Raw genomic sequence first — 49,179 nt, forward strand, 5'->3', positions numbered from 1 at the left:
TTACAAGTTTGTAACTGATGGCCTGAAGGTATTCCCAAGTGAAATCGCTTATAGCTTTGAGCGTTTCAAGGGTTCCGAGATTGGTATAGATGTACTGCCAGCATTGCTGGGTGTAGGTTACATCTGTGGTTATCGTGTATCCGCTGTATTGTTTGCAGGATCTATCCTCATGTGGTTCTGCATCCTGCCATGTATTGCTTTCTATGGTGCCGATGAGGTAATATTCCCTGCAACCAAGATGATTCAGGAGCTTAGCACTGGTGCTATGTGGAGCAGCTTCGGTCGCTACATCGGCGCTGGTGCTTTAGCAGCTGGCGGTATTATCAGCTTGGTAAAGGCTCTGCCTTTGATTGTTGATACCTTTAAGAAGTCCATGGTCAGCTTTGGCGGCGGTCATACCGCTCTGCGTACTGATAAGGATCTTTCCCTGAAGTTCATTATTGGCGGCGTTATTGCTATGGCTGCCTTGATGGTAATTGTACCTGTTATTCCAATCAGCCCAATGGGTGCTGCTTTGGTAGTTATCTTTGGTTTCTTCTTTGCTACTGTATCCTCCCGTATCGTAGGTATTGTAGGCTCCAGTAACAACCCTGTTTCCGGTATGACCATTGCTTCCCTGCTGTTCATCAGCATTATCTTTGTAGCTAATGGCAATGTAGGTCAGGAGGGCATGATGGCAGTTATTGCTATCGGCTCCATTATCTGTATTGTAGCAGCTATTGCTGGTGATACCTCTCAGGATTTGAAGACCGGTTATATTCTGGGTGCAACTCCTGTTAAGCAGCAGATGGGTGAGCTGGTTGGTGTGTTTGTTTCTGCTCTGACTGTTGGTGGCGTACTGTACCTGCTGAATGCTGCCTGGGGCTTTGGTTCCAAGGAGCTGGCAGCACCACAGGCTATGCTGATGAAGATGATCGTAGAGGGCGTTATTACTGCTAACCTGCCTTGGGATTTGGTATTCATGGGTGCAGCTATTGCAGTAGCAGTTGAGCTGTTGGAACTGCCTGTATTGGCTTTCGCTATCGGCCTGTATCTGCCAATCTATCTGACGGCTCCTCTCTTTATCGGTGGTTTGATTCGCCGTATCTGGGAGGCTAAGAAGTATCAGTCTGACAAGATTAAGGAAGCTGCTATTAACAACGGTACTCTGATGGCCTCTGGTATGATTGCCGGTGAGGGTATTGTAGGTATTGTACTGGCTCTGCTGGCAGTGCTGAATGTAGATACTGATATCTCTGGCACTATTAATCTGGGTGAAATTGGCTCTATTGTTGCCTTTATCGCTTTGATTTGTGTAATGATTTACACCATTGAGTCTGGTAAGAAGAATGCTTAAGTCCAAGAATATTTTTGACCTAAGGTATCGCCGCAACCCTGACCTGCAATGGAAGATGTTGGAGGATGGTACCGTTGAGCTGGCCATGGAGCATAAGGGCGTTTTTGCGGCCATAGCTCACAAGGTCTTTAAGCGTCCCTCTACCAGCTATATCAAGCTGGATGAGCTAGGCAGCTTTGTGTGGCAGGAACTTGCATCCAGTCAAGATGTGAAAACTGTATCTGAGGCTGTGCACAGTCGTTTTGGGGAAAAGGCTGAGCCGTTGCTGCCTAGATTGGGACAGTTTTTCAATCTCTTGGAGCGTTATGGCTTTATAACGAGGTGTCCGTAGTCCCAGCATCCATAGCTGGCGGGAGGTTGTACCAATGACAGGGTGGAGCTAATATCTACACCCTCGTCGAAACCCCATTGAAAGAAAATGCAAAGGCATTTTCTTTGAATAATATAGGGGTTATAGTGAGAGAAAAGTAATTGATAGGCAATGGGGCGTGTGGCCCCGTGAAATCCGTCTGTATTGGGGAATGCAGGCGGATTTTTGTTCATTGCTAGAAAACTGGTTTCTGCATATAATTAATACAGTGGACAGAAAACGGAGAGAAGTAGGCAGGTGAAAAAATATGAACTATGGTGAGCTAATGGCAGGGCTGCGGCAGGGAAAAATTGGTCATTTGTACCTGCTGGCAGGAGAGGAAGCCTATTATATAGATAAGGCCAGGGAGGCTCTGCTGAAGATATGGCAATGTCCTATGGAGGATGTGCAGGTGGCAGACGGCACATCTCTTAGCGAGATTATGACCTTGGTGGAGTCTGTGCCATTTTTGACAGACAAAAATGTAGTATGGGTTAAATCTGCGGCTCTTTTCAAGGATAAAGGTGAAAGCAGCAGTAAGAAATTAGAAGAAAAATTTCATGCTATGCTGCATAATATACCTGAATTCAGTTATGTGATTTTTGAATATCATGGCAAGCCGGACAAGCGGAAAAAGCTGTACAAGATTCTGGCTGAGGCTGGCATAGTTATGGAGTCGGAGCCTATTCGGGCCAGCAATATTGGGGACTGGCTACAGGGAAAGCTGCAGGAGCTAAATAAAAATATGGATAGGCAGGCCTATGAATACATGGTAGGAGCTGTAAGCAGTATGCAGACTGTGGATTTGGCTTTTCTTAATAAGGAGCTGGAGAAGCTGGTTTTGTTCCTAGGGCCGGAGCAGCGGCAGATTACCCGCCAGCATTTGATGCAGGCCTTTTCTGATGTGCCGGAAATTTCCAGCTTTGCTATGCTGAATGCCATTGGCGCAGGGCAAACCGCCAAGGCTTTGCAATTATTTCAACGACAACTGGATAATGGTGTGTATTTTGCTTTGACCGTAGGTTTGGTGGCTAGGCAAATCCGCCTGTGGTGGCAGGCCCAGGCCTTGCAGGCTCAAGGTGTTCGAGGCCGTGCCTTGGCTGGCAAATTGGGACAGCCTCCTTTTATTGCCGAAAAAACAGGTCGGGAGGCGGCCAGCTTTCCGCCGGGACTCTTAAAGAAAGCCTTGCTGGCCCTGTCTGATGCGGATTATGGCCTGAAAACCGGACAGGCAGATTTGGTGGAGTTGGAGGCTGTGATTATCATGCTGGCCAATCGAGGACGGGATAATTTATGAAAAAGGAATTTGGTATATATATACATATTCCCTTTTGCCGGCAAAAATGCTTTTATTGTGATTTTCCCTCCTTTGCTGGCCGGGAGAAAAAAATTGATAAGTATTTGCAGGCCTTGGAGCAGGAATTTGCTTTATTAAGGCAAAGGCTGTACCCAAAAGATAATGTCAGAGATACAGAAAGTAAATTTGCTCCTCGAACCATATATATAGGGGGAGGCACTCCCACCGCCCTTAACGCCCATCAACTGAAAAAGCTATTGGAAATTGTCCAAAAATATGTGACTGTGGCAAAGGCGGAGGAATTTACGGTAGAAATGAATCCCGGCACCGTAGACAGGGAAAAGCTATTGCTTCTGCAACAGGCAGGAGTAAATCGCCTTAGTGTAGGGGTACAGTCCTTTGATGATCATTGCTTGCAAAAAATAGGCCGTATTCATACTGCTCAGGATGCAGTAAATACCATAGAATTGGCTCATAATTTAGGCTTTGACAATATCAGCTTGGATTTAATCTATGGCTTGCCACAGCAGGATAGGGAAATTTTAACCCAGTCGGTGGAAAGGGCTTTGACCTTGCCGGTTCAGCATATATCCATTTATGGCCTGCAGCTGGAGGAGGGCACAGCTTTTCAACGAATGGCGGATATGGGGAAATTGCAGCTGCCAACAGATGAACTGGTGGAGACAATGCATGATTATATAGTGGAAAAATTGCCAGAGGCTGGGTATCAGCGGTATGAAATCTCCAATTATGCCCTGCCTGGATATGAAAGCAAGCACAATCTGTCCTATTGGCAGGATGTGGACTATCTAGGGCTAGGTTCTGGAGCTCATAGCTATTGGCAGGGAACCCGCTACGAAAATCCCAGAAGTATAGATGATTATATCTCTGCTCTGGAGGTAGGCAGGTTGCCATCCACCCTAGAGGAGCAGGTAGATAGACAGGCTCATATGGAGGAGTATTGCTTTCTGGGCTTGCGAACTGCGGCAGGCATTGACAAAAATCTCTTTCAGCAGAAATTTGGGGTGGATTTGTTTACAGTTTATGGCAGAACTATCGAGAAGCTGGTGGCGCAGGACTTGTTGCAGCATACAGCTAATGGCATTGCTTTGACTACTTTGGGCATGAAATACGGCAATCAGGTTTTCGGGGAATTTTTATTGTAAAAAATATTTTACTTTGACTTATTGACATTTTGACAAATAAGAGGTATATTATTTTCAGAAGTTAGCACTCACCTGATTGGAGTGCTAACAAGAGGAGGCTGAAAAATGTTGAAAGGGCTTGATGATCGCAAAAAGCGAATTTTGCAGGCTGTAGTTCAGGACTATATATCCTCTGCTGAGCCTGTAGGCTCTCGAACCTTGGCCAGAAAATATGACCTGGGGGTTAGCTCAGCCACCATCCGCAACGAAATGGCGGATTTGGAAATGCTGGGATATTTGGAGCATATTCATACCTCCTCTGGCAGGATTCCTTCCTCCAAGGGCTATCGGCTTTATGTGGACTCACTTTTGCCTGTCCAGCCCATGAGCGAGGAGGAAAAGGCTGTTATCAACAAATGGTACCAAAACAAGGTACAGCAGGTTGATCAGGTTTTTCAGGAAACGGCCAAAATAATCTCTCGGCTCACCAGAAATGTTTCTCTGGTGTTGGCGCCTCAGATTTCCCAAGCGGCTTTTCGCTGTATGCAGTTTCTGCCCTTAGATGACCATCGGGTTATTGCAGTGCTGATGACAGATGCAGGCTTTGTGGAAAACAGGATTATGGAAATGCCAGCCGGGGCTGCCTTTGAAGATTTTCAGCGCATGGCAGCAGTGATAAATGGGTGTCTGGCGGGACATACTCTAGGAGCAATCCAAAAGAGCAGTCTAAAGCAGATTCAGGGAGAGATTGGCGATAGTGGTCTTTATGAATCCGCCCTGCAGCTTATTAACAAGGCTCTGGATTCCCAGAAGAAGGAAAGGCTTTATCTGGGAGGCACCACAGAAATGCTGGAGCAGCCTGAGTTCCACAATGTGGACAAGGTAAAGGACTTGCTGATAATGCTGGAAAAGGATCAGCTGATGAAGGATATTCTCAAAGCACATTTAGGGGATGGCCTTACCGTCAGCATTGGTCAGGAAAATGATTACAGCGGCATAAAGGATTGCAGCATTATTACTGCCACCTATCATCTGGATGGGGAGCTGCTGGGATCTATGGCAGTGCTGGGGCCAACCCGCATGGAATATGGCAAGACCATGTCCTTGCTGAATTATATGAATCAAAATCTCACTGAGGTAATCAAAAGGTTGCATTGGTAGGAAAGATAGAAAATATGAAGAGGTGAAGGTTAATGCCTTTGGAGAATGAAGAAATGAAGAAAAATGAAGATATAGAGCAGCAGACCACTGAGCAAGCTGAGGTAGATACAGCAGAGAACACTACTGAGGAGCCACAGACCGCCGAAACTCAGGCTGGAGAGGCGGAAGCTTCTCAGGAAGCTGCTGAGGAGGCAGAGGGCCAGGAGGCTGCCGAGGAATTGGAAGCTGTAAAGAAGCAGCTGTCTGAGGGTGTGGAGCGCATGAAGCGCTTGCAGGCAGATTTTGAGAATTTCCGCCGTCGTACCCGTCAGGAAAAGGAAGAATTGTCCAATATGGTAGTACAGGATTTTATCAAGGATCTGCTGCCAATGATTGATAATTTTGATAGAGCTATGGCTGCGGAAGCAGCTGATGGCGCCAAGTTCCAGCAGGGTGTGGAGATGATTTACAACCAGCTGGCAGAAATATTGAAAAACAAGGGCTTGGAGAAGATTGACACCACTGATGCCAAATTTGATCCAAATTTCCATCAGGCAGTAATGCGGGTGGAAAATCCAGACCTTGAGGATGAATCCATTGCTATGGAGCTGCAAAAGGGCTATATGGTTAAGGGCAAGGTTATCCGTCCTGCCATGGTTCAGGTTGTAGCAAATAGCTAAAATAAATTTGTAAAGGTTCTTATTTTATAAGGAGGAAATAGATTATGTCTAAGGTAATTGGTATTGATTTGGGTACTACTAACTCTGTAGTATCTGTTATGGAAGGCGGCGAGCCTACAGTTATTACAAATCCAGAGGGTAGCAGAATTACTCCATCAGTTGTTGGCTTCACCAAGACTGGTGAGCGTCTGGTAGGCCAGCTGGCAAAGCGTCAGGCTGTATCCAACCCTGACCGCACCATTTCTTCTATCAAGCGTCATATGGGTGAGAAGAACTACACTGTAACTGTTGATGGTAAGAGCTACACTCCACCTGAGATTTCTGCCATGATTCTGCAGAAGCTGAAGGCTGATGCTGAGGCTTATCTGGGTGAAAAGGTAGACAAGGCAGTTATTACTGTTCCTGCTTACTTTAATGATAGCCAGCGTCAGGCAACCAAGGATGCTGGTCAGATTGCCGGCTTGGATGTACTGCGTATTATCAACGAGCCTACTGCTGCTGCTTTGGCTTATGGTATTGACAAGGACGAGACTCAGACCGTTCTGGTATTTGACCTGGGCGGTGGTACCTTCGATGTGTCCATTATGGATATTGAGGATGGCGTATTTGAGGTTCGTGCTACCAATGGTGATACCCATCTGGGCGGCGATGACTTCGACCAGGCAGTTATGAACTGGATTGTAGAGGAGTTCAAGAAGGAGAACGGCATTGATTTGTCTGCGGACAAGATGAGTGCTCAGCGTGTTATCGAGGCTGCTGAGAAGGCTAAGATTGAGCTGTCCAACATGGTTTCCACCAATATTAACCTCCCATTTATTACTGCTGATGCCAGCGGCCCTAAGCATTTGGATCTGACCTTGACTCGTGCAAAGTTTGATGAGCTGACTGCTGATCTGGTTGAGCGTACTATGGTTCCTACCCGTAAGGCTATGGAAGATGCAGGCATCTCCAGCAGCGATATTACCAAGGTTCTCATGGTTGGTGGTTCTTCCCGTATTCCTGCTGTTCAGGAAGCTGTTCGCAAGTATTTGGGCAAGGAGCCTCATCGTGGCATTAACCCTGATGAGTGTGTATCTGTTGGTGCTGCTATCCAGGGCGGTATTCTCTCCGGTGATGAGACTAACGCCAAGGACGTAGTTCTGCTGGATGTAACTCCATTGTCTCTGGGTATTGAGACTCTGGGCGGTGTTTGCACCAAGATTATTGAGCGTAACACCACCATTCCTACCTCCAAGAGCCAGGTATTCTCCACGGCAGCTGATAACCAGCCTGCTGTTGAGATTCATGTTCTGCAGGGCGAGCGCGAAATGGCTGCCGGCAACAAGACCTTGGGCCGTTTCAGCCTGACCGATATCCCACCTGCTCCTCGTGGAGTTCCTCAGATTGAAGTTACCTTTGATATTGACTCTAACGGTATAGTACATGTATCTGCCAAGGATCTGGGTACTGGCAAGTCTCAGAACATTACCATTCAGTCTGACAGCGGCATGAGCAAGGATGATATTGACCGTATGGTTAAGGAAGCTGAGGCTCACGCAGCTGAGGATAAGGCCCAGAAGGAAAGCATTGAGATTCGCAACAATGCTGACTCCATGGTATATCAGGCTGAGAAGCTCATTAAGGAAATGGGCGACAAGGCAGAGGCTGGCCAGGTAGACAAGGCCAAGGCTGCTATTGAGAAGGTAAAGGAAGCTTTGAAGGGCACCGATACTGAGGCTATCAAGAAGGCTACCGAGGAGCTGCAGGAGCCACTGCATGCTATCAGCGCAGCTGCTTATCAGCAGGCACAGCAGGCTCAGCAGGCAGCCGGCGGTCAGCAGAATGGTCAGGCAGGCCAGCAGCAGTCCAGTGGCAAGCAGGATGACGATGTAATCGATGCTGAGTTTACTGAGAGCAAATAATTAAGCAAATCATTAGATGAAATTTTGAGTATGGGCTGCCGCCCTGGTGTATGTGTCAATGTTCACTGCCTAGAGGTGGCAGCTCATATTTGTGTTAATAGGTAAAGGTGAGATAAATGAGCGAAAAGCGGGATTATTATGAGGTCCTGGGTATAAAAAAGGGAGCCTCTGATGATGAAATAAAGAAAGCCTATCGTAAAATGGCGATTAAATATCACCCGGACCGCAATCTGAACAACAAGGAAGATGCTGAGAAGCACATGAAGGAAATCAATGAGGCCTATGATGTGCTGAAGGATCCTCAGAAAAAGGCTCAGTATGACCAGTTCGGTCATGATGCTTTTGCTCATGGTGGCGGTGCCGGTGGTGCTGGCGGTGGCTTTGGTGGCTTCGGCGGTTTCGGCGGCGGTGGCTTTAGCGGCGGCTTTGGCGATTTCGGCGATATTTTTGACACCTTCTTTGGTGGTGGCCGTAGTCAGGCTCGTCGTAATGGCCCAGAGCAGGGTGCGGATCTGCGCATTGATGTGGAGCTGACCTTTGAGGAAGCAGCCTTCGGTGTGGAGAGAGAGCTAAAGGTTCCTCGTACTGAGAATTGTACTGCCTGTGGCGGTACTGGTGCAGCCAAGGGAACCAGCCCAGAGGAATGTCCTCAGTGTCATGGTACTGGTCAGGTTCAGTCCTATGCCAATACCCCATTTGGCCGTATGGTAAATTCCCATGTCTGCGAGCGCTGCAGTGGTACAGGCAAGATTATCAAGACTCCATGTAAGGAATGTGGCGGTCGTGGCCAGAAGAAGGTTACCAAGAATATCAAGGTAAAGATTCCAGCTGGTATTGATGAAGGACAGCGCATCAGAGTTGCTGGTGGCGGTCAGGCCGGTCGTCGTGGCGGCCCTAGCGGTGATTTGTATGTTTATGTATATATCAAGCCACATGAGCTATTTACCCGTGAGGGCTATGATGTAATGTGCCAGGTGCCTATAACCTTTGTGCAGGCAGCATTGGGTGATACCATTGAGGTGCCAACCATTCATGGCAAGGTGGAGATGAAGATTGCGCCAGGTACTCAGTCCGGTACTGTAATGCGTCTCCGGGGCAAGGGTATTCCTATGCTGAGAAGAAATGGCAACGGCGACCAGCACGTAAGAATCAAGGTGCTCACACCCCAGAAGCTGTCAGATAGACAGAAGGAACTGCTGAAGGAATTTGGCGAGTTAAGCGGAAACAAGGTAAATCCAGAGCAGGATAGCTTTTTGAATAAAATTAAAAAGCTGTTTAAGGATTAAATTCTGAAGTTTACGAAATACAGGGCAGATGTTACAATATAAGGGTAACGTCTGTCTTTTATTTTGTTCATATAGAGGAGGATTTTGGATGAAGTGGTGTGAAATAAGCATTCAGACCAGCCATGAGGCGGTGGAGCTGATAGCTGAGATTTTTCGGGATTTAGGTGCTTCTGGCGTGGTTATTGAGGATCCAGAGCTGGTCAACGATTATATAACCTCTGGCAAATGGGATTATACAGATATTCCTATTGCCAAGGAAACTGAGGTAGTTGTGGAAAAGGCTTATCTGCCAGTTAATGGGGAGCTGGAGGGAAGAATCCAGACCTTGCAGCAGGAGATTAAGGCCTTGGAAAGCCGTGGTGTCAATACGGCTCCTGCTGTGCTGACTACAGCAGAGCTGCAGGACGAGGATTGGTCAGACACCTGGAAGCAGTATTTCCATACAGAAAAGCCAGGAGAAAGAGTGGTTATCAAGCCTACCTGGGAGGAATATGCACCACAGGGTGATGAGGTTGTCATAGAGCTGGATCCAGGAGCAGCCTTTGGCACAGGCACCCATGCCACCACGTCTATGTGCATCCGTCAGCTGGAGAAGCTGGTGAAGCCGGGCATGACTGTCTTTGATGTGGGCACTGGTTCTGGCATTCTCTCCATTATCTCTGCCAAGCTGGGAGCAACAAATATTCAGGCTGTGGATTATGATGACTCTGTGTTGAAAATCGTGGAAGAAAATCTGGAGCAGAACAATGTACAGGATATAATCTCTGTAGCTCAGAGCGATTTGATGCAAAATGTGCATGGCAAGGCAGAATTGGTGATTGCCAATATCATTGCAGATATAATTATCCGCCTCTTTGATCAGCTGGATGAACATTTGGAACAGGGCGGCACCCTGCTAACCAGCGGCATTATTGAAGACAGAATCGAGGATGTATTAGCAGCCGCCGAAGCCCACGGCTACGGAGTAGTAGAACGGATGGAAAGCAAAGGCTGGGCTTGTATAACATTCAAACGCAAGGCTGATATGTAAATCAATTTTATCGCCTCAAGCAAATATCCCAGGAATTGATTAAGAAAAATCATCAGGCGTATAAGGAATTGGCGTATAAATGAATAAAGAGATAGATTTTCAAATCGATTACAGGAAGCCACTGTTATTAGCAGCTATTTGCCGGGGAGACAATTATTATGCAACCTTTAAAATTATGCGATGAGATTCTACAAGTAGTTTTGGGAGAAAAACCATATTCCTTCTATGCATATTTCGATGATGGCACAGTGCACTATTACGATGCCGAAAATTTGATAAAAAGTGCTGGTTCTGATAGTGTTTTTGCTGCCTTGAAGGATATAGAAATATTTAGAAATAAAATTACAGTATTGTGTGGTACTGTGGCATGGGATTTACGAGGAGATAGAAATCCCGCAGAATGTATAGATATTGCTCCTGATGTTATACATGAAGGCATGTTGGTAAGAGATCCGTTAGAAAAAATAGCTCATGTTTAACACTACAAGCGTAACAAAAAGGCTGGTTTGAGGAATCAGACCAGCCTTTTGAGGTGGATTGATATGGAAGTTGCATTTTTGAAGAATTGCGTGTAGACTATTAATACAGAATGTAATACTGATTGTGGTAGAGTTAATATGGGAGGGGTTTTTATGTCTACTAATGAATATATCAGCATACCTATTGACAGTGAATTAAAGACAGAATCAGATTGCATATTGGCAGATATTGGACTCTCAACCCAGGTGGTAGTTTCTATGTTGCTTCGTACCATAGTCCGTAATAAGGCTATTCCTACAGAGCTTTTTATTATAGATAGCAAGGCAGCCAATAACGCAGCATATTTAGCTAAATTGGATCGTAGCTTTGCAGAATACGAAAGGGGCTTGGGAGAACAGCATACATTGTTAGAGGTGCCCAATGAATAATATCATTTGGACACCTACTGCGTGGAAAGAGTATTCTGATGAGAAAAATATCATACGGATTGCGATTTTATGTAATGCGTATAGATTTTTGCGTATGCGCAATTATAAGAATACAAAAGTGATATCGATTGACATGATACTAACATCGCAATCGGTATCACTTTTTTCATAGTTAGATTAATATTATCTGAAAATGATACGATATACTATGTAGCGAAGTTAGTATAGATTTTCGCATTTCCTGCTAGCAACAGGATATAGTATGATAAATGCAATGGTAGGGTGGTGTTGTCCCATGCCTATTTTTATAGTGGGAGAATACACAAAATTATATGAAAGTTTTGGCCTATGAGCAGTGCTCATAGGCTTGTTTTGGTTGAAAAAATATTAGAAATATACATAAATAACACATAAATAACACATAGGGATTCAAAAAATATATTATATGAGACAAATATAATAGGTTCTGTTAATGGGAGGTATGATGTTGAAGCTTGGAATAATGCAGCCCTATTTTTTTCCGTATATAGGGTATTTTTCTTTGATTAATTATTGCGACCGATTTATATATTTTGATACACCACAATATATTCATCATGGGTGGGTAAATCGAAATCGTATATTAAAGCAAGGGAATGACGCCGCGTATATAACTGTTCCAACAAAAAAAGCAGCAAGAGATACACCTATTAATAAAATTATAATTAATAATGATCTGGCTTGGAAAGAAAAGATATATGGACAACTATCATATTACAAGAGGAAAGCACCATATTATTATACAGCAATAGAAGTAGTAAAATCCGTTTTAGATAATGCCGATGAAAACTTATCACAGTTGTGCATAAAAAGTATCGAGCAAACCTGTGAGTTTTTGGGAATAAATACTCCTTGCGATATTTTTTCTGATATGGATTTAGATATTGAGGAAGTTACAGCTCCTGATGAATGGGCACTGAACATTACAAAAAGATTAGGCTATAAAACATATGTAAATCCACCTGGGGGAATATCTTTTTTCGATGTAAAAAAATATCATATTGCAAATATAGAGATTGAGTTTTTAAAACATGAATTGACACCCTATATTCAACGTATTGGACATTTTGAGCCAGGTCTATCTATTGTGGATATTATGATGTTTTGTAGCGTAGAAGAAATAAAAGAAATGTTAGGAAAATATCAGATATTGTGAGGTTAATATTATGATAAAAAAAATAATGGTTACTGGTTTATGCACTTTACATTGGGGACGTCTGCAATATGGCAATGTTGGCAACTATTACATTGTGGAGCCATTGTTTAGGTTATTACACAAATATTATCCAGAAGCAGAAATTGTAACCACGTTTCAGATGGATGAGAATTTCATATGCAGGGAAAATATAAATGTAGTTCCAATGGAATTATATTACGCTTGGCAGTGTGATGATGTGGGTAAGGCTGAAAAGGATGTTGAAACAGCACAAAAATATGTTGTGGATACTGATTCTGTAAAATTAACGCCATATTTGTCGTGCATAAAGGATGCTGACTTAATTATAAATGTATCTGGAGATATGTGGGGGGCTAATGCAGAGCATGTAGGGCATGAGAGATTTTATGTTGATTGCCTAAAAATGAAGGCGACACAAATTTTAAACAAAAGAACGGTATTATACGCAGTTACTCCAGGGCCATTTCCAATAGAAAGGCGTGATTTGGCTTTAGAAGTATTCTCAAAATTTGATCTAGTTGTTATAAGAGAAAAGGTATCATTTGATAATTTAAAAAAATGGGGCTTCCCATTAGATAATGTGGTGTGGGCACCGTGTCCATCATTTTTATTTGAAACGGATAGTAATTATACATCAAAATGGATTGATTTAATTAGTCAATCAGATAGTAAAATTATTGGTTTTACCTTTGGTGGATTTAATATGCCAGTAGGTCCTTATGATATGTGGCCAAGGGAGAATGCCCAATATGATGTGTTTATAAAAATAATAGAGCATATCATAAACGATTTAGATTGTAGAATCTGCATTTTTTCTCATACAAATGGCTTTGAATTACCACCACATTTTAAGCTGATTAATGGTAGAGATTTTACTATATTAAGTCGTCTGTATGAATTACTTATAGAAAAAAATGAATGTTATAAAGAAAAAATTATACTGATAAATGAGCCACTATTACCTGTTCAGTTAAAAACTATAATAGGAAAACTGGATATGTTAGTAACTGGTAGAGTGCATGCTTCCGTAGCTGCAACAAGTCAGTGCGTTCCAACCGTATTTATGGAGTATGATAGACGTGTTATTTATAGTGACAAAATGTTAGGTTTTTCTCAGCAGCTAGGTTTGGAGGATTACGTATGTATGCCTGGGAACTATGAACAGATAAAAGATTGTGTTGACAGATGCTTCTTCCATAGGCAGGAAGTTAGGGAACATTTGGAGACTAAAATGACAGAAATCAAATTTGAGGCAGACAGTATCGTAAAGGATTTAGGTCATTATGAGTGAGATGGTGGAGTGGCTCAATGGGGATAACGCAAAAACAAGAATAATAAGTTTTTTCCAGGAAATGGATAAGGAATTTATTCCCTCATTGAGCAGCCGAGTGGATATACCAAGTTACGCAGCAAAATTGGCGGAATTAGCAGATACTATTTTTATTACTAATAATATAGGTCAGGATATAGCATCTTGTTCAATATATTGCAATCAAAGGGATGCATATATATCATCCATAGCTGTAAAAAAGTCTTACCAAGGTAAGGGAATAGGTCATATGCTTATGGATGAGGTTAAAGCTCATATTAAAAATAGGTGTGGTGCTATTGTATTGCATGTCCACATCAGTAATAGAAATGCCATATATTATTACAAAAAAAATGATTTTAAAGAAAAGCAGATTAATGCAGATTGGATAGAAATGATTTATTACGCGAGGTGAATTATGGAAGCTTGCAAAATGCTTAGTACATCGATAATGGTAACGGATTATTGTACTTTAAATTGCAAATTGTGTTTGGCATACATACCATATTTAAGGGATCGTAAAAGATTATCGTTAGCAGAGGCTAAAATAGTGTTTTATAATTACTTTTCAATGGTAGATCATGTAGATAAATTCAGTATCACTGGGGGAGAACCTTTTACAAATACTGAATTGGTTGATATATTATTAGAATTACTTAAATATCGAAGTAGAATATCAGAGATAATAATTATTACTAATGGAACTATTAAATTACCAGATGAATTTTTAGAGGTTGCATCAAAAGAAAGGAAATTAAAGGTAATAGTAAATAATTATGGTTCCATATCTAAATTTGCGGGTGAGAATAGAGAACTTTTGGGCAAACATGGAATAACAAATATATTATACGATGACTCTAATAGGTATGATTGGATTGATTGCCGGGATCATAGCTTAAAGAATAAAATTGAGAGCGAAATAAAAGCACAAGCTGCTAGTTGTGTATTTTTTCAGGGAAAAAAATATTTAATTAATCATGGTAAATTGTATACTTGTACTCGTTCTTGGTATCGTATAGAGAATAATTTAATTCCATATAGCAAAGAGGATTATATAAAACTAACAGAGAAAGATTTTGATGTAGAAAAATCCAGAGAAAAGTTGTTGAATTTAATGGCAAGAAAATATTCAACATCATGTGCTTACTGCTCAGGTAGGACAGAAAAATCAATACTGTACCCAGCAGCAGAGCAACTGACTAAAGGAGATTAACTGTGAATATTAACATTAATAGAAGTGCCTTAAATATATGTTCTGTGTGCAACCTAAAATGCAAACATTGTTTGGCATTTATTCCATATTATAAAAAAACTCATATTATGAGTTATAGTGAGGCCAAGTCTATATTGGAGCATTATTTTGCGGTTGTAGATAGTGTAAAACACTTTACTGTCACTGGTGGAGAGCCATTGTTAAACAAAGATGTTTTGCCAATATTAGAAGAGGTGATGAAATACAAAAGACATATTGGCGAGACTTTAGATTTTGTGACTAATGCTACAATGATGATTCCTAATGAGGTTCAGGATTTTTTTGAGGCAAATAAAGATAGTACACGTATTGTATTAAGCGATTATGGTCCAGATTTATCAAAAAAATTAAATAGTATTCAAAATGATTTGGATAATAGAGGCAGCGTTTATAGAATTTCCAAATTTTATGGAGATAATTTGTATTATAATGGGTGGATTGATTTTTCGGATCATTCATTAAAATGGAAGACCATAGAGGAAAGGGATAGAAATGCAGCCAAGTGTATACATAATGTAGGTAAATATTTCGTAATTAATGATGGTGAAATACATAGGTGTTCCAGATCATTTTGGAGAATAAAGAATGGTTATATTCCTAAGCTTAAAGGTGAGTACGTACCTTTAATGGATGATAGTATTTCTGTAGAAGAAAAAAAGAAATATCTGATGATGATGGTGGATTCAACCTCATCTACATCTTGTGCACATTGCGTAGGCTTAAGAAATGATGTTGAAAGAGTGCAGCCGGCACAGCAGTTGGTATAACTCTGATATTCGCAAGAACAAGTTAGATTCTATAAATGGGGTTAGGAAATGGATAAAGTTTTACCTACAGTATATATATATATTCAGAGTTATGACTTGGCAGAGCCATATCTTAAACGAGCCTTAGAGTCAATTCTTCATCAAACATATAGAAACTTTATATGTTATATATATGATAATTGCTCTGGTCCAGCCGTAAGAAAAATAATTCAACATTATGCTGCCATAGACGAAAGATTTAAGCTGGTTCTATTCGATCGCCCAGAAGAAGTTATTGCATGGAAATTTGGGATTCCGGATATTTTAGATGCATCTCAAGGAAAGGGATATTTTACACGTATAGATGCAGATGATGCACTGGCATTAGATGCTTTGGAAAGAATGGTAGCATTTGCAGAAAAAAATAATTTGGATATGACTGTGGCCGGTGTTTATGGTATAGATGGTACATCTGATAAGATTATAGGTAAAAGATGTTTAGAGAGGAATGTTATTGTAGAGGGAAAAGAGTTTGAAAATATTTTTCCTGATACATATGACTTGATGCGTACACATTGGCTAAAATTATACAAACTAGAAGTGATTAATGCTGTAAATTTTCAGAATGTAGAACTAATAGGGTACGGCTCTGATACACTATTTGTTCGTCAGACTATTTTATGTAGTAACAGAATAGGAGTATTGGCAAAATGTTTATACAGATATACAGTCTATTCCGTTAATAAAAAAGTTTATGATAGAAATATTTCCAGAATATATGCACCTGAAAAATTGTATTTACATGATATAAATTTCTTGTTAAAAAAATGTGGTTCTGTCAGTGATAACAATCTGGAATTTTTATTGATGGCCTTTTTAATAGAGCTAGAGGATTGTTTTAATTTTATAAAAAATGGAGCTTTTTCTGACAACAAAATTGAACTTGTGCACAATATTGTTTGCACTAGCACTTTTAAACTGGCAACTCAAAAGATAAATCATTATTTGTATAAGAATATTGCTATATGGATATTGAAACAGGATATTTTCGTCAACAAATCAGTATTAGAGAAAGCGGCTGAAATATTGGCGGTACTATCTTTTTATCCAGCTCAATTACCGTCTAAAAGCGTAGAAAAAGAGTTATTGTTATTATTATATATTCACAAATTTTGGAATGTGGGTGAAACAAAATCAGATTTAGAAAATCAGATTTTGTCCAAAATGCAAGCAGTACCATTGCTTGCCCAAAGTACACCGTTTTTTGCCTTCTTATGCCTGGAACTGGTTTTTGATATTCTTACCGGAGAGTATGTTGCCGCCTTAAATTGGCTTGTAGATAAATTTGAAAATAAAGTGCATTACTATCTTATACATTGGGAGTTGGATTTAGCTCGGTTGGGTTTAAATATATCAGCAATTTTGGAAAATGCAGAGCGTTTTGTGTGGTTTAAGGAGAGGGAAATTAACTATTTATTGGAGCATGATGAGCAAGCTGCAAAGAAAGAAATTGAGGATTGGAAGGATTTATTGCCATATAAAATATAGGAGGTGGCTAAATGAAAAAAATATTTGTTACCAAAGCAACAATACCACCACTCAACGAGTATGTGGATGAAATTAGTGATATATGGGAAACTCATTGGTTAACGAATATGGGAAGCAAATATAAAAAATTGCAGGAAGAATTAAAACTATATTTGGATACGGATAATATTGAACTCTTTACCAATGGTCATATGTCTTTGGAACTTTCTTTGCAAGCGTTGGGCTTAAAGGGAGAAGTTATAACTACGCCTTTTACATTTGCTTCCACAACACATGCTATTGTGCGAAATGGACTTACGCCTGTTTTTTGCGATATAAACCCTGATGATTATACGATAGATGTGTCAAAGATTGAGGCATTAATAACAGAAAAGACTAGTGCCATCCTTCCGGTGCATGTATATGGCAACGTATGTGATGTTGAAGGAATAGAACGCATCGCGGATAAGTATAATTTAAAAGTAATTTATGATGCCTGTCATAGCTTTGGTGTTAAATACAAAGGAGTTAGTACAGCAAATTTTGGAGATGTTTCCTGCTTTAGCTTTCATGCCACAAAGGTATTTAATACCATTGAAGGTGGAGCTGCATGTTTTAGAAACAAAGAAATAGGACAGAAATTAGCCGATTTGAAAAATTTTGGCATACATGGTCCTGAGTCTGTAGAAGCTGTAGGAGCAAATGCTAAGATGAATGAGTTCTGTGCGGCCATGGGGTTGTGCAATTTAAGACATGTAGATGAAAATATTCTTTTGCGAAAAGAAGTATCAGAATATTATCGCGAGTTGTTAAAAGATATTCCCGGTATCAAATTAAATATTATACAGAATGATGTTGTATCAAACTATTCTTATTTTCCTATATTTATTAATAAAGATAAATATGGAAAGCATAGGGATATCATTTGTGAAATATTATCAACCTATGGTATAAATGTGAGAAAATATTTTTATCCTATTACCATTGATTTTGATTGCTATAAGGATTGGCTGCAGGCAGATGGATTGGATGTATCACGAGATGTAAGTAATAATGTAATAGCATTACCTTTATATCCAACACTGGCGAGGGAAGATGTAAAAAGAATTTGTGAAATTATAAGAAAAAATTGTCAATTCTAAGTAACGTTATTTAAATTTCTGTTTCGGAAGGGATTTGTGGTAATGACTGTTTTTATAAAAAAACATCCTGCATTAAATGTAAAATTGGTACGCAATATTTTAAAGGAAGATTTATCAATTCAAACAATTACTGCTCCAGATAAAATTAATGTATCAGATGTAATAATCATGTCCCAAAAGGATAAGTCCCTTTCTAAAGAAGAAATGAACAATTATAATATCATTTTTCTTGAGGATGTTGTAGGTAGAATTCAAGAGAATGTGTGGCAAGAAATAAGTAATAATTATGATTACTATTATATGAAATATCAACTATCCAAGGCGATAAATTCACAAATAGATATGATAATAACAGGTTCATCCTACGGACTGTTTGGTATAAAAGAATCAATGCTGCCTAATGCAGTTAATCTGTCTTTAGCGTCTCAGGACTTGTATTATGCGGTAAAGGGAATAGAGTATGTTTGGAATATAAATAAAAATATCAAGCATATTGTTCTTTGCGCCAGCTATTACTATTTTTATTCTGATTTGTCAAAAGTAAGTAATGATTTTGAAATACAGAGAATAGCAAAAGTGTATAGTCCTATATTTGATGATAGGCACAATTGTTATTTGATGTCACAAAGAAAAAATATACTTTATAAAAGTGATATCTTTGATATTGAAAGCGTATTGGAGCGTACTGCGAATAGTTTTTATGCAAATGGATATTTTAATGATAATGCCCCTAGATGTAATTTTGCTACAAGAATTTGGCAAAGTGATAAGGCATGGAAGGAGTTGTCATATGAAGAAAAAGCTGTGGCAGGAAAACAACGTGCATTAAGTCACAATAAGAGTCTGAAGCACATCAATAGCTTGCTTGCAAACGCCGAATTATTCTGTAGGTTTGTGCAATTTTGCAGGAATCGCAATATTGCACTGACCATAGTAGTTGCACCGGCATCAAAATATTATGTTAAGCATATAGCACCGCAATTTAAGGAAATCTTTTACGAAGTGGTTAATAGCATTGATAGCAGTTTGAAGATCTTGGACTATTCAAATGATGAAAGTTTTCTAGATGAGGATTTTAATGATATGGATCATTTAAGTGATAGTGGTGCGATCAAGCTTACAAATGCAATAACGAGAGAGTATACAATATGAACAATACTAGTATTATAATATTGAGCTACAACACATATAAATTAACAAAATTCTGTATAGAAAGTATTCGCAAATACACGCCTACTGGCAGTTACGAGATAATCGTGATAGATAATGCATCTCAGGATGAATCCGTAGAATGGTTAAAGGAACAGATAGATATAAGATTGGTTTGTAATGAGGAAAATAGAGGTTTTCCAGCGGGGTGTAATCAGGGGATGGCTATGGCAGAACAGGGCAATGACATTTTGCTTTTGAATAGTGATACTATTGTTACCCCTCGATGGTTGGAAAATTTGCAAACAGCTTTATATAGCGAACCAAAGGTTGGAGCTGTTAGCTGCATTACTAGCAATTGCTCAAATTGGCAGCAGATTGATGTCAAATATGAGACTTATGATGAATTGATGGATTTTGCTGATAAAATGAATCATTCTAATCCTGAGTTGTGGGAAGTGCGGCCTAAGCTGGTGGGATTTTGTTATCTTATCAAAAACGAGGCATATAATATAGCAGGATTTTTGGATGAAATATATTCGCCTGGTAACTATGAGGATAATGATTATTCATTGAAGCTGATAATGGCTGGATACAAGCTCTTGGTATGTAGAGATACTTTTATTCATCACTATGGAAGTGGCTCTTTTGGAGAGCATGCCACACAGGAAGAATTTAATGAAAAAATTCGTAATTATAACAAACTTCTGAAGAAAAATCTGGATATTTTTCTAGATACATGGCATGTTACAGAAAAATATGATGATTTACATAATGTTGTTTTGGATGTTGAAGCACCAAGAGAAGCAACAATGAGAATTTTTGTTGTGGACTGCAATATGGGGATGGATATTTGCTATTTAAAGCGGAAATATCCTCGAGCTGAAATATCTGGTGCTACAGAAAATTGGGTAGAAGCAGCTTTGGCAGGTAAATATTTGGATGTAAGCTACTGTCCTGATATAGAAAAGAGTGTATTTATTTTGCTGACAGGAAAATATGATTATATTTTGTTAGCTGATAAGGATAGGCAGTATGAGGATTTTGATGGCTATGTGGCAAAATTGATGGAATATTTGACACCAGAGGGAAGTATTAATATTAGCGAGTGAACGCTGGAGAGGTAATATTAAGTGAGTAATTTCAGGAAAATAGGCAAAGTTGTATTAGATCTTAGTGCCTATAATGGTAAAGATGTATATAGCGATGGAGATGTGGAAAATGATATCCTAACCTATTGCAAGCATGAAGATATTCAGGAAGTATTATTAAAGGATACAAGATGGCCTGTGTTTTATCATTTATCTCCTATTAGGGAGAATCTGGTGAATTGGTTTCCATTTGAAAAAGATGCCGCATTATTGGAGATAGGTATGGGCTGTGGGGCACTGACTGGCATATTTTGTGAAAATGTAGCAAGGGTAGAAGGAGTTGAAATTTCACCTAGGCGTGCTGAGATAGCAGCCTGGAGGCATAAGGATTGTGACAATCTAATGATTCATGTTGGTAATCTTAACGACATGAATATAACTCAAAAATTTGATTATATAACACTAATAGGAGTGTTGGAATATGCAGGATCATTTACACATACAGATGAACCTTATAAAGATTTTTTGCAGTCATGTAAAAAGTATCTAAAATCTGATGGAAAACTGCTTTTAGCAATAGAGAATAGGATGGGACTAAAATATTGGTCTGGAGCTAGAGAAGATCATACTGGAAAAATATTTGATGGTATAACTGGGTATCAAAATAATCATAGTGTAAGAACATTTTCTAAACCAGAATTAACCAAATTATTGCAGGATTCGGGATTTGGCGAACTGGAATGGTATTATCCATTTCCAGATTATAAGCTTCCTCATAGAGTTTATTCAGATGAATATATGCCCAAAGTTGGAGAATTAAAAAATAAGCATTTTTTATATTATGATAGCGAGAGGTATCTTTTGTTTAATGAGGCTGATGCAATGAATGGGATTGTGGCAAGTAATTTATTTGATATATTTTCTAATTCATTTTTTGTTTGTTGTCATAATGGAGATAAATAATGAAAGTAATTTACGCACAGAGTACCATGTATCGGAAAGCGGAATATGCTGTATTAACTCAATTTATAGAATCTGAAGGTAAAAGATTTGTACTCAAGAAAGCAGAAAATAAAAAAGCTATTTCTTTTGTTAATGGATTTGTCAAGAATTATCATGAAATGGTAAAGCAATATGGTGAAGAGCATGTGGCTAAGGGAGAGCTATTATCCCCAGGTCTTTTTAAAATGGAATATGTATATGGTGAGACGTTTGCGTATAGATGTATGAAATGTCTTCAAGATGGTGATTTTGAGAGATTTATACATAGAATATTATATTATTATCAGCATATCCTATGCAATTATGAGGAAGATAATATATCAATAGATGGTTTTGATTTTACGTCACCTGACAGACAATATAATATTGACTTAAATCTAGGCAACATTATTTTTATTTCAGATACAGATGATTTTAAAATTATCGACTATGAGTGGTTGATACCACAGATAAGTAAACAGTTTGTTTTTTTTAGAACAATATTATCATTGTACATGGAAAAGGGTGAGATATTTGAGAAACATAATATGTCATTAGATACATTGCTTCAAGGGTGTGGCATGGATAAAAATGAAATCAATATGTTTATGAAAATGGAAGAATTGTTTTATGACAACGTGCTGGATTGGTCAACTAAGAGAAATGAAAAGGCTATGGCAGTGGTAAATTTTTGACCTAAAATATTGGTAATTTGTTATGGCAAATATATTTTATTATAATGAGGTAATATTATGAGCAATAATGATGTGGAAATGTTATATAATCATGTCCAAACAATATATGAAGCAACGGAATACGGGAAAAAACTTTGTCAAGAAGATAAGGCAGAAGAGGTTCAGGAGCTGCTGAGAGATTTAAATGTGCTTGTGGATATTGTTGAAGCTATGCTGGCACAGGATAAAGGACATTTATTACCTTTAGCTATAGTATGCTGCAAGAATATCCGTTATGCCATAGAACAATTTAATAGCAATTCGCAAAATAGATATCGCATATTCAATATGGAATTAATGAATATGGTATGGAATCTAAGGAATATAGTGCATAAGCAATATGATATTCTCAATAATAAAGAGAATGCTAAAAGGAATCAATGTGAAATCATGAAGCATGCTATCGAAATGCATGATATGGTTAAGAAGAATAAAGCAAGAAAATTTAAATATAGGGTATCTATAATTGTTACGGCGTATAATAAACTGGAATATACTAAAGCTGCTATTGAAAGCATATATAAGTATACAGACTTTTCCAAAGGGGATATAGAACTAATAACCAAGAATAATGGTTCAACTGATGGAACACAGCAGTACTTTGAATCTTTGCCCAATGAAAAGAAAATTAATTACAAATATAATGCATTGGGTACATCGGAAATGGCGGAATTGTTTGAGGGAAAGTATGTAGTTGGTTTCTCCAATGATGTAGTTGCTACCCCTAATTGGTTGGAAAATTTGCTGACATGTATAGAATCTGATGACAACATTATTTGTGCAGTGCCAACGTGTCAAGATTATGCTATATCTTGTTTTCAGGGAATACATGTTGACTACGATAATACATTTGAGGCTTTGCCACAAATGGAAGAATTCGCTCAAAGCTATAATAAAAGTAATTCCAGACTGTGGGAAGAACGACCTTTTGTTATGCCGTTTGTATCAGTAATACGAAGGGAATTATTCGAGGTTGATATACATGATCCAAGCTATACACAGGGGCAATTTATAGATGATGATGTATCAACTGTATATAGAAGATCTGGGTGGAAGCAAATTTTAGCTAAAGATACTTTTATGCATCACTTCGGCAGTGTTACATTGAGGGATATTAATGATACGATGAACATTGATGGATTTGATAATATGCGTAAGGTATTTTATGATAAATGGGGAATAGATGCATGGGAATCAAGAGGTACAATATCTTGTTCAAATGTTGTTTTTGATTGTTGCGATATACAAGATGATGACAAAATTTTGTGGATTGACCCACTATTTGGGTGTAATTTCCTAGATTTTAGGAACAGGTACATAAGGAATAATAAAAATCTGGGTAATACGAAAGCAATAGTGACTAATGCCAAATATCAAAAGGATGCAGAGGCATATTTTTCCAATGTGGTTGTAAATAAAGACGTAATAGTTGCACTTAGTAAGGATGACAGCCAATATAATATTATTGCTATGAGTCGGCATATAAACGAAATTATAAGTAATAATTTATGGGACACAGTAATTATGCTATATGAGCATTTAGCACTCAATGGTTATTTGATGATACCTATAAAAAATTTTTCATCAGCAAAAGAAATATATGAATTTTTATCAATAGGTAGCAATAATAAACCATTTTTTGATATAGAAAGCTATAATCACATAGATATAGAACGTTTTATAGATATGCTAGAAAAAAATAATTTTAAATATAAAGTTTTTAGGATACTAAATGATAATGGTATTGTTGACAGAGTGAATAATGCTATGGTTAATATGGGAATAAGTGTTGATGATACTACGTATAATACATTGAAAATAGGAATGGCTTGGTTTGTAATCAAGAGATAAAACAATATATTTATTTAATTACGGCAATATAATAATGGGAGTTTTTACAATGTTTAATAACAAAGCAATATTAATCACCGGTGGTACTGGTTCTTTTGGCAACAAAATGACCAAATATCTACTTGATAACTACGATGTGAGAAAGATAGTGATTTATTCTCGGGATGAGTTTAAGCAGTGGCAGATGGCAGAGAGATTAAAGGATTATGCGGATAAGCTGCGCTTCTACATTGGGGATGTGCGGGATGCTCAGCGTCTTCATAGGGCTTTTCATGAGATTGATTACGTCATCCATGCGGCAGCGCTGAAGCAGGTGCCTGCCTGTGAGTACAATCCCAGTGAGGCGGTGAAAACCAATATTAATGGTGCTCAGAATGTTATAGACGCAGCCATTGATTGCGGAGTTAAAAAGGTGGTAGCTCTGTCCACAGACAAGGCAGTAAACCCAGTGAACCTCTATGGTGCTACCAAAATGGCCTCAGATAAGCTGTTTATTGCGGCTAATGCTTATGCCCGTGGCCGGGAGACTTCCTTTGCTGTAGTGCGTTATGGCAATGTAGCTGGCAGTCGTGGTTCTGTAATTCCCTTTTTCCGCAGTCAGCTGGCAAAGGGTGTAGAGGAACTGCCTATTACAGATTTCCGCATGACCAGATTCTGGATTAGTTTAGAGGAAGGCGTGCAGCTGGTGGTTAAGGCTTTTGAGGAAAGTATTGGTGGCGAAACCTATATCTCTAAAATACCATCCTTCAAGATAACGGATTTGGCCAAGGCTATGGGTGGAGATAATATCAAGTTGAAGGAAGTCGGTATTCGTGATGGCGAAAAGCTGGATGAGTGCATGATAACCAAAACCGATGCCAAGCATACCTACGAATATGATAAGCATTATATTATCTATCCTCATGACTATTGGTGGAATAAGAATAGCAAAAGAGTTATTACAGGCAAACCAGTACCAGATGGCTTTGAATATGATTCTGGTAAAAACACAGAATGGTTGTCTGTTGAGGATTTAAAAAAATTAGTGGATTTATTCTAAAAAATTGAGATAAGAGGTTAGGCTGAATTATGAAATTATCAGATTATGTTGTGGATTTTTTGCACGAAAAAGGTATAAAAGATGCATTTTTGTTGGCAGGTGGCGGAATTATGCATTTGCTGGACTCCATTGCCAAGTCAGATATAAATAAATACTACAACCTACATGAACAGGCTTCTGCATTTGCAGCTGATGGCTATGGGCAGTTTGCCAATAAGCCTGCCTTGGTATTAGCTACTACTGGACCAGGTGCTACAAATACAATTACAGGTGTGGCATCTGCATATATTGATTCTATCCCTATGATCGTTATAACCGGTCAGGTTAAAAGAGCTGATATAACTAAAATAAAGGGTGTACGTCAGACAGGCGGACAGGAAATAGATATAGTGTCCATGGCGAAAGGTATTACAAAATATGCTAAAACTATTCTGGATGAAAACACCATAAAGTACGAATTGGAAAAGGCGTGGCATTTAGCTAATACAGGGCGTAAAGGACCTGTGCTGTTAGATATTCCTTTGGATGTTCAGGCTCAGGATATAAATCCAGATACATTGGAGAGCTATATTGCCAAGGATCAAGAGCCTTTCGCTTCTGAGGTTGAGATACAGCAGGTTTATGAACTGTTGAAATCAGCAGAAAGACCTTGCCTACTGGTAGGTTCTGGTGTGGTATTGGCAGATGCTATGAATGATTTGATTAAATTGGTTAATGCTATGCAGATACCTACAGTTTCCTCTCAAAGAGTAAAAAGACTGTTTAGTAAGGAGAATGCGCGCTATTATTATGGCAGTGTTGGTGTAGTGGACAGCAGAGCAGGCAATTATGTATTGCAAAATTCAGATCTGTTATTGGTACTGGGGAGCGGTTTAAGGTACTATATGACTGCCTATAATGAGCCAGGATTCGCACCTAAGGCAAAAAAAATCATAGTCAATATTCATCAACCAGAAATAGAAAAGCTGAGAATGCCAGTAGAGCAGGCTGTGGTTTCTGATGCAGGTGCATTTATACGCAGCTTGTATAATTTGTATGTAAAGCAGCAGGGGACTGTTGGCAGCGAAAAATGGCATGTATATTGTGATAGAGTACGTGATAAATACAGGTTTGATATCAATAGCTTGGAGCATGACGCGGAGAGAACAGATGGCTATTTGGTAACTAATGCCATTAATAAATATGCTGCAGATGATGATATTTTCTTTATATCTTCATCAGCCTATGATTATCCATATAATGTTTATTCAATCCATGATAATCAGGATCAAATTTGTCCAATAGGTCTGGGTAGCATGGGAGCTACTTTGCCACAGGTTATAGGTGTAGCAGCTGCGGCAGGTAAGCGTCGTGTACTAGTAGGAGAAGGTGATGGAAGCCTGCAACACAATATACAGGAGTTGGCTTTGTTGAGGACATATTCATTGCCGATAAAGCTTTTTGTGGATAATAATAGTGGCTATGCACAGATTAGAAATATGCAAAATAGGCATTTTCATGGCAATTTAGCGGGCTGTGATGAAACCAGTGGCGTGGAATTCCCAAATCTTGAATTAATTGCCAAGGCTTATAATATTCCATATTATTCCATAAGGACTGTAGCCGAAACTGAGGAAAAGGTTCAGAAGGCTTTGGCAGATAATGAGCCCGCTATTATCGAAATTTTTTCTAGCAAGGACACAGAAATCGTACCAATAATTAAAAGCCGTATGGGCGAAAACGGCAAAATGATTTCAGCAGCTTTGGAGGATATGTATCCGTTTGTTTCTAAGGAGGAACAGATAGAGAATATGTCCATATCTAATGAGTGAAGGAAGATGTAAAAAATGGCAGGATTGTGTCTGGGAACAGTTCAGCTGGGACAGAAATATGGTATTAACAATCAAATAGGCCGCCAGCCAACCCATGAGGAAGCTTTTGGTATAATCCAAGCTGCAATAGATAGCGGTATAGAGTATATAGATACAGCGTCTGTATATGGTGAAGCTGAGGAACTTTTAGGAAAATTTGGGATAGGTAATTATCCTGTTAAGGTGATAACAAAGCTTTATATAAGGGAGCAAGCAGATATAAATAATATCAAAAAGCTGGTACATAGTTCTTTGCAAAAACTAAAAATGGACTGTGTAGATGGGTATTTGCTACACAACGCAGCGGATATGTATAATGATGTTATTATGCAGCAAATGACAGAGGTAAAAGAGTCGGGGAAGGTTAATCATATAGGTGTGTCTATATATGAGCCAGAGGATGCTATTTATGCGGCTAAGCTAAAAGAAATTGACTATATCCAGATACCATATAATGTATTTGATCAAAGATTGGATCATACGGAATTTTTTCATTTGACGAAAGAAAATGGCAAAACTGTATTTGCCAGAAGTGCTTTTTTGCAAGGACTGTTATTGAGCGATGATAAAAATATACTATTGCCGGAAGCAGCAGACAGCATAAAACTTTTTAGAGCTATAATAGAAAAATATCATATATCACCGCAACAGGCTGCATTTTACTTTAGCTATACACATAGCAATATAGATTATGTTGTATTTGGTGTAGATACCAAGGAACAGTTACTGAATAACCTAGCTATGGTAAATGATCTAAATGGTGATTTTATGAAATGCAGACAGGAGCTGGCAAGTAGTTTCAAGGATATGCCTAAGAAAATTATAACGCCAAGTTTATGGAAGGAATGTTTATAGATGGCACAATATAATGGTAGAAGTGAACAAAAGAGAACACGGTTAGCAGATGTAATTCCTGTAAATACTCCGTTTGTATTTGGTTTTTTTACAGGAGATATATGTAATTTCAAATGTAAGTATTGTATACAAGCATCCCTAAATAGTGGCATTGAATTGCAGGATGAATTTTTAGATTGGTCTACCTTTATCGAGGTAGCAGATAGTCTAAAACGATTTCCTAATAGAATAAAAAAGGTTTTATTTAGCAGTATGGGTGAGCCATTGCTGAATAAAAATCTTCCAAAAATGATAGCATACTTGAATGCAAATGATGTAGCGGATGCATATGAAATAGTTACCAACGCTTCAGTATTGACACATGAATTATCACGACAGTTGATAGATGCAGGCCTTACTAGATTATGTGTGTCTATACAAGGTATTACAGATCAAAAATATTTAGATATTTGTCAGGCTAAAGTAAAATTTGCCAACATAGTAGATGAATTGTCTTACTTTTATAATTACATAAAGAAGAACAATAAGAATTGCGCAGTTCACATAAAAACTGTTGATATAGCTTTAGATGATGGTGAGGAAAAGAGATTTAAGGAAATTTTTGATGGTATATGTGATACTTTATTTATAGATAATGTAGTTCCATCATATCCTGGAATTGATTACTCAGAAATGTGTAATGATAATATTGGATTGTATGGCAAAGGAACAATAGAACGAAAAGTATGTCCGAGTGTTTTTTATACATTGTATGTCCTGCCAAACGGCGATGTAGTTACATGTTGTGATCCACCATATCCAATAATATTAGGCAACATTAAAGATGAATCCCTAATTGATATGTGGAATGGAAAAAGACGGGAAGAATTCTTAAGAATGCAGTTGCAGGGAAATAGGCATAAACATCCAGTTTGTCAAAGGTGTATTCAGCCAAATATAACAGACTTTAAAGAAGATGATTTGGATGAAGTAGCAGAAATTCTTCTTAAGAAGATATAGATTATGACTTATTTTAGTGGTGATTAAAGATGAAAGAAATAAAAAAGAGAAGCCTTAATAAATCAAACGAATTATGGAATGAGGCACAGAATTTAATATTATCAGGGTGTCAATTATATAGCAAAGGTCCAGAGACGCACATAAAAGGGGTTTCTCCGATATATATTGATCATGGCAAAGGTTCTCATGTATGGGATCCTGATGGCAATGAATATATTGACTATGATATGGGATTAGGCCCTATTCTTTTAGGGTATCAGTATGAGGCTGTTGATAATGCTGTAATCAAGCAATTACGCCGTGGCATGGGATATTCATTGGTAGCTCCAGAGGAGGTGGAATATGCAAGATTGTGTGTTAAGTATATTCCAAGTGCCGAAAAAGTGAGATTTTTGAAGACTGGTTCTTCTGCAACTGAAGCAGCTATTAGAATAGCTCGTGCATATACAGGACGCAAGCATATAATACGGGGAGAATATCATGGCTGGCATGAGTGGACTACAGCAGCAGAGAGTGTAAGACAGGGTGGTATATTGGATGATGTTCGCCAATATGTTCACAAATTTGACTATAATGATTTGAATAAAGTGGAAGAGTATTTTGAACAATATCCAAATTCTGTAGCGGCTGTTATAACCGAGGCTGTTGAAACAGAAGAACCACAGGATAATTTTTTGGAGAAGCTCAAGGAAATATGTCATGCCAATGGAGCATTGCTGATATTTGATGAGGTCGTTAATGGATTTAGATTTGATATAGGCGGAGCGCAGGCATACTTTGGTGTTACACCAGATTTATCTACCTTTGGAAAAGCAGCAGCCAATGGAATGCCATTATCCATTGTTGCTGGCAAGCGAGAGATAATGGATGCTGTGGATAAAAAAATATTTATATCCACTACATTTGGTGGGGATTGTATTTCTTTAGCTGCAGGTATTGCTGTTATGAAAGAGCTTGTTTCAGGTGAAGTAAATAGATCCTTGTGGGAAAAAGGAAGATATTTGCAGGACAATTTTAGACAGCTTGCCAAAGATGTGGATGTGCCTATTGATTTGCAGGGTTATCCGGTTCGCATGAGTTTATTTTACACAGATTATAATGGCAAAAAAGATTGGTTGTATAATTCTATTTTTATGCAGGAGTGTGTAAAACGAGGCGTGTTGTTAGGTTGGCATATTTTCCCTTGTTATTCACATACTAAAGAGGATTTGGATTATACCTTAAATGTATTTGAAGATGCCATGAAGGTTTATAAAAAAGCACTCAAAAGCGGAAATCCAGCAAGCTATATGGAAGGTACGCCATTAAAAATTGTGTTGGGATAAGTAGGAAAGGTATATGTTATGATTTACTATGGACATCAGCATATTACGGAAAAAGATATTCAAGCAGTAGAAAAGGTACTACGTTCTAATTACCTTACTCAGGGGCCAGTTATAGAATCCTTTGAGAAAAAGGTTGCCAATTACTGTGGGGCAAAATATGCTGTGGCAGTGACCAATGCCACCTCAGCCTTGCATATTGCTTGTAAGGCTGCCGGTCTAGGGGAGGGGGATGTTTTGTGGACTAGTCCGATTACTTTTACGGCTTCTGCAAACTGTGGCCGGTATTGCGGAGCTGATGTGGATTTTGTAGATATAGATGATAAAACCTACAATATAAGTGTGGCAGAGCTTCAGCATAAGCTGGAAACAGCACTACAAAAACCCAAGGTTGTTATTCCTGTCCATTTAGCGGGGCAGTCCTGTGATATGGAGGCCATCAAGGCATTAGCTGATGAATATGGCTTTAAAATAATCGAGGATGCATCCCATGCCACTGGAGCAGATTATAAGAACACTAAGGTTGGATCCTGTCGTTATTCTGATATGACTGTTTTCAGCTTTCACCCAGTAAAAATAGTTACTACTGGTGAGGGGGGAATTGTCCTAACCAATAATAAAGAACTATATGAAAAGCTAAAGCTTTATCGCAGCCATGGCATTACCAGAGACGGTGATTTAATGACTCAGGAAGCAGATGGGCCTTGGTATTATCAGCAGATAGAATTGGGCTTTAATTATCGCATGACGGATATGCAGGCAGCCTTGGGATGCAGTCAAATGGATTCATTAGATGAGTTTGTGGCTAGGCGCAGGTATTTGGTCAGGCGTTACAATGAGAAACTGAAAGACTTGCCTCTTAGGACACCGTATCAAAGTGAAGATACAAATCCTTCCTGGCATATCTATATAATTAGAGTTGATTTTACCAAGGTGGTGTTAAGCAAAAAAGAAATTTTTGCTCGTATGAAGGATAGAGGTATTGCGCTGAACTTGCATTATATTCCTGTTCACACTCAGCCATATTATCGAAATTTGGGCTTTAAAAAGGGTGATTTTCCTGTTAGTGAAACATATTATGAGGAAGCCATTACCTTGCCTTTATACTATGATTTGACAGATGAGCAGCAAGATCAGATTATACAAGCTTTGAAAGATGTGTTGCAGGGATAAAAAAATATGGGTGTAATTGTTTTTCGAGCAGATGCTTCTAGATTGATAGGCAGTGGTCATGTTATGCGCTGTCTGACCTTAGCACAAAGATTGCGTAAAGAGCAAAATGCCAAAGTAATTTTTATTATGCGAAAGCTATCAGGCAATTTGATAGATGTAGCGCGAAAGCAAGGTTTTACTGTTTTGGTACTGCCACAAGCAGATGAAGACTATAAGTTGGAGGACTATGGCTTGTGGTTGACTGTGCCTATGGAAGTAGATGCTCAGCAAACCATAAAGGTATTACAGCATTATTTGCAAGAACATGACTGTGATGTTGCTGATAGACTAATTGTTGATAGCTATGCTTTGGATGAGCAGTGGGAGCGAATGTTACGTCCATATTGTAAGGAAATCATGGTTATTGATGATTTGGCCAATCGCAGGCATGAGTGTGATATTTTGCTAGACCAGAATTTTTATTCGAATAAGGATGTTCGCTATGCAGGACTGGTTCCAGAGCATTGCAAAATGCTTTTGGGACCAGAGCATGCACTGCTTCGAGAGGAGTTTTATGAATCAAAAAAGCATCTCCGTAAGCGTGATGGAAATATCAAAAACATCCTAGTGTTCTACGGTGGCAGCGATTTGACCAATGAAACTGAAAAAGCTATCAAAGCATTAGTCCAGCTACATGATGAAGGCTATAGCTTTACGGCAGATATTATTACAGGTTTATCAAATTATCGCAGAGGAAAAATAGAGAAGATATGTAGTAAATATCATTTTTTGCATTATTATTGCCAAGTCAGCAATATGGCAGAGTTTATGAACAAGGCAGATTTGATGCTGGGCGCAGGAGGCTCTACCACATGGGAAAGGCTATATATGGAGTTGCCAGCCTTGGTAACTGCTGTAGCAGAAAATCAGATACAGGGATGTGAAGATTGTAGGCAGGCGGGAATTATAGAGTATTTAGGCATTAATAAGGATGTTAGGGTAGATACGATTTTAGAGGCTTTGCATAAAAAGTTAGATAAACATAATTGAAATGTGGTGATGTTTTGTCAGATGGTTTGAATTTGCGACCGGTAAATTTTGATGATAGAAAAATTTTATTTGAGTGGCGGAACGACTCTTTAACTAGAAAAAATTCTCTGCACACAGAGATAGTAAATTGGGAAAAACATTGTCAATGGTTTGAAAAAATATTAGATACTCATAGGTTATTTTTTATACTGGAAGATAAATATTATCCGGTAGGTCAAGTTCGAATTGATATTGAAAACGGTGTGGGTACTGTGAACTATAGTATTGCTCCTGATAAGCGAGGTTTTGGATATGGAAAGATTATATTACAGCTTTGCGAAAATTATTTATATGAACAACAGCCTAGTATCTCGCTTAGGGGAATTGTAAAGAAGGATAATATAGCTTCGCAGAAAATATTTTTGTCATTAAATTACGCAGAAAAAGAGGATGATAATTATTTTGTCTATGAAAAGACAGCATTATCACACTACAAAATAAAGAACGCAATTTCGAGAGGATAATACTCCTTACCAATAATCGCAATACATTGCCATTGTATGAATGGATTTCAACTAGTACAGAATGTTTACTATATAGTGATAAGATTACAACTGGTATTTTGAACAATTATAAACCAAAATTGATAGTAAGCTATAACTATAAGCATATCATTACTCAGGATGTTATTGATTACATGAATGGACAGTGTATAAACCTACATATATCCATGTTACCGTGGAATAGAGGTGCAGATTCCAACTTTTGGAGTTTTGTAGATGATACGCCAAAGGGGGTGACTGTTCATAGAATTGCTAAAGGATTAGATACTGGAGATATAATTTTTCAAAAAGAATTATTCTTTGATGAATCGCAAGAAACTTTTCTGAGTACATATCAGATTTTGCAAAAAGAAATTATTGATTTGTTTAAGTTAAATTTTCAGAAATTATTGAATGGGAATTATGATGCAAAACAACAGTGTTGTGTAGGCACATATCATCGCAGACAGGATATGCTGGATCTTATCAATGAGGTTGCTTTTAGTTGGGATATGAACATAAACCGTTTTAAGGAAAATTTGCAGGTGAAGAAAAATGAATTTTCAGCAGAGAAATAAACCTTTTATTATAGCGGAAATGAGTGGAAATCATAATCATTCATTAGAACGAGCTTTGCAGATAGTGGATGCAGCGGCGGAGTCTGGTGTAGATGCTTTGAAGCTGCAAACATATACAGCTGATACTATAACCATAGACAAAAGTGATGGAGAGTTTTTTATAAGTGATCCTAATAATTTATGGAAAGGTGAATCTCTTTATAGCTTGTATCAGAAAGCCTATACACCTTGGGAATGGCATAAAGCTATTTTTGACAGGTGCAAGGAAAAAGGAATAGTTTGCTTTAGTACACCCTTTGATTTTACAGCAGTAGATTTCTTGGAGGAATTAGATTGTCCTATTTATAAAATAGCTTCCTTTGAAAATATCGATATTCCACTGATAAAGCGGGTAGCTAAGACCGGCAAGCCTATGATTGTATCAACTGGTATGGCTAGCCTCAGTGAATTAGACGATTTGGTTCGCACTGCCAAGGAAAATGGCTGTCAGGATTTGGCCTTGCTGAAATGTACTAGCAGCTATCCTGCCACACCAAAAGGGACAAATTTATTGACCATTCCTCATATGAAGGAGTTGTTTAAATGCAATGTAGGCTTATCTGACCACACTCTTGGCATAGGAGCTGCAGTGGCCAGCGTGGCATTAGGAGCAACCGTTATCGAAAAGCATTTTACTTTATCTAGAGCAGATGGCGGAGTGGACGCAGCATTTTCCATGGAACCAGCAGAAATGGCTCAGCTTGTAAGAGAATGTAATACTGCCTGTGAGGCATTAGGCGAAGTTAGCTATGAAATACAGGAGCAGGAAAAGAAATCTGTAGTATTCAGAAGAAGCCTGTATATTGTAGAAGATATGAAGGCTGGAGATAGAATAACTGAGAAAAATATGAGAAGTATAAGACCAGGATTGGGGTTAAAACCTAAATATTATAATGCAGTTCTAGGGAAAAAGGTTGTACATGATATAAAAAAAGGAACTAAATTAACTTGGGATATAATAGAGACTTTTATCTGATTTATATATTGATATTAAAGTTTGTTTTAGTGAATAAATGGTTTGTCAGGTGATTGCGATGAATATACATGTAGAGTTAGAAAATGAAAATAAATGCCCGATATTGTCTCATTATACGAAATTAGAAAAAGCACTAGAAATATTACGTAGTGGAAAACTAGTGCTTAGGTGTAATAGTTTTCGATTTATGAATGATCCTCGAGAATGTAAAGCGTGGCGTTTTAATACAACTAAGAATACAAAAAATGACATATTATGTATTGAAAATGAATTTGCTAATAAAGTAAAAAAGAATATATCAGCAATTTCTTTTGCCATGGATCACCCAAATGTTTATTATAAAACTGATTTGAGGGCAGATTATTATTATGGATATTATAGACCCAGAATGTGGGCACAATATGCAGAGCAGCATCAAGGCGTGTGTCTTGTTTTTGATAAGGAAAAATTATTGAAGTGTTTTGAAAAGTCATTAAGTGCTAAAGGTGATTTATATTACGGAGAAGTAGATTATTTTGATGGTGACAGTATACCACAACACTTATCAGGGGAAATTCAAGATATGGAGAGTGAGTGTTAATATTTTATGAATAAAAGAATTTATTTATATGGTTGTAATCACAGGTCAGAGGTGGTATTTAGGAAACTAAAGGATTCAGGTGTAAGAGTAACTGCTTTTGTAGACAGAAGCAAAAAAGGTGCTAATATTATAAATCTCCAGGAATTAGAGCTTGTAGATGATAAAGATGATGTATGTATTTATATATGTATGCAAAATGCTATGCAACATGAAATTGTAGCAGATATGCTTTTTAGAATGGGGTTTCATTATATAATTTTTTTACCGGTATCTAGCAAATACAATATGCAAGCATATAAAATGGTTGAATTATGGAATAAAATTTATGAAGAAGGTATAGATTTTGTTATTGATATTCCACGATACGAAAATCTGATTACGAGAGATACAGATGAAAACAATAATATTGTATATGCACCCATGGAACTTATATTTACCTCAAAATTTTTTTTAAAGGAGTATAGAAATTGGGAAAATAGGCACATTTCATTGTATGAACCATATAATCAGTTATATAGATATATATATGAAGGAAGAGAACTTCCAAAGGAATATTTGCAGGAGAATTTCGATTTACGTGGCAAAGAAAAACAAAGTACTATAAGGGACAGAATTATTTTATACGAAGGGCTTTCAAGCAGAATGAATAATGATTCTCTCTATTATCATGTAATGACATGTCCAGTAGAAGTTAGTGAGTCTGGTGTTTTTAATCTAAAGGATGGCCATCATAGAGCTAATTTAGCTTTTCATTTAGGTAAGGATTTTTTGCCAGTTAGGGTTCACGGTGGTGAGGTAAATTATCGATGGCTTAATGAATTCATGCAGCATAGAAATTATAAATTATTTTTACTGTTGTCAGATATTGTTCTTTTTTCATCAGATTTTGCGTCCTGTAATATTTTTTCAGTGGATCATAGTTATATAATAGCAAAATACATGAAGCTATTAGCAGGTGATGAAATTGATATTTTAGTTACTGATGATATGCAGCATATGAAGCAGGCTGACCTGCAAATTATATTTAAACGCAACCGGGATGATGTAATAGGAAACATATACATATATAACAGAAGTAACGAGTTGTTTCATATGAAGCCATGTTATGTGTTTGATAATTGTATATATCATGTTCATATAAATGAGGGGGATATTAATGATTTTACGTGAAGAGTTTTCAAGAGTGATGGATAACTGCCATAAGGTATATATTTTTGGTACAGGGCAAGTAGCTGATAGGTTATATGAGCTAATCAAAGCATATGATGGAAATGATGAGAGAATTTTGGGATTTGTTGTTTCAGAAGATAAATTTTGCAACCAAAATAAACCTAAAAAAGTGTGGGTTGTTAGCGAGGATTTAGATTTTAGCATTCCGTTTTTGGTAACTGTTAATAGGGTATATCATCCAGAAGTGTTTGAATTGCTAGGTAAGCTTGGAGCAAAGAGTATAGAAGCACATAAATTTTATATGCTTGAATTGACTGGTGAAGGTAATTTGAATGCAGAAATTCGTATGAGTGGAGATTGTTACAATGGAATATTAACAGAGGACGAATTATCTTGTAGAAATAAATTATTAGATTTATATTGTAAAAATTCTCAAGCCTTTGGGGAAGGTAAATTTTATCAGAGTTTCCCTAGGATTAAGCTCGAAGGAGAACGGCCTACAGATATTCGGATAGAAAAATATGATTTAAAACAGTATCTTTCTAAGAAAGTTGATGTTTTAGACATTGGTGCAAATGATGGATTTATTGATCTGGAAATATCATCTGAAGTAAATTCAGTTTTGGGCGTTGAATACAATGAAAAGCTTGTGGAGATTGCACATGTAGCCAAAGATATATTAAAAATAGATAATGTAGATTTTGTATGTGATGATTATAATCATTGGAAAACTGTCAATCGTAGAAAATTTGATATTATCTTTTCCTTTGCAATCCATATATGGATTGGCACAACACCAGAGGAATACGCAAGAGATATTTATAAAATGCTAAATAATAATGGCGTATTTTTCTTTGAATCTCAGACTTTGGAGAGTGATGTAAAGTATGTTGATTATTGCAAAGAATTTGAACGTGTAGGCTTAAAAAAAATTAGGGAGGAGGATTTTAGTGATGATGGTAAAACAAACCGTAGGTTTGCCGTATTCGCAAAGTAATCAAAATCTTAAAATACCTAAATTTAAGGATTTGAAAAATATTTATGATAAGGTAGGATTATAATATAATGTGTAACACAAATGGTTTATAAAATATAATAGCCATGGAGGAGAGGGTATGAAAGCAGTTATTTTGGCAGGTGGTTACGGCACCCGCATATCGGAGGAATCTCAATACAAGCCAAAGCCTATGATTGAGGTTGGGGGGATGCCAATTCTTTGGCATATTATGAAGGAGTATTCTGTTTATGGTATCAATGATTTTGTAATCTGTGCTGGGTACAAGCAGTACATGATTAAGGAATGGTTTAATAATTATTTCTTGAATACCAGTGATGTAACCTTTGATATGACTGATGGCAACAAGGTTATTCTGCATGAGCAGCACTCGGAGCCTTGGCGGGTGACGGTGGTTGATACTGGGGAGAACACCATGACGGGAGGTCGTATCAAGAGAATCCAGAAGTATATTGGAGATGAAACTTTCTGCATGACCTATGGCGATGGGGTGTGTGACGTGGATATTTCGGAAATAATCAAATTTCATCGTTCCCATGGCAAGCTGGCTACCTTGACCTCTGTACTTTTGGATCAGTCCAAGGGGGTGTTGAATATAGGCGGTGATAATGCGGTGCAGTCCTTCCGGGAAAAATCCAAGGAGGACAGTGCACCTATTAATGCTGGCTATATGGTACTAGAGCCGGAGATATTCGATTATCTGGATGGAGATGAGTGCATTTTTGAGCAGGCACCTTTGGAAAAATTAGCCGAGGAAGGGCAGCTTATGAGCTATCGTCATCGTGGCTTCTGGCAGTGCATGGACACCATGCGGGAGAAAATCCAGCTAGAAAATCTTTGGACTCACGGCAAAGCACCTTGGAAGGTATGGGATGAGTAAATGGTATTTGGCATTGTGGATAACGATACAGAATTTTTGACAAAAATATAGTAAAATTATATAATAAGAGTGTTCTAGTATAGTTTTTATAGAGGTGTTAAAAATGGTCTTGTCCGACGGAATGATAAGAACTTTAGCAATTAATCAAAGGATGCTTGTACCATTTGAAGAAAATAGGTTGCAAGCGGTTTCCTATGATATTTCATCTGGTAAAGTTGCAGTAGTATATAGAAACATAGATCAATCTATAGATTTGCGAAATAAAGATTTAGTGCAGTTCGTGACTCGTGATATAGATATTAGCAACGGATATCATATTAAGCCAAATGAATATATTTTGATAAAGACAAAAGAAAGGTTTGCTATACCGTCAAATATTACGGCACATATTAGACCACGTACAACCTTTACAAAATTGGGTCTCACAGTGTCTTGTCAACATATGAATCCTAATTTTCAAGGTTATCTCTATTTAGGATTGTACAATGCAACACCTAATATTATAGACATTTACCCGGATTTGGTAATAGCACAAATGGTGTTTGAGGAAGTTAAAGGGGAAATAACGAAGGAAAAGTTATACGATCATAAGAAAGACGCTAAATATCAAAATGAGGACGAATTTATCTCTCCTCAATACGATCAGTTAGATGATACTGAAAAAGTTAGGGTCGATAACATTATAAATAGAATGTTAGGTAAAGAAAATGTCTAAGTTGAGAGATTTATTAGAAAAAAGTTTTCAAAATGAAAATATAACTGAGAAGGAGCTGCATTATAAAGATATAATAATTGATCGATTATAGAAAGAAATAAAGCAGGAGATAATTACTGAGGAAGCTGAGCAGGTAATACAGGCAGAAGAAAAAAGAAGGCTTATAGGTAAGATTGGTTTAATAAAAGATACTTTTTGGACTGTGGTAATTATTGGTATCTTAGTCGGTGTAACTGGTAATCAGGTTACAGAGTTAGTTTCATTTGGTAAGTATGGTTTACCTATTGGATGGACGATAGCGTTAATAGTATTTTTAATATTAATCATGTATATTTATTTTTGGATCGGGTATTTAAAGCAGGCTACTGCGGAAATAACCACGTTTAAGGAGAAAAATGGATAGAGCATTACCGCACAATGGGGAAATTTGGAGACATTTTAAGCAAAACGTTTATCGTATAATTACCATTGCAGAGCATACAGAAGCAAAGGAAAAGTTGGTTATATATCAGGCGCTATATGGGAATTATGGTATATACGCAAGGCCGTTGCATATGTTTATGAGTGAAGTTGATCACGTGAAATACCCAAACTCAGAACAAAAATATAGGTTTGAAAAGATTAATACTGAGAGGAATTAGCGTTGAGTACCGCAAGTATGGTTATACTTGGGATTGGGGGCGAGGCGGTGAGCTTCGTCCTTTTTGTCTATAAAAAATAAAAATGCTAAGAGCAAAATTGCTAGTGTAAAAGATATTACTAGATATAGAAAATTGAAGTAAATTCGCAATTTGTGCCGTATGCTGTAAGGCATACGGCAATATTTTTAAGGAGATTTTTATATGGTTTTGAATTTGGATTTTTATAGAGGCAAAAATATTTTAGTAACAGGCCATACTGGCTTTAAGGGAATTTGGCTTTGTAAGATTCTGGAGCTGCTGGGGGCTAATGTTACAGGTTATGCTTTGCCTTCGCCTACGGAGGAAGGGAAAAAGGTTTTTCAGCAGTCTGGTGCTGAAGCTGGCATGAATTCTATTATTGGCGATGTGCGGGATTTGGCTGCTTTGCAGAAGGCTTTTGTTGAAGCTCAGCCAGAGATTGTTTTTCATCTGGCGGCTCAGCCTATTGTGCTGGAAAGCTATCGCAATCCTGTAGAAACATATAGCACAAATGTTATGGGAACCGTAAATGTGTTGGAGTGTATAAGACAAAGCAATAGCGTAAAATCATTTGTGAATATTACCACGGACAAGGTTTATGAAAACAAGGAGTGGCCTTGGGGTTATAGAGAAAATGAGCCTTTGGATGGCTTTGATCCCTATTCTAATAGCAAGAGTTGTTCTGAGTTGGTAACCCATAGCTATCAGAAAAGTTTTTTTGCTGATGGCAGGGTGGCCATATCTACAGCTAGGGCAGGTAATGTTATAGGTGGAGGAGATTTTTCGCCAAATCGCATTATACCTGACTGTATTCGAGCAGCCTACGCAGGCGGAAATATAGCAGTGCGAAATCCCCATTCCATTCGGCCATATCAGCACGTTTTGGAGCCTCTTTATGCATATTTGCTGATTGCCGAAAAACAGTATGCAGATGGTAATTTGGCTGGTTGGTACAATGTTGGTCCTGATGAATGTGATTGCCTGACTACTGGGGAGCTGACGGAGCTTTTTTGCCAATGTTGGGGAGATATAAAATGGCAGGATGTTAGTGTGGAAGCTCCCCATGAAGCAAAGTTTTTGAAGCTGGACTGCTCTAAGTTGAAGGCCGCTATGGGCTGGCAGCCTAAGTGGCATATAGAGGAAGCTGTGGCCAAAACCGTGGCATGGGCCAAGGCATGGCAGAATAATGACAACATAAGTTTGTTGATGGAAAAGCAGATTAGAGAATTTTTGGAGGATTAATCTATGGGACAGCAGGAATTACATGATAAAATATTGGCATTGGTAAAGGAATATTGCGATAAATATCATAATCAGCCAAAGAATTTTCATGAGGGAGATAAGATTTCCTATGCCTCTCGGGTTTATGACCATGAGGAAATGTGCAATCTGGTGGATAGTGCCTTGGAGTTTTGGCTGACCTCTGGTCGATATGTGCAGGAATTTGAGGCTGGTTTAAGTAAATATCTAGGTGTTAAATATACCGCGGTGGTAAATTCTGGTTCCTCTGCCAATCTGTTGGCATTTATGACCTTGACTTCTCCCTTGCTGAAGGAGCGTAGGATTCGGCCAGGTGACGAGGTTATTGCCGTGGCGGCAGGTTTTCCTACAACGGTTTCTCCCATTATAAATTATGGTGCGGTGCCAGTATTTGTGGATGTAACTATTCCCCAATACAATATAGATACTGCTCAGTTAGAGGAGGCCTTGTCTGAGAAAACCAAGGCTGTTATGATAGCTCATACCCTTGGCAATCCCTTTGATTTGCAGGCAGTCAAGGCTTTTTGCCAGAAGCATAATCTTTGGCTTATTGAAGATAATTGTGATGCTCTAGGTTCCACATATGAGCTGGATGGGGTAGAGCATTTTACTGGCAGTATTGGTGATATGGGAACATCCAGCTTTTATCCACCTCATCATATGACTATGGGCCAGGGTGGCGCTGTATATACCAATAATCCACTGCTGAACAAAATTATGCGTTCCTTCCGAGATTGGGGCCGGGATTGTGTATGTGCTTCCGGTCAGGATAATTTCTGTGGTCATCGCTTTGATGGGCAATATGGGGAACTGCCCAAGGGATATGACCACAAATATGTTTATTCCCATTTTGGTCTGAATTTAAATATTACCGATATGCAGGCAGCAGTAGGCTGTGCCCAGCTAAAGAAATTTCCTGATTTTGTGGAGCGTCGCAGATATAATTTTAATCTCCTGCATAAAGAGCTGCAGGAGGTACAGGACAAGTTGATTTTGCCAGAGCCATGTCCTAATAGTAACCCTAGTTGGTTTGGCTTTATGGTGACCTGTCGAGAGGGAATCCAGCGGGATAAGGTTATTAGATATTTGGAAAATCATGGTATTCAGACCAGAATGCTTTTTTCGGGTAATCTTATCAAGCATCCTTGCTTTGATGAAATGCGGAAAGCTGGTAAAGGTTATCGGGTGATTGGGGATTTAGCCAATACAGATAGAATCATGAATGATACCTTCTGGGTGGGGGTATATCCTGGCATGACTGATGAAAAGCTGGTGTATATGGCCAAGATAATTAAGGAAGCAGTGAGCAAGGTATGAAAAAATGTATTGTAACAGGAGCAGCTGGTTTTACTGGTTGCAATTTGGTGGAAAGATTATTAGCTGCAGGATATTTCGTCTATTGCGTGGTGCGGGAAAATTCCGCTCATAACAAGAGGCTGGAAAATTTGGTCAATGTACAGCTGGTTTATGCGGATTTGGCGGAATATAAAAATCTCTATCAGCAAATTCAGGAGCCATGTGAGGTGTTTTTCCATTTGGCTTGGCAGGGTGGCAGATATGATTTCGCTGCTCAGTATCAGAATGTAGAAGATACCTTGGGGGCACTAGAGGCAGCCAAGGAAATTGGCTGCAAGCGATTTGTTTGTACTGGTTCTCAGGCAGAATATGGCCCTCATCAGGATTTGATTACAGAAGAAACCTGTCCCCATCCTATAGATGCCTATGGCTCTGCCAAGCTGGCGGCCTGCATATTGACAAGGCAAAGAGCTATGGATTTGGGCATTGAATGGATATGGGGACGGATATTCAGCCTTTATGGCAAATACGAGCCAGCAGGGAGAATGCTGCCAGATTTAATTGCCTCCTTGCAGGTAGGGAAAGACTTCTATATGCAGTCAGATGGCCAGCAAAACTGGGACTATCTCAATGTTATAGACGGTGCAGAAGCATTGATAGCTTTAGGAGAAAAAGGAAGAAGTGGCGAGATTTACAATATCGCCAGCGGAAAATACAAGCCATTGAAGGAATTTATAGAAGATATTCAAAAAGTTGTAAAAAGCAAGGCCAAGGTACACTATGCTGCTGAGAAGAAAGCGTTATTCTCATTGCAGGTAGATGTGTCGAAGATAGTCTGCGATACAGGCTGGAAAGTAAATTAGAATGTCTTTGAGCACATAGCTTTTTGTTTTGTATGGTTTTTAGAATTTGTTAACCAATATTAATAAAATAAAAATACAATACGATATAATAATATATAGTTAATTTATTATTCCTGCTAGCAACAGGATAGAATGTCACAAAGGCAATGGTAGGGTGGTGTTGTCCCATGCTTATTTTTATGGTGGGATTATCCGCAGAAATGAATAAAATTTTAAGCCTAGGAGTAAAGCTCGTAGGCTTATTTTGGTGAGAAATTTATTAAATAAATTAAAATAGCATGAAACCTAATTATATAGAAAGGAAAAGTATATAATTTTATTTTTTAGTTATTATATACGTTAAGATTATGTCTAATAAAAAAAATATCGGAATAATAATACATAGAACAGATGAGAGTATGTGCCAAAATTTGCTCAATAGTTTAACGGACGTAATGGTTCCTGATGGCTATGAAGTTATTGTAACAGTATTGGACAATTCATCGAGTAAAGCCGCGTCCTATAATGAAGGGATGCAACAAATCAATGGAGAAATAAAATTATATATTGATGAATCGGCAATCATAGTTAACAAGAATATCCTCAAAGATATAGTTCGTTTTTTTGAAACTAATCCTGAAGATAAAATGTTAGGTTTATTCGGCTCGGAAATGCCCATAAATGGAGATTATTCTGAAAGTCAAAATTGCTATGGCATATATGGCTATACTCAAAATGGAAAAAATATAAATTTAAATTTAGGAAAAAAAGCAATATGGAAACAAAATGTAACCTGTATAGATAGTATGTTTGTGGCTACCTCATCAGATATTGAATGGGATGATTCCGTAGGTGAAGAGTTTTTGATTGCAGCTCAATGTTGTCGCTTCAGAGAAAAGCATTATGGTATATCTGTACCAATGCAGGATATGCCCTGGTGTGCATATTACAAAAAATCTAGTTATAATGAACAGTCAAATGATTTTAAAAAGGATAGGTTGAAATTTTTTGACAAATACAAAAAAATTATTCAACCCCTTGTTAGTATCTTAATTACTACCTATAATCAACCAGTTTTTTTCAAGGAAGCTTTAGAGAGTGCATTGCATCAGGATTATCACAATATTGAGATAGTTGTTGGGGATGACAGCACAAATACAGAAACAAAAAAACTTATGCAGGAATATATAAGAAAATATCCTCAGATAAAATATTACTATCACAATGGGCCATTAGGCGGGCGTGGATTAGAGAATGCAAAATTTGTACTGAATCATTCCAATGGAGATTTTATAAATTATTTATTTCATGATGATTTATTTTATCCTACAAAAATAAGCACAATGATGAAATACATGGTTCGAGATTTAAGTGAGCAGCTAGGCATGGCTTCTTCTGCAAGAAATCTTATTGACGAAAATGGAGTGGTACAAGGACAAATAAATCCATGGCAGCCTATTGATAATGAAGTTTTGAATGGTATGGAAATGGCAGAAAAAATATTGTACTCTTCGCAAAATTACATAGGCGAATTAACGACTGTTTTATTAAGAAAAAAATTGCTTAAGCAAAATAATGGTGAATATTTGATGGGCTGTTTTAATGGGGTACGTGATAAGGCAAATGGTGATGTGGCAACATGGTTAGATGTTGCAAGACAAGGAAAGAACTGTTTGTTTTTGAAAGATGTTTTGAGTTGCTTCAGAAGACATTCAGGTCAGAATACATATAATGTAACTATTATTGTTAATTCAATAATAGACTGGTTGAATTATATCACTATATTTGGATGGCTAGATATCCATAAAAAAAATACAGAGGAATTATCATATTATTATGATAGATGGTATTTGGTACATAAAAAAAATATAAGTTATATTTGTAATTTCATAAAAAGTGAAAAAATGGAAATTCAAGATAAGGTTAGATTTTGTATCGAAGTATTAAAATTGATAGAGAGAGGAGAATATCAAAAAGTTAGAGAATTATCACAAAAATATATACGATTAAATTATGAAAATTTGAGCATTGGGGAGTAATTTGAAGCAAGGAGGCTAGAAGATGAAGATAGATTTATCAGTATTAAATATACAATATAAATTACATCAGCAAGAATATGAAGCTGCTGCACTTCGTGTATTATGTTCTGGTTGGTATGTATTGGGACCAGAAGTTGAGGCTTTTGAAAATGAGTTTGCAGCATATGTTGGATGTAAATATTGCGTAGGCGTAAATTCAGGATTAGATGCCTTGACACTTTCTATTAATGCTTTAGGTATAGGCGCTGGCGACGAGGTGCTGGTTCCTGCCAATACGTATATAGCTACAGTTTTGGCGATTACTAAAAATGGTGCAAAGCCAGTATTCGTAGAACCAGATGTATACTATGGAATTGATGCAGACAGGATAGAGGCTGCTATTACTAAAAAAACTAAAGCCATAATGCCGGTTCATCTTTATGGACAGGCCTGTGATATGGATAAAATTATGAATATTGCAGATAAATATAATTTAAGAGTTGTGGAAGACTGTGCACAATCTCATGGGGCAAAGTACAAAGGAACAATGACAGGTGCATTTGGTAATGCAGGTTGTTTCAGTTTTTATCCAACAAAAAATCTGGGTGCTTTTGGTGATGCAGGAGCTGTAGTGACAGATGATGAGGGATTGTATAAAAAGCTAAAAATGCTTCGCAATTATGGCAGCAAGAAAAAATACTACAATCAGATAGAAGGAGTAAACTCTCGACTTGATGAAATGCAGGCTGCGTTGCTACGTGTGAAGTTATCTCATCTAGACGAGTTAAATGCTGAACGTGTTGCTATAGCTAACCGTTATACAACAGAAATAAAAAATCCAGCTATACAACTACCTTTTGTGCGTGTGATAGAAAACAATCATGTTTATCATCAGTATGTAATTAGAACAAAAAAACGTGATGAGTTTCAAAAATACCTTGCAGATAATGGTATCAAGACTGTTATTCATTATCCTATACCACCACATTTGGCAGAATGTTATCAGCATTTAGGATATGGTAAAGGGAATTTTCCTATAGCAGAGAAATACGCAGATGAGGTTTTGAGTCTGCCTATGTTTAATGGTATGACTGAGCCGGAAATAAATTATGTCATTAAATGTTGCAATTTATTTCGAGTAGATTGAGATGTGTGTTAACATAGATGAGGTATGTATGTATAAGATATTGTATATTGGTAGGCCAATTGAATCTGTAGTACAAGTTTTAAAGGAATCTGCATCATTAGATTTGTTGGGCTATATTTTAGATAAAAATCTCCCAGAAGATAAAATTAATAATGATAAGAAAATTTTTAGGTCATATGATTTGCATGAATATAATTTTTCGGATATTGATATTGTAAAGCCAGACTTGGTATTAGTGCCAAATTATAGTAGACTGATTAAATCATCTCTTATAAATAGGTATCCATTCATTAATATACATGGAGGCATTTTGCCTAAATGGCGAGGTTTTAGCTCAAATCTGTGGGCATTGTTAAATGGTGAGAAGAAGGTGGGATATACAGTCCATCGAATTCGTTCTGGAATGGATAATGGCGAAATATACAGGATAATTGATGTAGATGTACAAGATGATGTTAAATTTATAGACCTTAGAAAAAATATTATAGATAAGCTTTGCAATCAATTGGAAAATATTTTGATAGGGATTATTGATGGAAGTTTGCAGCCGGTTGAGCAAAAAGAGAATGATATTGTTTATAATTGTAAATTAAATCCTGATGATGGTATAGTTTGGGATTGGGATAAGCCAAGTAGATATTTTATAGGTTTATGGCAGATATTTTCATATCCTCCTTATGGCACAGGTATGAAAGTTTTTATTCATGATAAGCTATATTATGTAACTAAAATTACGCAGGAACCTGAAATTGCTGTTTCTATGGGAATATCTGGTGCTGTTGTTAATATGTATGAGGATGGTTCTGTGCTTATAAAAACTCAGGATACTGCTGTGAGAATATATGAATTCATGGATATGGAAAAGAAAAGAATGTTACCTTGTAAGCTTTTGAAAATAGGCCAAAGATTACAGGGAAATGTGAAGACGAGGTAGTATAATGCAGGTAGTAAAATATGTATTTCAGCCACATGGTGATGAAAGAGGACAGTTAATAGCTTTAGAAGAATTTGTAGATATACCGTTTAAAATAAAGAGAGTTTACTATATGTATGATACTGCACAAGGAGTTGTACGGGGAAAACATGCACATAAATGTTTAAAACAAATTTTGGTATGTATACATGGAAGTTGTAAAGTGCTTTTAGATGATGGTAAAGAAAAAAAAGTTGTATTGTTGGAGCGACCATATGAAGGGGTGTATGTTGCTAATAATATGTGGCGTGAAATGTATGATTTTTCATCGGATGCTGTTTTGGTAGTCTTTGCATCAGAATTGTATGATGAAGCAGATTACATAAGAGACTATGATGAATTTTTAAATTTTATTAAAGATATAGATCAGTAGTCGATTTATAAAATAAAGAATATGGGTGAAAAAAATGGATAATGAAGTTAAGAAAACAATTACAGTTTATGTTCCTGGCAGCCAATGTAATTTGAGATGTGAATATTGTTATGTTTCACAATGTTTGGATGAGTCACATATAGAGAAGGCATCTTTTATGTATCCATTAGAACATATGATAAAAAAGTTTTGATCCTAAAAGGATTGGTATAGCTAATATTACGGTAATTGGTAGAGGGGAGACATTGCTACCGAAGGAAGTAGTGCCGTTTATAAAGGGGCTGCTGTCATATGGACATTGGGTGGAAGTTGTTACTAATTTAACATTAACAGATAGGATAAATGAGCTGCTGGATGTTAAAGATAAAAGCATATTAAAACATCTTTTGGTTAAAGGATCTTTGCATTGGAAAGAGTTGAAAAATAAAAATCTAGTAGATGTGTATTTTGAAAATATGTGCAAAGTTATTGCAAGCGGTGCATCAAGTTATCCTTTCTTGGTAATATGTAAAGCATATATGCCATATTTGGACGAAATTAGACAGGTTTGTCTCGAAAAAATACACGCATTGCCACAATGTTCTCCGTGTATTGTATATGATGGTAAAGATGATATTGGTAGAGGTGGTATTTATACTACTGAGCCAGTATGTGATGAAAAATTTGTAAAGAAGATAGATGATTTGTTTCAAAGTGATATATTTAAAGTTTGTATAAAAATGTTGGAAGTTGGCCCTAAAAAGGTGTTCTGCTATGCAGGTGTCTATGGATTTGGTGTAGATATGCGATCTGGTTATATGGTTAAATGTCATAATGTGCCAGCTAATAGAAATTTTTTTGAAAATATCAAATCGGATGTATCATTATTACCAGTTGGTTGTGATCGTGGGATATCATCCTGTGCGTTGCAATACAATTTTGTTGCACAAGGATTTATACCAGAAGTTGATGATACAAAATATTATGGTGAGATTCTAAAAAAAGAAGGTTGCATACAACCAGAGTTTTTGCATGCAGTATCAGTTAAATACCATGAAAACAAAGGTGTATTTACCAAGTAACAGGAAAGAGATTACATAATAGAAGGATATAATCATTTGCTAGAAAAAAATAGCAGATTAGAAGATAATAATAGGAAGTTGGTTTATAATTATAATAAGCTAAAAAGTGAATATGACAAGGTTGCATGCTGTAGAGGGGGGAAAGATTGTGATAAATTTAACGAAGTTTTAATGATGCTTGAAACGGGTGAAGTAAAGGAGTTATCTGAGATATTTAGTATAAAATATGCGGAGGAATTGTATAAGGCATGTAAGCGTTCAGATGACAGATATACTACCTATGATAATCTTAAAAGATTGTTATTAAATTGTTTTATAGAAGGGAATATAACTAAAGAAAAAATTTCTTGTCTAAAATCAATGCTGAATATTTACGGAGAAAAGAATGTCTAAAATATTAATAGCAATGTTTGCCGGAACATTGAATGAAAATGGCGAGAGAGTATTACCAGCTTTTTATGAGTATGTTGTATCCCAGTTAAAAAAGAAAAATGATGTATTTTTATTTATGCATGGTATGTTTGGGGATATAGATTTTGGTAAGCCTCCAGAAAATTTAATAAAAAAATTGAGGAATTCAATCCTGATCTGTGTATATTGTTTAATAATTCTTTTTATGAGATAAGAGATATAGTAGATTGTCCTATTTTGATATATTATGCCGATTGGTGCTATGTCAAGATTTAAAGCAAATTAAAATGAGAATTTTCCATCGAAAAATAAATATTTGTTCTCTAAG

The 49,179-nt window shown here is 37.5% G+C and carries 49 protein-coding genes (1 of these 49 cut by a window edge); all 49 read left to right on the forward strand.

All coding sequences use genetic code 11. The annotated features are described in order from the left end of the window. Positions 1-1,336, forward strand: partial view of an OPT family oligopeptide transporter gene (locus I6E26_RS02530; RefSeq protein WP_235320262.1) — the 3' portion only. The gene continues 539 nt to the left of window position 1, outside the view; the window shows 1,336 of its 1,875 coding nt (coding positions 540-1,875); its start codon lies off the left edge, out of view; its stop codon occupies positions 1,334-1,336. Beyond that, positions 1,329-1,667, forward strand: coding sequence for a PqqD family protein (locus I6E26_RS02535; RefSeq protein WP_235320263.1), 339 nt, complete (start codon positions 1,329-1,331; stop codon positions 1,665-1,667). The genes I6E26_RS02530 and I6E26_RS02535 overlap by 8 nt, the downstream gene beginning before the upstream one ends. 286 nt (positions 1,668-1,953) lie before the next feature. Beyond that, positions 1,954-2,982: a DNA polymerase III subunit delta gene (gene holA / locus I6E26_RS02540; protein ID WP_235320264.1), complete on the forward strand. Its 1,029-nt coding sequence runs from the start codon at positions 1,954-1,956 to the stop codon at positions 2,980-2,982. After that, positions 2,979-4,148, forward strand: a complete 1,170-nt coding sequence (hemW, locus tag I6E26_RS02545; RefSeq protein ID WP_235320265.1) for a radical SAM family heme chaperone HemW — start codon at positions 2,979-2,981, stop codon at positions 4,146-4,148. Before holA ends, hemW begins: the two co-directional genes overlap by 4 nt. Positions 4,149-4,253: 105 nt before the next feature. After that, positions 4,254-5,288 carry a heat-inducible transcriptional repressor HrcA gene (hrcA, locus tag I6E26_RS02550; protein WP_235320266.1) on the forward strand — a complete coding sequence of 345 codons (1,035 nt, stop codon included), beginning with the start codon at positions 4,254-4,256 and terminating at the stop codon, positions 5,286-5,288. Positions 5,289-5,341: 53 nt separating this feature from the next. Then, complete coding sequence (grpE, locus tag I6E26_RS02555; RefSeq protein WP_235320267.1) at positions 5,342-5,947, forward strand: nucleotide exchange factor GrpE; 606 nt, start codon at positions 5,342-5,344, stop codon at positions 5,945-5,947. Between the two features lie 44 nt (positions 5,948-5,991). After that, complete coding sequence (gene dnaK / locus I6E26_RS02560; RefSeq protein WP_235320268.1) at positions 5,992-7,848, forward strand: molecular chaperone DnaK; 1,857 nt, start codon at positions 5,992-5,994, stop codon at positions 7,846-7,848. A 116-nt stretch (positions 7,849-7,964) separates the two neighbouring features. Next, positions 7,965-9,134, forward strand: coding sequence for a molecular chaperone DnaJ (gene dnaJ / locus I6E26_RS02565; RefSeq protein ID WP_235320269.1), 1,170 nt, complete (start codon positions 7,965-7,967; stop codon positions 9,132-9,134). Between the two features lie 88 nt (positions 9,135-9,222). After that, on the forward strand, positions 9,223-10,164 hold the full coding sequence (gene prmA, locus I6E26_RS02570) for a 50S ribosomal protein L11 methyltransferase (protein WP_235320270.1): 942 nt from the start codon (positions 9,223-9,225) through the stop codon (positions 10,162-10,164). A 158-nt stretch (positions 10,165-10,322) separates the two neighbouring features. Further along, positions 10,323-10,643 carry a DUF2442 domain-containing protein gene (locus I6E26_RS02575; RefSeq protein ID WP_235320271.1) on the forward strand — a complete coding sequence of 107 codons (321 nt, stop codon included), beginning with the start codon at positions 10,323-10,325 and terminating at the stop codon, positions 10,641-10,643. A gap of 153 nt (positions 10,644-10,796) precedes the next feature. Continuing rightward, positions 10,797-11,072, forward strand: coding sequence for a type II toxin-antitoxin system RelB/DinJ family antitoxin (locus tag I6E26_RS02580; protein WP_235320272.1), 276 nt, complete (start codon positions 10,797-10,799; stop codon positions 11,070-11,072). Between the two features lie 487 nt (positions 11,073-11,559). After that, positions 11,560-12,267 carry a WbqC family protein gene (locus I6E26_RS02585; protein ID WP_235320273.1) on the forward strand — a complete coding sequence of 236 codons (708 nt, stop codon included), beginning with the start codon at positions 11,560-11,562 and terminating at the stop codon, positions 12,265-12,267. A gap of 10 nt (positions 12,268-12,277) precedes the next feature. Next, on the forward strand, positions 12,278-13,579 hold the full coding sequence (locus tag I6E26_RS02590; RefSeq protein WP_235320274.1) for a polysaccharide pyruvyl transferase family protein: 1,302 nt from the start codon (positions 12,278-12,280) through the stop codon (positions 13,577-13,579). Beyond that, positions 13,572-14,012 (forward strand): GNAT family N-acetyltransferase, encoded by a 441-nt coding sequence (locus I6E26_RS02595; protein ID WP_235320275.1) that lies wholly within the window; start codon positions 13,572-13,574, stop codon positions 14,010-14,012. Before I6E26_RS02590 ends, I6E26_RS02595 begins: the two co-directional genes overlap by 8 nt. A gap of 3 nt (positions 14,013-14,015) precedes the next feature. Further along, positions 14,016-14,810 carry a radical SAM protein gene (locus tag I6E26_RS02600; protein WP_235320276.1) on the forward strand — a complete coding sequence of 265 codons (795 nt, stop codon included), beginning with the start codon at positions 14,016-14,018 and terminating at the stop codon, positions 14,808-14,810. A gap of 2 nt (positions 14,811-14,812) precedes the next feature. Continuing rightward, complete coding sequence (locus I6E26_RS02605; protein WP_235320277.1) at positions 14,813-15,616, forward strand: radical SAM protein; 804 nt, start codon at positions 14,813-14,815, stop codon at positions 15,614-15,616. Positions 15,617-15,664: 48 nt separating this feature from the next. Continuing rightward, positions 15,665-17,143: a glycosyltransferase family 2 protein gene (locus I6E26_RS02610; RefSeq protein WP_235320278.1), complete on the forward strand. Its 1,479-nt coding sequence runs from the start codon at positions 15,665-15,667 to the stop codon at positions 17,141-17,143. Between the two features lie 11 nt (positions 17,144-17,154). Further along, complete coding sequence (locus tag I6E26_RS02615; RefSeq protein WP_235320279.1) at positions 17,155-18,264, forward strand: DegT/DnrJ/EryC1/StrS family aminotransferase; 1,110 nt, start codon at positions 17,155-17,157, stop codon at positions 18,262-18,264. A gap of 42 nt (positions 18,265-18,306) precedes the next feature. Continuing rightward, complete coding sequence (locus I6E26_RS02620) at positions 18,307-19,416, forward strand: hypothetical protein (protein ID WP_235320280.1); 1,110 nt, start codon at positions 18,307-18,309, stop codon at positions 19,414-19,416. Then, positions 19,413-20,525, forward strand: a complete 1,113-nt coding sequence (locus I6E26_RS02625; RefSeq protein ID WP_235320281.1) for a glycosyltransferase family 2 protein — start codon at positions 19,413-19,415, stop codon at positions 20,523-20,525. The genes I6E26_RS02620 and I6E26_RS02625 overlap by 4 nt, the downstream gene beginning before the upstream one ends. 21 nt (positions 20,526-20,546) lie before the next feature. Then, a complete protein-coding gene (locus I6E26_RS02630) occupies positions 20,547-21,467 on the forward strand; it encodes a class I SAM-dependent methyltransferase (protein ID WP_235320282.1) in 921 nt (306 codons plus the stop codon). Then, a complete protein-coding gene (locus tag I6E26_RS02635; protein WP_235320283.1) occupies positions 21,467-22,180 on the forward strand; it encodes a hypothetical protein in 714 nt (237 codons plus the stop codon). Before I6E26_RS02630 ends, I6E26_RS02635 begins: the two co-directional genes overlap by 1 nt. Before the next feature lie 57 nt (positions 22,181-22,237). Further along, a complete protein-coding gene (locus I6E26_RS02640) occupies positions 22,238-24,070 on the forward strand; it encodes a glycosyltransferase (protein WP_235320284.1) in 1,833 nt (610 codons plus the stop codon). A gap of 49 nt (positions 24,071-24,119) precedes the next feature. Continuing rightward, the gene (gene pseB / locus I6E26_RS02645; protein WP_235320285.1) at positions 24,120-25,109 is read left to right on the forward strand and encodes a UDP-N-acetylglucosamine 4,6-dehydratase (inverting); all 990 of its coding nucleotides are present in this window, start codon (positions 24,120-24,122) and stop codon (positions 25,107-25,109) included. 29 nt (positions 25,110-25,138) lie between these two features. Continuing rightward, positions 25,139-26,920 (forward strand): thiamine pyrophosphate-binding protein, encoded by a 1,782-nt coding sequence (locus tag I6E26_RS02650; RefSeq protein WP_235320286.1) that lies wholly within the window; start codon positions 25,139-25,141, stop codon positions 26,918-26,920. 15 nt (positions 26,921-26,935) lie between these two features. Next, complete coding sequence (locus tag I6E26_RS02655; protein ID WP_235320287.1) at positions 26,936-27,814, forward strand: aldo/keto reductase; 879 nt, start codon at positions 26,936-26,938, stop codon at positions 27,812-27,814. After that, positions 27,815-28,813, forward strand: a complete 999-nt coding sequence (locus I6E26_RS02660) for a radical SAM/SPASM domain-containing protein (protein ID WP_235320288.1) — start codon at positions 27,815-27,817, stop codon at positions 28,811-28,813. Positions 28,814-28,842: 29 nt separating this feature from the next. Next, complete coding sequence (locus tag I6E26_RS02665; RefSeq protein WP_235320289.1) at positions 28,843-30,138, forward strand: aspartate aminotransferase family protein; 1,296 nt, start codon at positions 28,843-28,845, stop codon at positions 30,136-30,138. Between the two features lie 18 nt (positions 30,139-30,156). Next, on the forward strand, positions 30,157-31,308 hold the full coding sequence (pseC, locus tag I6E26_RS02670; protein ID WP_235320290.1) for a UDP-4-amino-4,6-dideoxy-N-acetyl-beta-L-altrosamine transaminase: 1,152 nt from the start codon (positions 30,157-30,159) through the stop codon (positions 31,306-31,308). A gap of 6 nt (positions 31,309-31,314) precedes the next feature. After that, positions 31,315-32,337: a UDP-2,4-diacetamido-2,4,6-trideoxy-beta-L-altropyranose hydrolase gene (gene pseG, locus I6E26_RS02675; RefSeq protein ID WP_235320291.1), complete on the forward strand. Its 1,023-nt coding sequence runs from the start codon at positions 31,315-31,317 to the stop codon at positions 32,335-32,337. A 14-nt stretch (positions 32,338-32,351) separates the two neighbouring features. Beyond that, the gene (locus I6E26_RS02680) at positions 32,352-32,840 is read left to right on the forward strand and encodes a GNAT family N-acetyltransferase (protein WP_235320292.1); all 489 of its coding nucleotides are present in this window, start codon (positions 32,352-32,354) and stop codon (positions 32,838-32,840) included. A 98-nt stretch (positions 32,841-32,938) separates the two neighbouring features. Further along, a complete protein-coding gene (locus tag I6E26_RS02685) occupies positions 32,939-33,436 on the forward strand; it encodes a formyltransferase family protein (RefSeq protein ID WP_268824760.1) in 498 nt (165 codons plus the stop codon). After that, positions 33,414-34,451 (forward strand): pseudaminic acid synthase, encoded by a 1,038-nt coding sequence (gene pseI / locus I6E26_RS02690; RefSeq protein WP_235320293.1) that lies wholly within the window; start codon positions 33,414-33,416, stop codon positions 34,449-34,451. The genes I6E26_RS02685 and pseI overlap by 23 nt, the downstream gene beginning before the upstream one ends. Positions 34,452-34,509: 58 nt before the next feature. Continuing rightward, a complete protein-coding gene (locus I6E26_RS02695) occupies positions 34,510-35,031 on the forward strand; it encodes a DUF2971 domain-containing protein (protein ID WP_235320294.1) in 522 nt (173 codons plus the stop codon). A gap of 6 nt (positions 35,032-35,037) precedes the next feature. After that, the gene (locus tag I6E26_RS02700) at positions 35,038-36,201 is read left to right on the forward strand and encodes a hypothetical protein (protein ID WP_235320295.1); all 1,164 of its coding nucleotides are present in this window, start codon (positions 35,038-35,040) and stop codon (positions 36,199-36,201) included. After that, on the forward strand, positions 36,188-37,198 hold the full coding sequence (locus I6E26_RS02705) for a class I SAM-dependent methyltransferase (protein ID WP_235320296.1): 1,011 nt from the start codon (positions 36,188-36,190) through the stop codon (positions 37,196-37,198). The genes I6E26_RS02700 and I6E26_RS02705 overlap by 14 nt, the downstream gene beginning before the upstream one ends. A 118-nt stretch (positions 37,199-37,316) precedes the next feature. Further along, positions 37,317-38,096, forward strand: a complete 780-nt coding sequence (gene rfbF / locus I6E26_RS02710) for a glucose-1-phosphate cytidylyltransferase (protein ID WP_235320297.1) — start codon at positions 37,317-37,319, stop codon at positions 38,094-38,096. Positions 38,097-38,199: 103 nt separating this feature from the next. Continuing rightward, positions 38,200-38,811: a dCTP deaminase gene (gene dcd, locus I6E26_RS02715; protein ID WP_235320298.1), complete on the forward strand. Its 612-nt coding sequence runs from the start codon at positions 38,200-38,202 to the stop codon at positions 38,809-38,811. Positions 38,812-39,206: 395 nt separating this feature from the next. Further along, positions 39,207-39,452: a DUF1653 domain-containing protein gene (locus tag I6E26_RS02720; RefSeq protein ID WP_235320299.1), complete on the forward strand. Its 246-nt coding sequence runs from the start codon at positions 39,207-39,209 to the stop codon at positions 39,450-39,452. A gap of 201 nt (positions 39,453-39,653) precedes the next feature. Then, positions 39,654-40,712 (forward strand): CDP-glucose 4,6-dehydratase, encoded by a 1,059-nt coding sequence (gene rfbG / locus I6E26_RS02725; protein ID WP_235320300.1) that lies wholly within the window; start codon positions 39,654-39,656, stop codon positions 40,710-40,712. A 3-nt stretch (positions 40,713-40,715) separates the two neighbouring features. Beyond that, on the forward strand, positions 40,716-42,047 hold the full coding sequence (gene rfbH, locus I6E26_RS02730) for a lipopolysaccharide biosynthesis protein RfbH (RefSeq protein ID WP_235320301.1): 1,332 nt from the start codon (positions 40,716-40,718) through the stop codon (positions 42,045-42,047). Next, positions 42,044-42,889 (forward strand): NAD-dependent epimerase/dehydratase family protein, encoded by an 846-nt coding sequence (locus I6E26_RS02735; protein ID WP_235320302.1) that lies wholly within the window; start codon positions 42,044-42,046, stop codon positions 42,887-42,889. The genes rfbH and I6E26_RS02735 overlap by 4 nt, the downstream gene beginning before the upstream one ends. Positions 42,890-43,236: 347 nt before the next feature. Next, positions 43,237-44,907: a glycosyltransferase gene (locus tag I6E26_RS02740; protein WP_235320303.1), complete on the forward strand. Its 1,671-nt coding sequence runs from the start codon at positions 43,237-43,239 to the stop codon at positions 44,905-44,907. Between the two features lie 22 nt (positions 44,908-44,929). Further along, positions 44,930-46,033 carry a DegT/DnrJ/EryC1/StrS family aminotransferase gene (locus I6E26_RS02745; protein ID WP_235320304.1) on the forward strand — a complete coding sequence of 368 codons (1,104 nt, stop codon included), beginning with the start codon at positions 44,930-44,932 and terminating at the stop codon, positions 46,031-46,033. A gap of 28 nt (positions 46,034-46,061) precedes the next feature. Then, positions 46,062-46,967, forward strand: a complete 906-nt coding sequence (locus I6E26_RS02750; RefSeq protein WP_235320305.1) for a formyltransferase family protein — start codon at positions 46,062-46,064, stop codon at positions 46,965-46,967. Positions 46,968-46,971: 4 nt separating this feature from the next. Beyond that, positions 46,972-47,379: a sugar 3,4-ketoisomerase gene (locus I6E26_RS02755; RefSeq protein ID WP_235320306.1), complete on the forward strand. Its 408-nt coding sequence runs from the start codon at positions 46,972-46,974 to the stop codon at positions 47,377-47,379. 245 nt (positions 47,380-47,624) lie between these two features. After that, positions 47,625-48,440 carry a hypothetical protein gene (locus tag I6E26_RS02760; RefSeq protein ID WP_235320307.1) on the forward strand — a complete coding sequence of 272 codons (816 nt, stop codon included), beginning with the start codon at positions 47,625-47,627 and terminating at the stop codon, positions 48,438-48,440. A 36-nt stretch (positions 48,441-48,476) separates the two neighbouring features. Continuing rightward, a complete protein-coding gene (locus tag I6E26_RS02765) occupies positions 48,477-48,833 on the forward strand; it encodes a hypothetical protein (protein ID WP_235320308.1) in 357 nt (118 codons plus the stop codon). Further along, positions 48,826-49,065 (forward strand): hypothetical protein, encoded by a 240-nt coding sequence (locus I6E26_RS02770; RefSeq protein WP_235320309.1) that lies wholly within the window; start codon positions 48,826-48,828, stop codon positions 49,063-49,065. Before I6E26_RS02765 ends, I6E26_RS02770 begins: the two co-directional genes overlap by 8 nt. Positions 49,066-49,179: the final 114 nt, after the last annotated feature.

This window comes from Anaerovibrio lipolyticus, from assembly GCF_021531495.1.
Lineage (GTDB): Bacteria > Bacillota > Negativicutes > Selenomonadales > Selenomonadaceae > Anaerovibrio.

Bases quoted from the DNA above. Each gene is read 5' to 3' on its own strand.
- I6E26_RS02535 (WP_235320263.1), top strand. From the start codon at position 1,329: ATGCTTAAGTCCAAGAATATTTTTGACCTAAGGTATCGCCGCAACCCT.
- I6E26_RS02610 (WP_235320278.1), top strand. From the start codon at position 15,665: ATGGATAAAGTTTTACCTACAGTATATATATATATTCAGAGTTATGAC.
- I6E26_RS02745 (WP_235320304.1), top strand. From the start codon at position 44,930: ATGAAGATAGATTTATCAGTATTAAATATACAATATAAATTACATCAG.
- I6E26_RS02650 (WP_235320286.1), top strand. From the start codon at position 25,139: ATGAAATTATCAGATTATGTTGTGGATTTTTTGCACGAAAAAGGTATA.
- I6E26_RS02660 (WP_235320288.1), top strand. From the start codon at position 27,815: ATGGCACAATATAATGGTAGAAGTGAACAAAAGAGAACACGGTTAGCA.
- pseB (WP_235320285.1), top strand. From the start codon at position 24,120: ATGTTTAATAACAAAGCAATATTAATCACCGGTGGTACTGGTTCTTTT.
- I6E26_RS02640 (WP_235320284.1), top strand. From the start codon at position 22,238: ATGAGCAATAATGATGTGGAAATGTTATATAATCATGTCCAAACAATA.
- I6E26_RS02735 (WP_235320302.1), top strand. From the start codon at position 42,044: ATGAAAAAATGTATTGTAACAGGAGCAGCTGGTTTTACTGGTTGCAAT.
- I6E26_RS02755 (WP_235320306.1), top strand. From the start codon at position 46,972: ATGCAGGTAGTAAAATATGTATTTCAGCCACATGGTGATGAAAGAGGA.
- prmA (WP_235320270.1), top strand. From the start codon at position 9,223: ATGAAGTGGTGTGAAATAAGCATTCAGACCAGCCATGAGGCGGTGGAG.
- I6E26_RS02590 (WP_235320274.1), top strand. From the start codon at position 12,278: ATGATAAAAAAAATAATGGTTACTGGTTTATGCACTTTACATTGGGGA.
- rfbF (WP_235320297.1), top strand. From the start codon at position 37,317: ATGAAAGCAGTTATTTTGGCAGGTGGTTACGGCACCCGCATATCGGAG.
- I6E26_RS02575 (WP_235320271.1), top strand. From the start codon at position 10,323: ATGCAACCTTTAAAATTATGCGATGAGATTCTACAAGTAGTTTTGGGA.
- grpE (WP_235320267.1), top strand. From the start codon at position 5,342: ATGAAGAAAAATGAAGATATAGAGCAGCAGACCACTGAGCAAGCTGAG.
- rfbH (WP_235320301.1), top strand. From the start codon at position 40,716: ATGGGACAGCAGGAATTACATGATAAAATATTGGCATTGGTAAAGGAA.
- I6E26_RS02695 (WP_235320294.1), top strand. From the start codon at position 34,510: ATGAATATACATGTAGAGTTAGAAAATGAAAATAAATGCCCGATATTG.
- I6E26_RS02580 (WP_235320272.1), top strand. From the start codon at position 10,797: ATGTCTACTAATGAATATATCAGCATACCTATTGACAGTGAATTAAAG.
- I6E26_RS02750 (WP_235320305.1), top strand. From the start codon at position 46,062: ATGTATAAGATATTGTATATTGGTAGGCCAATTGAATCTGTAGTACAA.
- dnaJ (WP_235320269.1), top strand. From the start codon at position 7,965: ATGAGCGAAAAGCGGGATTATTATGAGGTCCTGGGTATAAAAAAGGGA.
- I6E26_RS02700 (WP_235320295.1), top strand. From the start codon at position 35,038: ATGAATAAAAGAATTTATTTATATGGTTGTAATCACAGGTCAGAGGTG.
- I6E26_RS02740 (WP_235320303.1), top strand. From the start codon at position 43,237: ATGTCTAATAAAAAAAATATCGGAATAATAATACATAGAACAGATGAG.
- I6E26_RS02595 (WP_235320275.1), top strand. From the start codon at position 13,572: ATGAGTGAGATGGTGGAGTGGCTCAATGGGGATAACGCAAAAACAAGA.
- I6E26_RS02665 (WP_235320289.1), top strand. From the start codon at position 28,843: ATGAAAGAAATAAAAAAGAGAAGCCTTAATAAATCAAACGAATTATGG.
- dcd (WP_235320298.1), top strand. From the start codon at position 38,200: ATGGTCTTGTCCGACGGAATGATAAGAACTTTAGCAATTAATCAAAGG.
- I6E26_RS02770 (WP_235320309.1), top strand. From the start codon at position 48,826: ATGTCTAAAATATTAATAGCAATGTTTGCCGGAACATTGAATGAAAAT.
- I6E26_RS02625 (WP_235320281.1), top strand. From the start codon at position 19,413: ATGAACAATACTAGTATTATAATATTGAGCTACAACACATATAAATTA.
- I6E26_RS02635 (WP_235320283.1), top strand. From the start codon at position 21,467: ATGAAAGTAATTTACGCACAGAGTACCATGTATCGGAAAGCGGAATAT.
- pseC (WP_235320290.1), top strand. From the start codon at position 30,157: ATGATTTACTATGGACATCAGCATATTACGGAAAAAGATATTCAAGCA.
- I6E26_RS02600 (WP_235320276.1), top strand. From the start codon at position 14,016: ATGGAAGCTTGCAAAATGCTTAGTACATCGATAATGGTAACGGATTAT.
- pseG (WP_235320291.1), top strand. From the start codon at position 31,315: ATGGGTGTAATTGTTTTTCGAGCAGATGCTTCTAGATTGATAGGCAGT.
- hemW (WP_235320265.1), top strand. From the start codon at position 2,979: ATGAAAAAGGAATTTGGTATATATATACATATTCCCTTTTGCCGGCAA.
- rfbG (WP_235320300.1), top strand. From the start codon at position 39,654: ATGGTTTTGAATTTGGATTTTTATAGAGGCAAAAATATTTTAGTAACA.
- I6E26_RS02720 (WP_235320299.1), top strand. From the start codon at position 39,207: ATGGATAGAGCATTACCGCACAATGGGGAAATTTGGAGACATTTTAAG.
- I6E26_RS02620 (WP_235320280.1), top strand. From the start codon at position 18,307: ATGACTGTTTTTATAAAAAAACATCCTGCATTAAATGTAAAATTGGTA.
- I6E26_RS02615 (WP_235320279.1), top strand. From the start codon at position 17,155: ATGAAAAAAATATTTGTTACCAAAGCAACAATACCACCACTCAACGAG.
- dnaK (WP_235320268.1), top strand. From the start codon at position 5,992: ATGTCTAAGGTAATTGGTATTGATTTGGGTACTACTAACTCTGTAGTA.
- holA (WP_235320264.1), top strand. From the start codon at position 1,954: ATGAACTATGGTGAGCTAATGGCAGGGCTGCGGCAGGGAAAAATTGGT.
- I6E26_RS02655 (WP_235320287.1), top strand. From the start codon at position 26,936: ATGGCAGGATTGTGTCTGGGAACAGTTCAGCTGGGACAGAAATATGGT.
- pseI (WP_235320293.1), top strand. From the start codon at position 33,414: ATGAATTTTCAGCAGAGAAATAAACCTTTTATTATAGCGGAAATGAGT.
- hrcA (WP_235320266.1), top strand. From the start codon at position 4,254: ATGTTGAAAGGGCTTGATGATCGCAAAAAGCGAATTTTGCAGGCTGTA.
- I6E26_RS02705 (WP_235320296.1), top strand. From the start codon at position 36,188: ATGATTTTACGTGAAGAGTTTTCAAGAGTGATGGATAACTGCCATAAG.